General features: G+C 63.2%; 50 protein-coding genes, 3 tRNA genes and 1 pseudogene (1 of these 54 running past the window's edge). 28 read left to right on the top strand and 26 right to left on the bottom strand.

The window, feature by feature from the left end; translation table 11 throughout:
• Together TVB01_RS02715 and TVB01_RS02710 are read right to left on the bottom strand one after the other, a co-directional pair.
• Positions 1 to 830, bottom strand: the 5' portion of a protein-coding gene (locus TVB01_RS02715) for a glycosyltransferase family 87 protein (RefSeq protein ID WP_422453909.1). 613 nt of this gene lie to the left of the window's left edge; only the first 830 of its 1,443 coding nucleotides appear in the window; the start codon lies at positions 828 to 830; its stop codon lies beyond the left edge, outside the window.
• 78 nt (positions 831 to 908) lie between these two features.
• Positions 909 to 2,213: a hypothetical protein gene (locus TVB01_RS02710; protein WP_422453907.1), complete on the bottom strand. Its 1,305-nt coding sequence runs from the start codon at positions 2,211 to 2,213 to the stop codon at positions 909 to 911.
• A 279-nt stretch (positions 2,214 to 2,492) separates the two neighbouring features.
• Between TVB01_RS02710 and TVB01_RS02705 the strand changes: the two are divergent.
• Positions 2,493 to 3,575, top strand: a pseudogene (locus TVB01_RS02705) (inositol-3-phosphate synthase); the annotation flags it as partial.
• A 94-nt stretch (positions 3,576 to 3,669) separates the two neighbouring features.
• Here the strand turns inward: TVB01_RS02705 and TVB01_RS02700 are convergent.
• The 5 genes from TVB01_RS02700 to TVB01_RS02680 form a co-directional block, all read right to left on the bottom strand.
• Positions 3,670 to 5,337, bottom strand: a complete 1,668-nt coding sequence (locus tag TVB01_RS02700) for a formate--tetrahydrofolate ligase (protein ID WP_422453905.1) — start codon at positions 5,335 to 5,337, stop codon at positions 3,670 to 3,672.
• 63 nt (positions 5,338 to 5,400) lie between these two features.
• Complete coding sequence (gene mshA / locus TVB01_RS02695; RefSeq protein ID WP_422453903.1) at positions 5,401 to 6,654, bottom strand: D-inositol-3-phosphate glycosyltransferase; 1,254 nt, start codon at positions 6,652 to 6,654, stop codon at positions 5,401 to 5,403.
• Positions 6,655 to 6,772: 118 nt separating this feature from the next.
• Complete coding sequence (locus TVB01_RS02690) at positions 6,773 to 6,928, bottom strand: hypothetical protein (RefSeq protein WP_422453901.1); 156 nt, start codon at positions 6,926 to 6,928, stop codon at positions 6,773 to 6,775.
• A gap of 721 nt (positions 6,929 to 7,649) precedes the next feature.
• Complete coding sequence (locus TVB01_RS02685) at positions 7,650 to 8,303, bottom strand: histidine phosphatase family protein (RefSeq protein WP_422453900.1); 654 nt, start codon at positions 8,301 to 8,303, stop codon at positions 7,650 to 7,652.
• A gap of 18 nt (positions 8,304 to 8,321) precedes the next feature.
• Positions 8,322 to 9,773: a CCA tRNA nucleotidyltransferase gene (locus tag TVB01_RS02680; RefSeq protein ID WP_422453898.1), complete on the bottom strand. Its 1,452-nt coding sequence runs from the start codon at positions 9,771 to 9,773 to the stop codon at positions 8,322 to 8,324.
• Between the two features lie 194 nt (positions 9,774 to 9,967).
• On the opposite strand from TVB01_RS02680, the gene TVB01_RS02675 reads away from it, so the two are divergent.
• The 8 genes from TVB01_RS02675 (at position 9,968) to TVB01_RS02640 (ending at position 17,793) form a co-directional block, all read left to right on the top strand.
• Positions 9,968 to 10,447: an NUDIX hydrolase gene (locus TVB01_RS02675; RefSeq protein ID WP_422454040.1), complete on the top strand. Its 480-nt coding sequence runs from the start codon at positions 9,968 to 9,970 to the stop codon at positions 10,445 to 10,447.
• A gap of 60 nt (positions 10,448 to 10,507) precedes the next feature.
• Positions 10,508 to 12,175 carry a murein biosynthesis integral membrane protein MurJ gene (gene murJ, locus TVB01_RS02670; RefSeq protein ID WP_422453897.1) on the top strand — a complete coding sequence of 556 codons (1,668 nt, stop codon included), beginning with the start codon at positions 10,508 to 10,510 and terminating at the stop codon, positions 12,173 to 12,175.
• 163 nt (positions 12,176 to 12,338) lie between these two features.
• Positions 12,339 to 13,832 (top strand): ABC transporter substrate-binding protein, encoded by a 1,494-nt coding sequence (locus TVB01_RS02665; protein ID WP_422453895.1) that lies wholly within the window; start codon positions 12,339 to 12,341, stop codon positions 13,830 to 13,832.
• A 180-nt stretch (positions 13,833 to 14,012) separates the two neighbouring features.
• Positions 14,013 to 15,047, top strand: coding sequence for a thioredoxin-disulfide reductase (gene trxB / locus TVB01_RS02660; protein ID WP_422453893.1), 1,035 nt, complete (start codon positions 14,013 to 14,015; stop codon positions 15,045 to 15,047).
• Between the two features lie 22 nt (positions 15,048 to 15,069).
• A complete protein-coding gene (trxA, locus tag TVB01_RS02655) occupies positions 15,070 to 15,396 on the top strand; it encodes a thioredoxin (protein WP_227896413.1) in 327 nt (108 codons plus the stop codon).
• A 5-nt stretch (positions 15,397 to 15,401) separates the two neighbouring features.
• On the top strand, positions 15,402 to 16,586 hold the full coding sequence (locus TVB01_RS02650) for a peptidoglycan-binding protein (protein ID WP_422453890.1): 1,185 nt from the start codon (positions 15,402 to 15,404) through the stop codon (positions 16,584 to 16,586).
• A 208-nt stretch (positions 16,587 to 16,794) separates the two neighbouring features.
• Positions 16,795 to 17,103 carry a transcriptional regulator gene (locus TVB01_RS02645; protein ID WP_422453888.1) on the top strand — a complete coding sequence of 103 codons (309 nt, stop codon included), beginning with the start codon at positions 16,795 to 16,797 and terminating at the stop codon, positions 17,101 to 17,103.
• A gap of 111 nt (positions 17,104 to 17,214) precedes the next feature.
• Positions 17,215 to 17,793: a dihydrofolate reductase family protein gene (locus TVB01_RS02640; protein WP_422453887.1), complete on the top strand. Its 579-nt coding sequence runs from the start codon at positions 17,215 to 17,217 to the stop codon at positions 17,791 to 17,793.
• A 2,926-nt stretch (positions 17,794 to 20,719) separates the two neighbouring features.
• Here the strand turns inward: TVB01_RS02640 and TVB01_RS02635 are convergent.
• From TVB01_RS02635 to rpmH, 8 genes are all read right to left on the bottom strand, one after another.
• Positions 20,720 to 22,066: a ParB/RepB/Spo0J family partition protein gene (locus TVB01_RS02635; protein WP_422453885.1), complete on the bottom strand. Its 1,347-nt coding sequence runs from the start codon at positions 22,064 to 22,066 to the stop codon at positions 20,720 to 20,722.
• A 101-nt stretch (positions 22,067 to 22,167) separates the two neighbouring features.
• On the bottom strand, positions 22,168 to 23,151 hold the full coding sequence (locus tag TVB01_RS02630) for a ParA family protein (protein ID WP_422454038.1): 984 nt from the start codon (positions 23,149 to 23,151) through the stop codon (positions 22,168 to 22,170).
• Between the two features lie 261 nt (positions 23,152 to 23,412).
• Complete coding sequence (gene rsmG / locus TVB01_RS02625) at positions 23,413 to 24,042, bottom strand: 16S rRNA (guanine(527)-N(7))-methyltransferase RsmG (RefSeq protein WP_422453883.1); 630 nt, start codon at positions 24,040 to 24,042, stop codon at positions 23,413 to 23,415.
• A 44-nt stretch (positions 24,043 to 24,086) separates the two neighbouring features.
• Entirely contained in the window at positions 24,087 to 24,626 is a 540-nt protein-coding gene (locus TVB01_RS02620; protein ID WP_422453882.1) for a protein jag, read from the bottom strand.
• Entirely contained in the window at positions 24,623 to 25,585 is a 963-nt protein-coding gene (yidC, locus tag TVB01_RS02615) for a membrane protein insertase YidC (RefSeq protein ID WP_422453880.1), read from the bottom strand. Before yidC ends, TVB01_RS02620 begins: the two co-directional genes overlap by 4 nt.
• A gap of 9 nt (positions 25,586 to 25,594) precedes the next feature.
• Entirely contained in the window at positions 25,595 to 25,984 is a 390-nt protein-coding gene (yidD, locus tag TVB01_RS02610) for a membrane protein insertion efficiency factor YidD (protein ID WP_422453879.1), read from the bottom strand.
• Between the two features lie 26 nt (positions 25,985 to 26,010).
• On the bottom strand, positions 26,011 to 26,358 hold the full coding sequence (rnpA, locus tag TVB01_RS02605; protein ID WP_422453878.1) for a ribonuclease P protein component: 348 nt from the start codon (positions 26,356 to 26,358) through the stop codon (positions 26,011 to 26,013).
• Positions 26,359 to 26,418: 60 nt separating this feature from the next.
• On the bottom strand, positions 26,419 to 26,556 hold the full coding sequence (gene rpmH, locus TVB01_RS02600) for a 50S ribosomal protein L34 (protein ID WP_022892375.1): 138 nt from the start codon (positions 26,554 to 26,556) through the stop codon (positions 26,419 to 26,421).
• A gap of 459 nt (positions 26,557 to 27,015) precedes the next feature.
• On the opposite strand from rpmH, the gene dnaA reads away from it, so the two are divergent.
• The 12 genes from dnaA (at position 27,016) to TVB01_RS02540 (ending at position 40,074) form a co-directional block, all read left to right on the top strand.
• Positions 27,016 to 28,434 carry a chromosomal replication initiator protein DnaA gene (gene dnaA / locus TVB01_RS02595; RefSeq protein WP_227896423.1) on the top strand — a complete coding sequence of 473 codons (1,419 nt, stop codon included), beginning with the start codon at positions 27,016 to 27,018 and terminating at the stop codon, positions 28,432 to 28,434.
• 564 nt (positions 28,435 to 28,998) lie between these two features.
• Positions 28,999 to 30,123: a DNA polymerase III subunit beta gene (dnaN, locus tag TVB01_RS02590; RefSeq protein WP_227915905.1), complete on the top strand. Its 1,125-nt coding sequence runs from the start codon at positions 28,999 to 29,001 to the stop codon at positions 30,121 to 30,123.
• Between the two features lie 65 nt (positions 30,124 to 30,188).
• Positions 30,189 to 31,151 carry a phosphogluconate dehydrogenase (NAD(+)-dependent, decarboxylating) gene (gene gnd / locus TVB01_RS02585; protein ID WP_422453876.1) on the top strand — a complete coding sequence of 321 codons (963 nt, stop codon included), beginning with the start codon at positions 30,189 to 30,191 and terminating at the stop codon, positions 31,149 to 31,151.
• A 98-nt stretch (positions 31,152 to 31,249) separates the two neighbouring features.
• Positions 31,250 to 32,434 (top strand): DNA replication/repair protein RecF, encoded by a 1,185-nt coding sequence (gene recF / locus TVB01_RS02580; protein WP_422453875.1) that lies wholly within the window; start codon positions 31,250 to 31,252, stop codon positions 32,432 to 32,434.
• Positions 32,418 to 32,963 carry a DUF721 domain-containing protein gene (locus TVB01_RS02575; protein ID WP_422453874.1) on the top strand — a complete coding sequence of 182 codons (546 nt, stop codon included), beginning with the start codon at positions 32,418 to 32,420 and terminating at the stop codon, positions 32,961 to 32,963. The genes recF and TVB01_RS02575 overlap by 17 nt, the downstream gene beginning before the upstream one ends.
• Before the next feature lie 275 nt (positions 32,964 to 33,238).
• A complete protein-coding gene (gene gyrB / locus TVB01_RS02570) occupies positions 33,239 to 35,296 on the top strand; it encodes a DNA topoisomerase (ATP-hydrolyzing) subunit B (RefSeq protein ID WP_422453872.1) in 2,058 nt (685 codons plus the stop codon).
• Positions 35,297 to 35,399: 103 nt separating this feature from the next.
• Positions 35,400 to 38,027 carry a DNA gyrase subunit A gene (gene gyrA, locus TVB01_RS02565; RefSeq protein ID WP_422453871.1) on the top strand — a complete coding sequence of 876 codons (2,628 nt, stop codon included), beginning with the start codon at positions 35,400 to 35,402 and terminating at the stop codon, positions 38,025 to 38,027.
• Positions 38,024 to 38,527: a DUF3566 domain-containing protein gene (locus TVB01_RS02560; RefSeq protein WP_227915898.1), complete on the top strand. Its 504-nt coding sequence runs from the start codon at positions 38,024 to 38,026 to the stop codon at positions 38,525 to 38,527. The genes gyrA and TVB01_RS02560 overlap by 4 nt, the downstream gene beginning before the upstream one ends.
• A 112-nt stretch (positions 38,528 to 38,639) precedes the next feature.
• A tRNA-Ile gene (locus TVB01_RS02555) sits at positions 38,640 to 38,713 on the top strand.
• Positions 38,714 to 38,757: 44 nt separating this feature from the next.
• Complete coding sequence (locus tag TVB01_RS02550) at positions 38,758 to 38,877, top strand: DLW-39 family protein (protein ID WP_227896430.1); 120 nt, start codon at positions 38,758 to 38,760, stop codon at positions 38,875 to 38,877.
• A gap of 65 nt (positions 38,878 to 38,942) precedes the next feature.
• Positions 38,943 to 39,015 (top strand) — tRNA-Ala (locus tag TVB01_RS02545).
• A 126-nt stretch (positions 39,016 to 39,141) separates the two neighbouring features.
• Complete coding sequence (locus tag TVB01_RS02540; RefSeq protein ID WP_422453869.1) at positions 39,142 to 40,074, top strand: DMT family transporter; 933 nt, start codon at positions 39,142 to 39,144, stop codon at positions 40,072 to 40,074.
• 116 nt (positions 40,075 to 40,190) lie between these two features.
• On the opposite strand, the gene TVB01_RS02535 is transcribed toward TVB01_RS02540, so the two are convergent.
• On the bottom strand, positions 40,191 to 41,129 hold the full coding sequence (locus TVB01_RS02535) for a hypothetical protein (RefSeq protein ID WP_422453868.1): 939 nt from the start codon (positions 41,127 to 41,129) through the stop codon (positions 40,191 to 40,193).
• 151 nt (positions 41,130 to 41,280) lie between these two features.
• On the opposite strand from TVB01_RS02535, the gene TVB01_RS02530 reads away from it, so the two are divergent.
• A complete protein-coding gene (locus TVB01_RS02530; protein ID WP_422453866.1) occupies positions 41,281 to 41,823 on the top strand; it encodes a peptidylprolyl isomerase in 543 nt (180 codons plus the stop codon).
• Between the two features lie 209 nt (positions 41,824 to 42,032).
• Entirely contained in the window at positions 42,033 to 42,740 is a 708-nt protein-coding gene (locus TVB01_RS02525) for a rhomboid family intramembrane serine protease (protein ID WP_422453864.1), read from the top strand.
• Between the two features lie 668 nt (positions 42,741 to 43,408).
• Here TVB01_RS02525 and TVB01_RS02520 read toward each other — a convergent pair.
• Positions 43,409 to 43,666 carry a cell division protein CrgA gene (locus TVB01_RS02520; protein ID WP_422453862.1) on the bottom strand — a complete coding sequence of 86 codons (258 nt, stop codon included), beginning with the start codon at positions 43,664 to 43,666 and terminating at the stop codon, positions 43,409 to 43,411.
• Between the two features lie 232 nt (positions 43,667 to 43,898).
• On the opposite strand from TVB01_RS02520, the gene TVB01_RS02515 reads away from it, so the two are divergent.
• From TVB01_RS02515 to TVB01_RS02505, 3 genes are read left to right on the top strand one after another with little or no spacing between them, the layout of a single operon-like run.
• Complete coding sequence (locus TVB01_RS02515; protein ID WP_422453861.1) at positions 43,899 to 44,711, top strand: class E sortase; 813 nt, start codon at positions 43,899 to 43,901, stop codon at positions 44,709 to 44,711.
• 1 nt (position 44,712) lies between these two features.
• The gene (locus tag TVB01_RS02510; RefSeq protein ID WP_422453859.1) at positions 44,713 to 44,883 is read left to right on the top strand and encodes a hypothetical protein; all 171 of its coding nucleotides are present in this window, start codon (positions 44,713 to 44,715) and stop codon (positions 44,881 to 44,883) included.
• Positions 44,884 to 44,887: 4 nt separating this feature from the next.
• Positions 44,888 to 45,532 (top strand): aminodeoxychorismate/anthranilate synthase component II, encoded by a 645-nt coding sequence (locus TVB01_RS02505; protein ID WP_422453858.1) that lies wholly within the window; start codon positions 44,888 to 44,890, stop codon positions 45,530 to 45,532.
• Positions 45,533 to 45,542: 10 nt separating this feature from the next.
• Here the strand turns inward: TVB01_RS02505 and pknB are convergent, their stop codons facing one another.
• Genes pknB through TVB01_RS02470 form a run of 7 tightly spaced genes read right to left on the bottom strand, consistent with a single transcriptional unit; the run spans position 45,543 to position 54,840 of the window.
• Complete coding sequence (gene pknB, locus TVB01_RS02500; protein ID WP_422453857.1) at positions 45,543 to 47,447, bottom strand: Stk1 family PASTA domain-containing Ser/Thr kinase; 1,905 nt, start codon at positions 47,445 to 47,447, stop codon at positions 45,543 to 45,545.
• Positions 47,448 to 47,453: 6 nt separating this feature from the next.
• Positions 47,454 to 49,202: a protein kinase domain-containing protein gene (locus TVB01_RS02495; RefSeq protein ID WP_422453855.1), complete on the bottom strand. Its 1,749-nt coding sequence runs from the start codon at positions 49,200 to 49,202 to the stop codon at positions 47,454 to 47,456.
• Positions 49,199 to 50,641, bottom strand: coding sequence for a peptidoglycan D,D-transpeptidase FtsI family protein (locus TVB01_RS02490; protein ID WP_422453854.1), 1,443 nt, complete (start codon positions 50,639 to 50,641; stop codon positions 49,199 to 49,201). Before TVB01_RS02490 ends, TVB01_RS02495 begins: the two co-directional genes overlap by 4 nt.
• The gene (locus tag TVB01_RS02485; protein WP_422453852.1) at positions 50,638 to 52,053 is read right to left on the bottom strand and encodes an FtsW/RodA/SpoVE family cell cycle protein; all 1,416 of its coding nucleotides are present in this window, start codon (positions 52,051 to 52,053) and stop codon (positions 50,638 to 50,640) included. Before TVB01_RS02485 ends, TVB01_RS02490 begins: the two co-directional genes overlap by 4 nt.
• Complete coding sequence (locus tag TVB01_RS02480; RefSeq protein WP_422453850.1) at positions 52,053 to 53,624, bottom strand: PP2C family protein-serine/threonine phosphatase; 1,572 nt, start codon at positions 53,622 to 53,624, stop codon at positions 52,053 to 52,055. The genes TVB01_RS02485 and TVB01_RS02480 overlap by 1 nt, the downstream gene beginning before the upstream one ends.
• 2 nt (positions 53,625 to 53,626) lie before the next feature.
• Entirely contained in the window at positions 53,627 to 54,112 is a 486-nt protein-coding gene (locus TVB01_RS02475) for an FHA domain-containing protein FhaB/FipA (RefSeq protein WP_422453848.1), read from the bottom strand.
• Positions 54,112 to 54,840: an FhaA domain-containing protein gene (locus tag TVB01_RS02470; protein ID WP_422453846.1), complete on the bottom strand. Its 729-nt coding sequence runs from the start codon at positions 54,838 to 54,840 to the stop codon at positions 54,112 to 54,114. The genes TVB01_RS02475 and TVB01_RS02470 overlap by 1 nt, the downstream gene beginning before the upstream one ends.
• A 466-nt stretch (positions 54,841 to 55,306) precedes the next feature.
• On the opposite strand from TVB01_RS02470, the gene TVB01_RS02465 reads away from it, so the two are divergent.
• Positions 55,307 to 55,392: transfer RNA gene (locus tag TVB01_RS02465), tRNA-Leu, on the top strand.
• A gap of 124 nt (positions 55,393 to 55,516) precedes the next feature.
• Here the strand turns inward: TVB01_RS02465 and TVB01_RS02460 are convergent.
• Entirely contained in the window at positions 55,517 to 55,876 is a 360-nt protein-coding gene (locus tag TVB01_RS02460) for a DUF5997 family protein (RefSeq protein WP_422454036.1), read from the bottom strand.
• 80 nt (positions 55,877 to 55,956) lie between these two features.
• Between TVB01_RS02460 and TVB01_RS02455 the strand changes: the two genes are divergently transcribed.
• Positions 55,957 to 56,739 carry a LysR substrate-binding domain-containing protein gene (locus TVB01_RS02455; RefSeq protein WP_422453844.1) on the top strand — a complete coding sequence of 261 codons (783 nt, stop codon included), beginning with the start codon at positions 55,957 to 55,959 and terminating at the stop codon, positions 56,737 to 56,739.
• A gap of 21 nt (positions 56,740 to 56,760) precedes the next feature.
• Here TVB01_RS02455 and TVB01_RS02450 read toward each other — a convergent pair whose 3' ends face one another.
• Positions 56,761 to 57,531: a metal-dependent hydrolase gene (locus tag TVB01_RS02450; RefSeq protein ID WP_422453843.1), complete on the bottom strand. Its 771-nt coding sequence runs from the start codon at positions 57,529 to 57,531 to the stop codon at positions 56,761 to 56,763.
• Between the last annotated feature and the right edge of the window lie 140 nt (positions 57,532 to 57,671).

The following is a 57,671-nucleotide window of genomic DNA, read 5'->3' as shown; positions in this document are numbered from 1 at the left end:
GCGGAGAAGTCGTAGAAGTACTTCCAGCCCTCGTAATCGCGGACCATGAATGGAATGTTCACCACCAGCCACGTTCCAGCCGTCGCGCCGACGGTCAGCAGCGCCGGCCGCAGCTTCAAGGTCCGCAGCGCGAGCACGAGGATGGCTCCGAGGATGAGGACGGGATAGAGCTTCAGCGCAGTTCCCAGGCCCAAGAAGATCCCGGCGGCCACGGGACGGTTCCGGGCGAAGGCGAGCATGCCCAGCGCCGCGAGCATCACGGCCCACATGTCCCAGTTGATGTAGACGGACAGGATCAGCGCCGGTGCCACGGCGACCATGGCCGCGTCCCAGGGCCGGCGGTTGGCCATGCGCATGGTTGCCACGACCGTAACGATCCAGGCTGCCGTGGCGAATACCGCATTGAGGTCGAAGTAGACCAGGCCGCGGGATTCGGCCCCCGCGGGCACCAGCCAGGCTACGAACCCTGCCAGCAGACCCAGCAGCACCGGGTATTCGAACTCCGAACCGGTGCTGATGAACGGGTAGACGCCGTCGCCCAGTCCACGGGCACTGAACAGCGCGGGCCAGTCCGAATAGCAGGCCTGGTAGAACTGGTTGGACCAGCCGTTCAGGCGGCAGGGGGTCTTGGCCAGCAGGGCCAGGAGGGCCGCCCCTGTGGTCATGAGGATGAGCACGCGCTCCACGGTGAAGAATCCCGGTGAGACGATCCCCGGGGCGGTGAAACGCCCCAGGGGTCCGCCGATGACTTCGGTGAAACGCCTCAGCAGCCGGTCGTTGCGGCTGGGGACCACAATGCGCATCGGCCGGCGGCGGGGCGAAGAATTCATGCCTTCCAGTATGCAGGCGCGCCCGGCGCCCGCCTGGCTAAACGGCTCAAAACGGCCCTGTTCACCGCTTCCGGAGCCTCAGGAGGGCTGGAGGGTGCCGCCGCCGGACAGCTGATAGTCCTGGCCGTCCAGGTACGAGTTGCCCTGTGCACCCGGGTCGTAGGTAAGCGTGTGGCCGTTGCCTGTGATGTTAGTGATCTCGTTGCCTGTTACCAGCGCACCCTGGACCGAGGTGGCGGAGGAATCCCCCATGAGTTCCAGTGTGCTGGTGTTATCAAGTTCCACCCCAACGTTGCTCAGCGTGCCGGTGATCCGGCTGTTGGCAGTCAGTGACAGGTCCAGGCTGCTCCCCTCCTCGGCGGTGAGCTGTCCTTCGAGTACGGTTTCGGTCAGGGATGCGGCAGCGCTGCCGTTGTTGGCCACGGCCATGACGCTTCCGGATCCGGGGTCCAGCTTTGCGGCGTTGGAGAGGTTGATGGCGGCGGAAACCCCGTCCACGAAGACGGCGTTTCCGTTCTTTGCGGTCAGTGTGCCGCCGGAGACCGTGAGGGTTCCTCCGCCGCTGCCGCCAGGGGTACTGGAGTACAGATAGGCGCCGTGGGTGCCGCCGGTGAGGTCGGAACTGGTCGCCTGGACGGAGTTGGGCCCTTCAACCACGATTGCCTCCGCCTGGGCGGATGCCCCGGTCAGGCCGCACACATCGATGATTCCGGTGGAATAGATGATGGCGGAGAGGCTGCCTTCGGTTCCCGCATTGCCGCCGCTGACCTGGATGTCGCCGCCGCCGCGGTCCGTGGCGATGGCACTTGAATGGTCCTGGCTGGTGTTCAGCGAGGGGTGGACGGCGGTGATGCTCCCTCCGTCAGTGACATCCAGGGCATGCGCGAAACTGCCGTCGGTCCGAACCGTGACGTCCTGCAGCGACACAGCGGACCCCGTGTTAGTGGCGAAGATTCCGTTGGCTCCGGTTCCGCTTGTGTCAACGGTGGTTCCGTTCATCGCGAGCGATCCGCCGCCGGATACCAGCACCGCAGCATTGAGGCCGCTAAAGCTGGAGGAATCGCTGTTGGAGCTGTCCCCGGACTTGGTGATGGTGGAGGCGCCGACGGCGCGCTGCTCTCCGCTGCCCACCTCCAGCGCAGAGCTGTCCGGGTCTGTCGCGGAGAAGCTGCTGTTTTCCGGGTTGGGCGTAGCTGTTGGCTGCGGCAGTTCACATTCATCCGGGAGCTGGGATGAGGAGCCGGATTCAGGCGTCGCGCTGGGAGAGGAACTGTCCGACCCGGTGTCCGGCGTGCAGGCAGCAAGTCCTCCGCCGGCAAGAAGCCCCGCAGCGGCGAAGAGCACGGTGGCCCTGGTCCTGACGGTGGTTGGCTTGGGTCTCATGGTGCACTCCTAGCAAGGAACTGCTCCTGCACTGTCCTTATCCAGCGTAGGCACCGCCGCCGGTCCTTCCACCTGCACTGCCCGGAAAGAGGTCACTGAAACGCAGAGTCCGCCACCGATGCCGCGTGGGCACCCTGCGCACGCCGCCCCAACAGCACCATCCGCATGGCCCGGGCGCGTCCGCCACACGAAGTACACTGGGCCAGTTGCCTGCGCCGCCTGCTGCGGCACATCCGCGCGTCAGCGGGTGCGGCACAGGATTGTCTTCAAAGGAGAACCGTGGCAAATAACCCGATCCGGGTAGCAATCGTTGGTGTTGGAAACTGTGCCGCATCGCTGGTGCAGGGCGTCCACTACTACCGTGATGCCGACCCGACAGCAACCGTCCCCGGCCTGATGCACGTCCAGTTTGGCGACTACCACGTCAGCGACGTTCAGTTCGCCGCAGCATTCGACGTCGACGCCAAGAAAGTCGGACTCGACCTGGCTGAAGCTATTGGTGCAAGCGAGAACAACACCATCAAGATTGCCGACGTCCCCGAGACCGGCGTCAAGGTCCAGCGCGGCCATACACTCGACGGACTGGGCAAGTACTACCGCGAGACGATCAGCGAGTCCGATGAGGATCCGGTAGACATCGTCGCCGAGCTGAAGGCTGCGAATGTCGACGTTATGGTTTGCTACCTGCCGGTCGGCTCCGAGCAGGCAGCGAAGTTCTACGCCCAGTGCGCCATCGACGCAGGCGTGGCGTTCGTCAACGCGCTGCCCGTCTTCATTGCCGGTACCAAGGAATGGGCGGATAAGTTCACCGCCGCCGGTGTGCCGATCGTCGGTGACGATATCAAGAGCCAGATCGGCGCCACCATCACGCACCGCGTCATGGCAAAGCTGTTCGAAGACCGCGGCGTCACGCTGGACCGCACCTACCAGCTGAACGTCGGCGGCAACATGGACTTCAAGAACATGCTCGAACGTGAGCGCCTGGAGTCCAAGAAGATCTCCAAGACGCAGGCCGTCACCTCGAACGTCGCGGCCGAAATGGCCGCCAAGGATGTCCACATTGGCCCGTCCGACTTCGTTGCGTGGCTGGATGACCGCAAGTGGGCCTTCGTCCGCCTGGAAGGACGGAACTTCGGCGACGCTCCGGTGTCCCTGGAGTACAAGCTGGAAGTGTGGGACTCCCCCAACTCCGCGGGCGTCATCATCGATGCCATCCGTGCGGCGAAGATCGCGCTGGACCGCGGTGTCGGCGGCCCGATCCTCTCGGCGTCGAGCTACTTCATGAAGTCCCCGCCGGAGCAGTACAACGATGACCTGGCCCGCGAAAAGGTGGAGCAGTTCATCCGGGGGGACGCCCCGCGCAAAGCCCCCCCCCCCCCAAAACCGATAAACCAGAACGGCCCCGCCCCCGCGGGGGCAGGGGCACTTTCTGTTATCTCGATGAGGAGCAGGGGCGCTAGAAGAGGCCGGACGGAGTTCCGTCCGGCGCCACGCCCATGCGGAGGGCGGCCGGGGATTTGGGCAGCCCGGGCATGGTCATCACGGCACCGGTCAGGGCGACGATGAACCCGGCTCCGGTCTTGGGCACCAGGTCCCGGACGTGCACCGTGAAACCAACCGGGGCGCCCAGCTTCGTGGCGTCGTCGGAGAACGAGTACTGCGTCTTGGCCATGCACACCGGGAAGTGCTCCCAGCCGTTGGCCTTGATTTCCTCCAGCCGGCGGAGTGCAGGGACGGAAAACTCGACGTCGTCCGCTCCGTAAATGTCCTTCACGACCGTCCGGATTTTCTCTTCGACGCTCATCTGCAGTGGGTACAGCGGCGCGAACGCAGACGGCTTGCCGAGGGCCTCCAGCACCTTCGCGGCGAGCTCGTCTCCGCCGGGTCCGCCGCCGCCTTCGGCCCAGACATTGGTCACTGCAGCCTCGACGCCCTCCTCCGAACACCATGTGAGGAGCCAGTCCAGTTCTTCGGGCGTGTCCGTGGTGAAGCGGTTTACGGCCACCACGGGCGTCAGGCCAAACCGGGCAATGTTCCGCACGTGCCGGCGCAGGTTCGCCGTCCCGGCTTCAAGGCCGGCAGGGTTCGGTTCGCCCAAACGGTCCCTGGGTACACCGCCGTGCATCTTCAGCGCCCGGACAGTGGCCACAACCACCACGGCGTCCGGGGCCACATCTGCCACCCGGGAGGTGATATCCATGTACTTCTCGGCACCCAGGTCGGCACCGAACCCGGCCTCCGTCACGACGACGTCGGCCAGCTCGCGGGCCAGCCCCGTCGCAATCACCGAGTTGCATCCGTGGGCGATGTTGGCGAACGGTCCGCCGTGGACCAGCGCGGGCGTACCGGCGATCGTCTGCACCAGGTTGGGCTTGAGGGCGTCCTTCAGCAGCAGGGCCAGGGCACCCTGGACCCCAAGGTCCGCCACCGTCACGGGTTTACGGTCATAGGTATAACCCACAGTGATCTGGGCCAGGCGCGAGGTGAGGTCCTCAATGCCGGTCGCCAGGCAGAAGATTGCCATGACCTCACTGGCCACGGTGATGTCAAAGCCGTCCTCCCTCGGGGTTCCCTGGGTAGGTCCGCCGAGCCCGATGACAATGTTGCGCAGCGCGCGGTCATTCATGTCCAGGACCCGCTTGAAAGTGATCCGCCGCGGGTCGATATGCAACGCGTTGCCCTGGTAAATGTGGTTGTCCACCAGGGCGGCGAGGGCGTTGTTGGCGCTGGTGATGGCGTGGAAGTCCCCGGTGAAGTGAAGGTTGATTTCCTCCATCGGCACTACTTGGGAATAGCCGCCTCCCGTAGCGCCGCCTTTCATGCCAAGGACCGGACCCAGGGAAGGCTCACGGAGGGCGATTACTGTCTTCTGGCCGGCACGCGCCAGTGCGTCCCCGAGCCCGACGGTCACGGTGGACTTCCCCTCCCCTGCCGGAGTTGGGCTCATGGCCGTCACGAGGACGACTTTGCCCAGCTCCTCACGGGACGGGACAAGCGCGGGATCCACTTTCGCTTTGTAGCGGCCGTAGAGTTCCAAGGCGTCATCCGGGATTCCGGCAGCTTGGGCGACGGCGGTGATGGGCTGCATCTTTGCGGCACGGGAAATGTCGAGATCGTTGGGCATGCTTCCACGCTCGCATTAGCCCCGGCCACCGTCAATGGGTCCGTTCCGGGCAGGGCAGCGCGTCTAGTTGCGCACAGCGTGGGCGGAGAACTCCTCCGCGGCCTGCGCGTATCCCTGCACTGTCAACATGGCTGTGCGCTGCCAGCCGAAGGAACGCGCGTGGACGGCGGCGGACCGCCCCAGATCGGACCGCCAGGAAGCGTGATCGTACAGCGCTTCAAGTTCGGCCGCCCAGCGGGCCGGATCGTGTCCCTGGACCAGCACGCCGGTGCGGCCCGAGCTGACCGCCTTCGGCAATCCGCCGACGTCGGCCGCAATGACCGGTGTTCCGCAGGCTTGCGCTTCCAGAGCCACCAGTCCGAAGGACTCGCTGTAGGAGGGCACGGCCACGAGGTCGGCTGAGCGGAACCAACCGGCCAGTCCCCCGGCGGCTACGGGGGGATGAAGGTGGACAATTCCCTGCAGGCCGGCGGAACGCACCGCCTCCTCCAGGTCCAGGACCTCGGAACCGCTTGGCGCACCCAGGATGCTGACGCGCAGCGGAATATCCGGCCGGGAGGCACGCAGACGAGCCGCGGCCTCGACCAGGACCTGGGGTCCCTTCATCCGCTGGATACGGCCGGCAAAGACAACATGGAACTCGTCGCGGCGGACCCCATGCAGCGGCTTGGCCAAGGCACGTCCCGCGGGGGAAAAAACGTCAAGGTCCACACCGGGTGCCACCACGTCGATGGCGGACTGGCTGGCGCCATACCAGCTCACCAGCTCCTGTGATTCGGTCGTGGTATTGGCTATCAGCCGAGCAGCGGAGTCGACTATGTCCTGTTCACCCTGGATGCGCACGTCCGGTTCGGGGCGGTCCCCCGGCTGGAGCTGGAGATTCTTGACCCGTGCCATGGTGTGCATGGTGTGGACCAGCGGCGTCTCGAGCTCCCGGGAAAGGTTGAGTCCCACAACGCCCGAAACCCAGTAGTGAGAGTGCAGGACACCGTACCTGCCTCGGTGCGGCAACCTGCGGGCCGCATCCCTGATGCCTGCGCTGAGTTCCTCGACGAAGCCGGGAAGCAGTTCCTTGGCCACCTGCCGGCGTGGTCCTGCAGGAATATGCCGGACCACGGCTCCGGGGGCGATCTCCACGGCGGGCGGCTGGTCCGGCGAACTGGCACGCGTGAAGATATCCACTTCAACGCCCATTTTCGCCATTTGGAGGGCAACAGAACGAACGTAGACGTTCATGCCGCCGGCGTCGCCGGAGCCAGGCTGTTCGAGTGGCGAGGTATGCAGCGAGAGCATGGCCACCCGGTTGACCTGGGGCACAGCACTCCCTTCCTCACTGGCCTGTGTTCCTACCTATCGACCATACAACGCCGGAAGGTCCCGCTTTGATTCCTGACCCCGGATCCAAGTGGATCCCGGGGTCAGGGTGTGCAGGCTCTCACGGGCCCAGCCGTCCCTTGGCGCGGCTTGCGGAGGCGTACAGGTTCAGCAGGTCAAGCTGCCGTTCCTCAGCCGCCTCAACCGCGTGTGTACTCCGGACGAGGCTGCCGCGAAGGGTGCGGACCAGCCGCGCCAGCCCCGGCAGCCTGAACATGCGGGACCGGCTTCTGCGTGGATGGCTGGAGGGTCCTGCGCTGGCCGCGGCGCCCCCAAGGCGGAGGGGTTTCGCGGATGATGGACATAAGGATTGCCGATATTCATCCTCGTGCAATCCCAAAAAGGGCAGGTTTAAATTAGGCATGGTGATTTCTCCGAAAAATGGGCGCATTTAAGGCGCAGCAAATTAAACACTAAAGAAGCGTGGTTAAGGGTCCGGAGTCATTGATCTATTCCTGCCGCATATTCCGCGTGCTGATTTATGGCCGCATCGGGTGCGGACAGGCAGCGGAGGTGCCGGAAGCCAGGAGTTGTGCGAATGACGCCGATAGGTCCGGGCGGGAACCGGTGTGCCGTGCGGACCGGGGCTCCCGGTCCGAGCGGGGGAAGTTACGGAGTAGTCCGCATCCCGTGCAGCCGGCCGGGCTTAAAGCCTGCCGCCGGTGCGGCTTCACCCCGCCCAGTACGGATGCTCAGGCCCGGGGTGCCCGCGGCGAACAGAGTCCGCCAGGCGATGCCCGCGAAGTCGTTATCCATAATCCACCCCTTTTCCGTGCCTGTCCGTGCAGATCATGTCTGCCGGAATCCGATCCGTTCATGCGCCAACGCGACCTCACAATGAGATCAAAGCGAGATAAAACTCGGCGGTGCGCTGGAAAAAATATAACCCGCAGCCGGCAGGCTGCCAAGTCCTAATGCAAAAATGTTTTAAAACTTTTTCAGATATTCCATCTGAGGATCGCCGGAGTGTGCTTATCCCAGCCCAGCACGCATACCGCCGCCGTGGCCAGGGCGAGGTGCCGTCCCTTGTCCGGTGGCAGGCCCAGCCAGCGTGCGGCCAGCACACGCAGGAAGTGCCCGTGGGCCACCAGCAGCGCCTGTTCAATGGGGACCGCCCCCGGGTCCCTGTCCATCTCGGTGCCGCAGCCGGCCTGCACCGCGGAAATGATGCGGTCCGCCCTGGCAGCAACGTCCGCGAGGGTCTCACCGCCGGGGACGCCGTCGTTCCAGATGATGTAGCCGGGATTCTCCGCCCTCACCTGGGTGCTCCGGCGGCCTTCATTTTCGCCGTAATCCCACTCATGCGCGTGCGGGAGCACTTCGGCGTCCGGGTAGCCCACGAGTTCGGCTGTACGGCGGGCACGGACCAGCGGAGACGTGAACACCCTGTCGAAGTTCATGTGTCCGAGCTTCTCCCGGGCCGCGGCGGCCTGTGCCTCCCCGGCTGCCGTCAGCGGGATGTCGGTGAGTCCCGTGTAATTGCCGTCCCTGGACCATTCGGTCTCCCCGTGCCTGACCAGCCAGAGGGTGGGCAGTGCCGTCCCGGAAGGGGTGAGGTCCGGTGCTACCGGCCAGAGGTTCTCTGCAGTCATCGGGAGTCCTTTTCGTCCTTAGTCTTCCGCCGCGGGCTGGCTGCTCTCCGGCTGATCCTGCCACCATGCCCGCAGTTTCGCCTCAGCTTCCTGCGGATCCGCCGGACCGTTTTCCATCCGTTCCTCCAGCAGGAAGCGGTAAGCCCGGCCCACCACCGGGCCCGGCCCGATTCCCAGCAACGCCATGATCTGGCTGCCGTCAAGGTCCGGGCGGATGGCGGCAAGCTCTTCCTGCTCGGCCAGCTTTGCGATCCGGTGTTCGAGGTCATCGTAAGCGAACGCCAAGCGCTCGGCCTTGCGCCTGTTGCGGGTCGTCACGTCGGAGCGCGTGAGGCGGTGCAGCCGTGGCAGGAGGGGACCGGCGTCGTTCACGTAACGGCGCACGGCGGAATCGCTCCAGCCTGCGTCGCCGTAACCGTAGAACCTCATGTGCAGCTCCACCAGGCGTGACACGGCCTTGATGGTGTCGTTGTCAAAGCGCAGGGCCTTCATTCGCTTGGCCGCCAGCTTGGCGCCGACGACGTCGTGGTGCAGGAAGCTCACGGCTCCCGTGGATTCGAAGCGCCGCGTGGCCGGCTTGCCGACGTCGTGCATCAGTGCAGCGAAGCGGAGCACAAAGTCGGGACCGGGCACCGGACCGTCCACTCCTGTTTCCTGGTCGCAGGCCTGGCGCAGCACGGTCAGGGAGTGCTGGTACACGTCCTTGTGGCGGTGGTGCTCGTCGATCTCCAGTTTCAGCGCCGAGACCTCGGGGAGCACGTAGTCGGCCAGGCCGCTTTCCACGAGGAGGTCGATTCCGTCCGCGGGAGCTTTGCCGTTGATCAGCTTCACCAGTTCATCGCGGACCCGCTCGGCAGAAATGATGGTGATCCGCTCCGCCATGTCCTTCATGGCCTCGAAAACCTCCGGGGCGAGTGAGACGTTGAGCTGGGAGGCAAAGCGTGCCGCACGCATCATGCGGAGGGGATCATCAGAGAACGACGTCGACGGCGCACCGGGCGTGCGCACCTGTCCGGCATGCAGGTCACGGACTCCGCCAAACGGATCCACGAGCTCCATCTGCGGAAGCCGCAGGGCCATGGCGTTCATGGTGAAGTCCCGGCGGAACAAGTCGTCCTCGAGCCGTTCCCCGAACGCAACGGCCGGCTTGCGGGAATCCGGGTCGTAGGCGTCGGCACGGTAGGTCGTTATTTCGATCTGGAAGCCGTCCTTGCGCATCCCGATCGTTCCGAACTCGCGTCCGATTTCCCAGTACGTATCGCACCACCCGCGCACGACCTTGATGATGTCGTCCGGGCGGGCGTTGGTCGTGAAATCCAGGTCAGGAGAGACGCGGCCAAGGAAGAGGTCGCGGACGGGCCCGCCCACCAGGGACAGCTCAAACCCGGCAGCTTCGAAGAGGGCTCCGAGCCGGGGAATGACATCGGGCAGGGGTGTATCGGGAAACGAGCTGTCGGATAGGTGCGCCATAGTGCTTTAAGCGTGCCAGATAAACCGTCCGGTGCGGACAACAGCGGCTGCAGGGGACCCGGACACGCCGGGGTTGGCGCGGCGGCGCGGGGGCGGGCCCCAAACAGTCATCATCGCTTCGTAAAGATAGTTAGAGTGGGGGTATGGCCCATCCCGTCCCGAGTGCGCCCAAGCGGACCCCATTGACTGCGTCAATGGGAAGTTCCGGCGCGCACCCGGCCCACGCGGCCCTTCCCACGGTGGAAGAAGTCTCTGCCGGCGGCATTGTGGTGGATTCCACGGACCCCCAGCTGCCGGTTGCCATCATTGCCCGCCTCAACCGCGGCGGACGGCTCGAATGGTGCCTGCCCAAGGGACATCCCGAGGATGATGAAGATAACCAGCAGGCCGCCATCCGCGAGATCGCGGAGGAAACCGGGATCGACGGCCGGATCCTCACTGCACTGGGAAGCATCGACTACTGGTTCACGGTCAGCGGCCACCGGGTCCACAAGACGGTCCACCACTACCTGCTGGAAGCAGTGGGCGGGGAACTGACGATCGAAAACGATCCGGACCATGAGGCGGTCGACGTCGCCTGGGTCCCCCTGAGCATGCTGGGACGGCGGCTCTCCTTTCCCAATGAGCGGCGCATCGCGGACCTCGCCCGGGAAATTCTTCCCAAGCATCTCTAAGTGCGGTCCGCGGCCCTGCGTTGAGCCAACGCTGCCTGAAGGTGAGAGCATAAGGACATAATGGCCGCACAGATTACCGCTCCCAGTACTGCCCGTTCGAGCGCCGTGATGGCTGCGGGAACCATGGTCTCCCGTGTACTCGGGCTGGTCCGCACCTCCCTGCTTGCCGTAGCGATCGGCAGCACTGCCGGTGTCACCGACCTCTTCGGCGTCGCCAACGTCCTGCCCAACTTCATCTACCTGCTGGTCGCCGGCGGCGTGTTCAACGCCGTGCTCGTCCCGCAGATCATCAAGGCGAGCAAACGCGAAGACCGGGGCACCGAATACGTCTCACGGATCATGACCCTGAGCCTCACTCTCCTTGCCGCCATTGCCCTGGTCGCCACCCTCGCGGCGCCGGTTGTGGTCAACCTCGGCACGCGCCTGAGCGGAGCTGAACTGGCCCTCGCCACCAATTTCGCGTACTGGCTCCTGCCGCAGATTTTCTTCTACGGTGCCTACGCGGTGATCGGCCAGATACTGAACGCCAACGGGCGCTTTGGCGCCTACATGTGGGCGCCGGTCGTCAATAACCTCGTAGCCATCGGCGGGCTTGTCCTCTTCATCGCCCTCCTGGGCCGGGAAACCACCGAACAGTTCGCCCCGGACAACTGGACGCCTACGGCCACACTGATTCTGGCTGGAAGCACCACGCTCGGCGTTGTCCTGCAGGCACTGGTGCTGCTGTTCCCGCTGAAGAAGCTCGGGCTGGGGCTCCGGCCTTCCTTCGGCCTGCGCGGAGTGGGCCTGGGTGATACCGCCCGGGTGGCTAAATGGACCATCATCACCATGCTGGTCGGCAACGGCGCATACCTCGTCTACACAAACGTCGCCACCATCGCCACCGACGCGCGGCCGGCGTTCCTGGCAATGGATCCTCCGCAGCAGATCGCCGGGCAGGTGAACCTCGAGACCGCGGCAATGCTGTACATCATTCCGCACTCCGTCATAGCGCTGTCCCTGGCCACAGTCCTGTTCAACCGGATGTCCCACTCGTTCGCGGAGAAGAACCTCGACGGCGTGCGGGAGACCATTTCCCGGGGCCTGCGGGTCATCGGCGTGGCCACCGTCTTCTGCTCCGCGGTGATGGTGGTCCTGGCAGGCCCGATCGGCATGTGGTTCGGAGGCGGATCCAATGCCTCGGCAGCGATCCAGGGGCAGGTGCTCGTCCTCCTCGCCGTGAGCGCACCCTTCCTGAGCGCAACGTTCCTGATGAACCGGGCCTTCTACGCCAGTGAAGACGCCAAGACACCAATGATCATGCAGATCATCCTCGCTGCGCTGGGCATCGGCCTGGCCTTGGCAGCCGCCGCCCTGCCGGCGGACCGGATTGTCTTTGGCCTCGCCGTGGCCTACTCGATCGGGAACGTTTGTGCCGTGGTGCTCAGCCACCTTTTCCTCAAGCGGAAGCTGGGCTATTACGGCGCGGACCGGGTGTTCGATGTCCACGTCCGGCTTACTGTGGCTGCCCTCGCCGCGGCCGCAGCCGGGGCAGCCGCCCTGGCAGTCATGGGCGGCTACAGTGCGGACGGCTTTGCCTGGCAGTCCCTCATCAGTGCCACCGTTGTGCTGGCCGTCTGCGGCGTGCTGATGGCCGCGGTGTACCTCGGGATGCTCCGGGTACTCAAAGTGCGCGAACTGGAAGAGTTGCTGAAACCGGTCCTGGCGAAGTTCGTGCGCCGGGCCTAAGACGACCAACTCCGGCTTTGCTGCCTGCCGCGGGTAGCATGGGTACAAAGTGGGGAGTACGGGAAGGTCTTGAGGGCCTGCGCGTATTAACCGCACCGGCGGCCTCACCGGCGCCGGAAGCAGCAGCTCTTCGCAGACATAGCCGTTTCCACGGGAGGAACACGTGCCACAGCCGGTAAACGCTGGATCAGTGCTGGGCGGCCGATACAAGGTCACTGCCCAGGTGCTGGCATCGGCAGAGAATGACCTCGTCCTCGACGGCGTGGACCAGGTGCTCAACCGCGCCGTCAGTATCCTTGTTGCTGCGCCGCAGAACGCCACGCAGGTCAGTGCAAGCGCACGCGAGATCGCTATTGGCGAGCGGCAGTCCACGGTGCAGATCCTGGATCTGGGCGTCAGCGACGGACGCACCTACCTGGTGACCTCCAGCGGCAACGCAGCCGATCTGCTGGACCTGGTCATCGAACGGGACGCCCCGTACGTAGAACCGTTCTTCACCGACACGCTTGGCTCGGAGATTTTCGGCGTCGCGCGCTCACGGGAACCTGAGACGGTCGAAGAGGACCGCTACGTCGAGGACCGTCCGGACCGCAAGCCGCTCCTCTCCGGGTTGTCCAAGCCGCATCTGCCGCGCTTCGGCCGCGGCGCGGGCGCCGCTGCAGGCGGGGCCGCCGCAGGGGCATCGGCCGCAGCCGCACGGGACCTGGAGTACGGCGGTGCGCAGGAAGCGCCTGCTGAAGCAGCCACGGGTGCCGCTTCCATTCCTCCTCCGCCGCGCCATAGCCCGCAGGGCTCAGCCCAGACCACGCCCACCCGGACGGTTCGGGCCGACGAACCCAAAGCCAGCCGCTGGGACAACGAAGACGACTTCCCGGCCGAAGGCTACGCTGCCGCCGGCCAGGACACCCGTCAGGCCTCCAGCTTCCCCCGTACTGCGCTGGACACGGACTATGACTCCGGAGACTATGACGATGACGGGCGGGACGAGGACAACGACGCCGGCAACGGCCGCAAATTCGGCCGCCTGCTGGTAGGCGCCATCCTGAGCCTGATCCTGATCGTCGCGGTGGTCCTCTCCTTCACCAGCTTGGGCAAGGTCGGCGACTTCTTCGCCGCCAACCCTGAACCGACCCCCACAGCCGAGGCTCCCAGCACCACGGAAGGTGCACCGGCCGAAACAGGAACAGCACTGCCGGCCCCTGCCACGGCAGGCGTGACCCGGCTGGTTCCGGGCAACCAGGAGCTGGACTCGGTGAACGACGCCGCCCTCCCGCAGATCGTCGACGGCAATGGGGCCAGCTACTGGTCCAGCTACGTCTACGCGTCCGACACCTTTGGCGGCCTCGCCCCCAGCCTGGCCCTCGTCGTCGAGCTCGAAGAAGAATCGGCCATCACCAAGGTCGACATCACACAGCTCAATGGCAGCGGCGGCAACTTCTCCGTGATGCTGAACGATTCGCCGTCCCTGGACGGCGCGCAGACGGTCGCACAGAGCGGCTTCACCGGCCCGAAGACATCGATTACGGTCCCCAAGGTGGACGGCGAACCGGCGTCGGCGAGCTACGTCATCATCAACTTCACCCAGCTGCCGCGGCTCAGCGGGGTACAGGCCGAGTACCCCTGGGGCCTGCGGATTGCGGAAATCGCAGTGTCCTGACCTGCCGCATTTCAGCCGCCGGGAACCGCCCCGGCGGCTGACCATGTGACGCAGGGGCCATTCGGAATAAGCTGTTGCCTGACAGTGTTGTGACGGGTGGCTAGAGATACCCCGGGCGTTCCCACCAACCGGAAGACGCCCGTTCTCCACCGAGACTTCAAGGAAAGAGGTTCACAGCACGTGAGCACAGAAATTCGCCCTGACACCACAGCTTCCGCTCAGGAAGTCCGTGACGTCATCATTGTTGGTTCCGGCCCCTCCGGCTACACCGCGGCGATCTACACGGCCCGGGCGAACCTCAAGCCGCTGCTGATCGCCAGCTCGGTCACCGCCGGCGGCGAACTGATGAACACCACTGATGTGGAGAACTTCCCCGGCTTCCCTGAAGGGATCATGGGCCCTGACCTTATGATGAGCCTCGAGAAGCAGGCCAGCCGGTTCGGTACCGAAATCCTCTTCGAAGACGTCACCAGCGTGGACCTCTCGGGCGATGTCAAGAAGGTCACTATCGGAACAGGTGAAACCTTCCTCGCCCGATCCGTGATCATCTCCACCGGCTCTGCCTACCGTGAGCTGGGCCTGGAAGACGAAAAGCGCCTGTCCGGCCGCGGCGTCAGCTGGTGCGCAACCTGCGACGGTTTCTTCTTCAAGGGCCAGGACATTGCCGTCATCGGCGGCGGCGACTCCGCTCTGGAAGAAGCCCTCTTCCTGACCAAGTTTGCGTCCTCCGTGACCCTGGTGCACCGCCGCAACACCCTGCGCGCTTCCAAGATCATGCAGGACCGTGCGCTTGCCAATGAGAAGATCCGCTTTGTCTGGGACTCCGAAGTTGTCGGTATCCACGGCGAAGACAAGGTCACCGGTGCCCGGCTGCGCAACACGCAGGACGGTTCCGAATCGGACCTGGCCGTCACGGGGATCTTCGTGGCCATCGGCAACGACCCGCGCGTCGACCTGGTCCGCGGACAGCTCGAGCTGACTGAAGCCGGAACCATCGCCGTCCAGGGCCGGACATCCAAGACCTCCCTCCCCGGCGTCTTCGCCGCAGGTGACGTCATCGACCCGACCTACCGCCAGGCCATCACCGCTGCCGGCTCGGGCTGCGTAGCCGCACTCGACGTCGAGCACTACCTGGCAGACATGGGCTCGGCAGCTACCGCCGCCACAGTCCCCACTCCGGCATCGGAAACAGTTTCCGAAAACGCTGCCGTCTAGAGATCCACAAGGAGCAAGAACAATGAGCAACGCCAAAGACGTAACAGATTCCTCCTTCGGCACCGACGTACTGACCGCAGACAAGCCGGTAATCGTGGACTTCTGGGCTGAGTGGTGCGGTCCGTGCCGGATGCTCTCCCCCATCCTCGACGACATCGCTGCGCAGTACGCGGACAAGGTCGACGTCGTGAAAGTCAATGTGGACGACAATCCGGCGATCGCCGCCAAGTACGGCATCACATCCATCCCCGCGGTGTACGTCTTCAAGGGCGGTGAGGTAGCTGCCACGTCGATCGGCGCGAAGCCGAAGCAGGTTCTCGAGCAGGAATTCGCGGCGTTCCTGAAGTAGGACTCATGATGCATCCGACGGACGATTGTCTGCGGAGGCTGGACTCCAGCCGGCGCGTGGTGGCGCTTCGCGAAGCGCTGCTGCGCGCCGGCATTTCCATGTCCTACCTGGCGCCTGACGCCGTCAACGACCCGGCCGTCTTCGACGACCATGTCGACGCCGCCGTGCGTGCCTTCCAGCAAAGCCGCGGCCTGATCGTCGACGGCGTCGCAGGGCCGGACACCCAGCGCGCGCTGGCAGAAGCGCAGTTCCGCTTCGGTGACCGCACTCTCGCCTACGTCGAGGGCCAGCCGGCTGTGCGGGGTGACGACGTCGCCGAACTTCAGCGCCACCTCTCCCACCTCGGCTTCTACTACGGCCATATTGACGGCGAATTCGGTGTGCGCACCCGGTACGCAGTGGCCGAGCTCCAAGAGAACCTGGGCATCCCCGGAACGGGGGTGTGCGACGGCGACACGGTGACCGCAATGTCCCGGGTGAACCGTGCCATCTCCCCCAGCCAGGCCTTCGCGCTGCGCGATTACGAGCGTCTGGACCGTTCCACCGCTGCCCTGCGCGGCCGAACCATCACCCTCAACACCGGCCGCTCCCAGGCGCCCTCTCAACACGTCACGGAACGCCTGAGCGGCCAGCCGTTGACGGAACTGCTCGTAGCCTCGGACGTCAGCGAGCGGGTAGAGCGGATCCTGAAGGAGTTCGGCGCCGAGGTAGTGGCGTGGGATCCTGGCGGCACCGATCCGATGAGCAGGCTGCCCAGCCTGAACGTCGACATCCACTGCGACTGGCTGGACCAGCCGGCTGCCTCAGGCATCGCCGCCTACTACTGGGGATTGCCGTCTACCGGCGAGCCCCGCTCCCCCATTGGCCAGCGTGCCGCGATCCTGATGATCAAGGAACTGGCAGCGCGGACGGACATGAACAGCCTCGGCGTGCACGCCCGCACGTGGGACACCCTGAAGCTTCCGGGCATCCCTTCGGTGGGAATCGACCTGGGCTATCTCAGCAACTTCCATGACGCCCACAGGCTTGCTGATCCGGTGTTCCGGCAGACTGTGGCTGATTCCATTGTCATCGCGATCCAGCGGCTCTACCTGCTCGAGGAAGAGGATCAGCCCACAGGCACCCTGGTCCTCGACGACGTCAGCCGTTTCAATCCGGCGGACGAGCACAGGCGCGTTTCCGGCCTGTAGACAGCTCGGATGCCGTGCAGGCCGGAACGCGGTCTGCACGGCATTACTTTTTCCAGTGTGGAAACTATGTCGTATCGATTCCGCCCACGGGATCCGGTCTCCTGGTTGTCTTGGTAATTGGCCTCACCCGAATGGTGTTGATTTGTGCAGCGGGAACCGTGGCGAGTTACGCCGTCGGCTCCGTAATCCATTGCCGGGTCACCCGCCGTTGAAAGCCGACCTCGATCCCCACATACATCCCAAGGCACGGCTGCGGCTCTGCGCCATGCTGGCGGCCGGAACAGCGGTGGAGGCTTCCGTCCTCCGAACGACCCTTGGCCTGTCCCCCTCTGCGTTCAGCAAGCAGGTGACAGCGCTGGTGGACGCCGGTTATGTGAGCCAGGAGCGCGGAACCCTGGATTCCAGAAAGACGTGGCTCAGCCTCACCAAGGACGGTTCCAAGGCCTACCGTGGACATGTGAAGGCACTCGAGAAGATTGTCTCCGGCACGTTCGACCAGGGCTCCCACGAACGCTAGGGGACGTGCTGCGTTGGCTCTCCACCCGGACTATTTGCTAATGGCCGCAGTCTCGCGAAGTGTAACCCGCGGCTTGTACTTGGGGGGCCACTTCCAGCTAAGGAGAGCTCCGTGGGCAAGGTAGTCATGTACAGCTCAGTGTCGCTGGACGGATACATCGCAGACCTGCAAGACCAGCCAGGTCCGCTCTTCGAGTGGCTGACCGGCGGTGATGTGCCCCTGGATACAAGCGGGGAGCTGAACGTGTCCCAAGCTTCCTTCGAGTACACCCGGCGCTATTGGGACCAGATCGGGGTGACGGTCGTCGGACGCCACGTCTTCGACCTGACCGATGGCTGGGACGGAACCCCTCCGTCCGGGGTGGAGCATATGGTTGTAGTCACTCATCGGCCTCCTCCCGGCGACTGGCGCCCAGAGGGATCCTTCCACTTTGTCGAGGGCATCGAGGCCGCTGTTGCTGCAGCGCAGGACCTCGCGGGCAGCCGGATCGTTGAAGTCGCAGCGGGCGACGTGGGAGGGCAGGCGTTCGCCGCCGGGTTGGTGGATGAGGTGCGTATGGACGTTGCACCCGTCGTCTTTGGATCGGGGAAGCGCTACTTCGGCAGCGTGGATGCCCAGCGTGCGTTGGGCGAGCCTGATGTGCTGGTCGGCAGCCAGGTTGTGCACCTGCGATATCCCGTTCTCCGCTGACCGGAACCTACTTCTTGTTTTGCTCGAATCACTCGACTCCGGCCCGCGGCATACTCGGCTGAAATAGGGTAACTACGTGTCTTCGCCATCTCCACTCGGATTGACTCCCAGGAGAGTTGAGGCGCCAACCGAGCATTGGTCAGTATGCAGAGAACCCGCGGACCGGGCCCGTAGCTGATACTCTTCCCAGGGCCGTTGTGTAGTTGTGGGACGAAAGAGTATGGAGTGCTCTTTCAGCGAAAGTGTGCTCTTGGGAGAACCCTCAGGGCAGGGAGCGCGTCGATATGGTGCCGCCGCGTTCTGGACAATGAATCGTGCTGTTTCACGTGAAACTAGGCCGGCAGGGCAGCTGGCCGGATCGGCCGCTGAGGCCGCTCAGGGCAGTTCGAGTCCTGGTGGCTTTCGAGATCTTCCCACTGTCCTTTTGTTCCCGTTCTTGTCCGCGTCCGCGTCCGCGTCCGCGTCCGCGTCCGCGTTCGCGTTCGCGTTCCCGTTCCCGTTCCCGTTCCCGTTCCCGTTCCCGTTCCCGTTCCCGTTCCCGAATGATTGTCCGCGCCTATCGCCAGCAGAATCCGAAGATGATCCTCGAGACAGAGGACAGCATCTGTTGCGCCGATACTCTCGGTCCTCGTGGAGTCGGAGCCGGCGGGAGCCCCGAGCCTCGGTTCACCAGATGACTCGACTGGTTGGCTAGATAACCGGACATGAAACATCAGATCGACAGCGCGGAGATCGGATGGCACCTGCACGACGCATGCCGGCATGCACCCGAGCAGCCCTTTTACTGTTTCACGTGAAACAGGCTGTACCTCGGTAAGCGAGGGGCGCGGATCTGGAATCCGTCAGTGTTCGTGTCCGCGCTCCAAAGCCATGGTGCCCACTCATCCCCCTGCGGCATTTATCGTTGGATTGATCTCGGCCGCAAGTAGCCGCAGGCACGGCACTGCCACAAGTTGAGAGACCAGGGCCTTCGCGCTCCCTCGAGTGGCTCCGCAGGACAGCAGAAACACGTTCGCCCTTGGAGCAGGCGGGGTCCCTGCTTGATGGCATCATTCGAAGAACTCGACCGCTGAACATCGCCCGTACTAAGGAAACGCATGCGTAGGCAACGACGGGACCGCCACATGTCGTTGTTATCCTGTTTGCCCACGGGGTAGCTGTTTTCGGCCGCACGCGGGTGGAACTCTAAGCATTGGAATCGGAAGAGCCAGAAGCGGAGTTCCACGTGAAACAGGACAGGACTCGATCCGAGCTGCATAACTAGTCGCCAAACAGGCCGACCGATAGGGTCCCCCTGCGGCTCTGGCCTGCATGACATGCCAAACAAAGCAGACTTTCCTCCGCGCAAATACTTCCTTACTCCTGGCGACCTCGGGGAAAATGGGGACCTGCACAGGTCAGGGCCGGAATCAGGTGGGCGGATATTTGTGTTGTGAAACAACTCGAAGCGCCTCGTTCGTCGCTAGATGTCTGAAAAATGATGCTGAAGACGACCTAGTCGTTGAGCGCGTTCAGGTAGGGGGCTGGGCAGTCCCGTGAGGGTCCCCAGATTTCAGCCAGGTAGAACGAAACCCGGAACGGCTCCGGTCTATAGAACCTATGCGCTCAACGCCATCGATTAGAGCGACATCACCGGTATGAACGTCTTGGAGCTGCCCGAAGCAGCGCACGTGCTTGTTTCACGTGAAACCGAACTGCAGTTTGCGGGGTGATGATGAATTGCCCCTTGGCCTACTGACTGTGGCAGGGCTAACGAAGCTCGACATCGTTCGTAGATCATATGATCGCGGCGTAACACCTTGCGCCTAAGCAAGGCGCTTGAGGTGAGTCTCGTAGAGAGTGGCCGGAGACGTAGTCTCTATCCACCACACAAGCGGTTCGGTTTGGCGAATACATTCGCTGTGACCTTAGTTCTGTAGCCGGGCAATTGAGGCACGCCTAGCTGCGGAGGCGGGAGCACGGGATGACCCAAGCCTAGAGTCACTCAAGCAACTCTCCGCCGGCCGCCTATGCCTCTCCTCCGGTCCTTCTTTCAGCCGACACCGCATCTAGGACAACTGGTGCACAAGGAAGTGGGCCCACGGCATTCGTTTCACGTGAAACGAACGAAGGCTGGACTCAGAATTCTACGGCGGACGGTCACGCTGGTGGTCGATAGACGTCGCCCGCAAGGTTCCTACCCCTACCTAACCTCAACACCCGTCGTATCAGCTGCCGCCCTCCAGGGGTGTCCTCGTTCACCAGCACTGGCAGCCGTATACGCAGATCGGACCTCGTTCAGTGGTCGTCGGAGCTACCCCCCCTGGTCCTGAGGACGGCGCTTCCAGAATGGTCACAGAGATGCATTAAGGCAACCGCCCTAGGGTGATATCTCTACCAATTCGTCGAAGGAGCCCGTAGACAGCCTGCCACCATGGCAGCCCGAGACCGAGTGGCGCGCCGGAATATTCTCTATCTGGAAGGTAGTTGGCCGGGTGCACCACGGGGCCTGGCCCTCTGTCGGCCAGTGTTTCACGTGAAACCACCGACAAGGATCCGCGTCCGAGCACTGGGAGTGGGAGTTCGTAGAGGCCACTGCCATCCGTGTGAGATCACATCCCTTTCCGACAGGACGCAGCTCAGCGGAGGGAGTCGGTCAGGACTGTATGCCCACCGACTACCTTTCCGGACGACTAGCAGCGGGTTGCTTACAATGCCGGGCGCCGAAACGAGGACTGAAGCCGCAAGCCGAATGACGTTTCACGTGAAACGGCCACGCCTGATATCAGTCGCTGGCGGATATCGAGCTAAGAAAGACAGGTTTACGCGACCGCTTGCGCCGCACAAGCCGTGCGGAGCGGAATCAGCACTCGTCACTTACACGGCAGCTCCAACGAAAAGCGGTCCCTGTTTCACGTGAAACAGGGACCGTTCTCGGCTCGATCGCTTAGGATGCTTGGCTATCGACGGGGTTGAGGACAGTCATGATGCGGTTCAGGTCATCAACACTCGCGAACTCGATGCTCACTTTGCCCTTGCGGGCACCGAGAGTGATCTTGACGTTGGTGTCCAGGCGGTCAGACAACGAATTAGCCAAGTAATCTAGGCGCTCATGCCGAGCTCCAACCTTGGGCTTGGCTTCCTTCGCGGGCCGGCGGATACCGTCAGACAGCGCCACAACTTCCTCGGTTGCGCGAACTGACATGCCTTCGGCCACGATCTTCTGGGCCAGCTTCTCCATCTCGGCGGGATCGTTCAGACCCAAGAGGGCGCGTGCGTGGCCGGCGGACAGAACGCCCGCAGCAAGACGGCGCTGCACCAGCGGAGGCAGCTTCATCAACCTCAACGTGTTGGAAATCTGCGGACGTGACCGGCCGATGCGTTCAGCAAGCTCTTCATGCGAGCACTCAAAGTCATCCAGAAGCTGCTGGTACGCAGCAGCCTCCTCAAGCGGATTCAGCTGACTGCGGTGCAGGTTTTCCAGAAGCGCGTCGCGCAGCAGGTCCACGTCCTGTGTGGACCGGACAATGGCAGGCACCCTGTCCAGACCGGCTTCACGGCTTGCGCGCCAGCGACGCTCACCCATGACCAGTTCATAGGGGTGATCCTCATCCCCCTCAGCGGACGGCCGAACCACAATGGGCTGCAGAACGCCGATCTCACGAATAGAGTGCACCAGCTCAGACATGTCTTCTTCATCGAAGACGCTTCGCGGCTGCTTTCGGTTCGGGTGAATGGAATCGATCGGCAGTTCGGCGAAACGCGCACCCGGTACCTCCAGCAGCGTTTCACGTGAAACACCGCTCTCGGGGTCCGCCGGAGCTTGCCCCTTATCGGCAACAGCTGCTTCCGCTGCCCCTTCCGCAGCCTTTACGGGCTCCTCAGGCCCCCTGCGTGCAGCGGCCTTTTTGCGGGCCGCACTGGGCTTCCTAGGCGTCTCTACAGCGGCTTCTGCAGGCTTTTCGGCACCAACCTCTGGGAGGACAGCAGGCTTGTCCCGTGTAGGGGCAGCTGCGCCGGCGTTTGCCGTGGAGGCCGCCTTCCGGGTCGCTGCCGAACGGGTTGCCGGCTTCTTCTTGGAAGGGGCGCGCAGAGCTTCCTTGTTGATGCCGGCACCACGGCGGACTCCGCCCGTGCGGCCTGGTGCAACCTCATCGCTTGCAGCGGCAAAGAACAGATCGACCGGCCGACCGGCCCTGGTTGACTGGGAGGTTTCAGTTGTCTCCGAAGACTCGGGAGTACTGGGAATCAATGCTCCCAGACCCCGGCCCAAACCACGACGCTTTTCGGTCATGGGTAAGTCCTTCCCTTATGCACACAGCAAGCGGCATGGATTGATTGTGAGAGTATTCTACGGTTCACCGTCGGGTTCACCCGGTATCCCAAGGGGAGTGTCTAGACGGATCGCTGGGCGATCTCGGCAGCTGCTTCAAGATAAGAAAGGGCACCTGTCGACGACGGATCGTACGTCATAACGGTCTGCTGGTAGCTCGGTGCTTCAGAAATCCTCACCGAGCGGGGCACAACTGCTGACAGGACCTGCTGCGGGAAGTGTTCGCGGACCTCAGCTGCCACCTGTGCGGCCAGGTTGGTCCGGCCGTCATACATGGTGAGCAGGATCGTAGAAACAACTAGATCAGCGTTCAGGTGCTTCTGGATCATCTCGATGTTCTTCAGGAGCTGGCTCAAGCCCTCCAAAGCGTAGTACTCACACTGAATGGGTATAAGCACTTCCTTGGCCGCAACAAAAGCGTTGACGGTGAGCAGTCCCAGGCTCGGCGGGCAGTCAATGAAGATGTAGTCCAGCCGCTCTTCGCCGGCATTCTTGCGTTCCTTGGCGTAGACGTCGATGGCACGCCGCAGCCTTTGCTCACGCGCTACGAGGGAGACCAACTCGATTTCCGCACCTGCAAGGTGGATTGTGGCGGGAGCGCAGATGAGATTCTGGATGTCCGGGCACTGCGCCACGACCTTACCCAGGGGCAAATCATCGATGAGGACGTCATAGATGCTCTCTACGTCTGCCCTGTGGTCGATTCCGAGTGCGGTGGACGCGTTTCCCTGCGGATCGATATCGATCACCAGGACGTTGAGTCCGGCAGTGGCTAGGGCGGCGGCAAGGTTTACCGTCGTCGTCGTCTTCCCGACACCGCCCTTTTGGTTGCTGACGGTCATAATGCGGGTCTCCGCAGGCCGGGGCAGGACCCTGCCCCGGAGCCTCTCGCGGCGCCGGTTCTCACTGGCAAGTTCGCGGGCCAGTGGTGTGCTCTCGTCCATCAGATCCATAACGTCTACCGACTCTGACGGATAAACCGCCTGGCCGGCTACACCACCTTCGCTGGTCTCGGGAACAGGCACATACGATGCGCCGGCAGACAGTGTTGCAACAGCATGTCCCGTTTCACGTGAAACAGGCAAGTCATGCTTTGGTTCTACAACCTCTTCAGGTTGATTCCTAGAAAAAGGCGATGAGAAGGCAGAACCCAGCGCAGCAAAGGGGGGAATTCGTTTTGCGGCAGAATCGCGCACACTCACCTGGACATGCTCACTTTCACAACATAAGGCATTACTGCCCCTAGCCTATCGGCTGGCCGGTCAAATCACCGGATCGGGCAGGGTGTGTGCAGTACCAGGCAAGGCCTAGACAACAATGCGGACGACGGTCGTGTGCTCTTCAAGCACATCTTCGCCGGCGGTGACCACAGATGTTTCCTTGCCGCCAAGCCGGCGGATCTGCTTGGCAGCCTTTTCAATTTCCTCTGCGGCGCTTCGCCCCTTGATGGCCAGCACTACTCCTGAGCCCTTCAGGAGGGGAATAGTCAGGCCGGCCAGTCCGGTGAGTGCGGAGACGGCCCGGGCCGTGACTACATCCACCTCCACCTTGCCGACTACCTGTTCAGCCCGTCCGCGGATAACCTCCACGTTTTCAAGCCCAAGATCGTCGATGACCTCGTTCAGCCAGGTCACCCTGCGCTCGAGGGGTTCAATCAGGGTCATCGTCAGGTCTGGCCGGGCGATAGCCAGGCACAGGCCGGGCAGCCCGGCTCCCGAGCCAACATCCGCCACCCTGCTGGAATCGGGAATCAGATCAGCGACCACAGCACAATTGAGCACATGCCTGCTCCACAACCGCGGAACTTCACGCGGTCCGAGCAACCCGCGCTCCATGCCGGAGGTAGCCAGATGCTCCACATAGCGCTCTGCCAGCGGGAGGCGGGGTCCGAAAACCTTAACCGCAGCAGTATGCTCGGCGGGCGTAATTTCAACCACGAAAAACAGATCCTAGTCTTAGCGAGATATCCGGGCAGGCAAGGCTATGCGTCGGAAAGGGACACCACGATGTGGCGTTCCGGCCCTTCACCTTCGGACTCACTAACGAGCCCAAGCTCCGCAACGGCGTCGTGAACGATCTTGCGCTCGTAGGCGCTCATCGGTGCCAGGGCGATTTCCTTGCGGGATGTCTTGGCCCGGGAAACCGCATCCTCGGCGATCCGGTGCAGCTCCTCGCTGCGTTCCTTGCGGTACCCGGAGATGTCCAGGACAAGGCGTGACCGGCTGTCAGTCGCCGTCAGCACGGAGAGCCGTGTGAGCTCCTGGAGTGCCTCAAGAACCTCGCCCCCGCGCCCTACCAGGGACTCCAGGCCGGAGTCGTCTCCCTCTTCGGAGACAACGGAAATATAGGTCCGTCCGCTGCGGACCTCGATGTCGATATCGCCGTCAATATCGGCGATATCGAGCAGCTCCTCAAGGTAGTCAGCGGCGACGTCGCCCTCTTCCTCCAGACGGCTGACGGTGCCGCCTTCAGCAGCCTCAGGCAGTTCTTCCACGGACTCTTCGACGTGCTCTGTGCTCATCTTTTTTTCCTGTTCTTGCGCTGGGGCTGCTGGCGCTGTGCTTTGGCAGGGACGGGTACTTCTTCAACCGGCTCGGACTTCTTTTCGCCCAGCAGCGGCATCATCGGCAGGCCCTTGCGGGCACGGCGCTCGGCCAGGGCCTTGGCGGCAGGGGACCCGGGGGTGGGCATGCGGCGGATCACGAAGAACTGCTGTCCCATGGTCCACAGGTTGGTGGTGGTCCAGTAGATCAGGACACCGATCGGGAAGTTGATGCCGCCGATGCCGAAAACGAGCGGCAGTACGTAAAGCATCATCTTCTGCTGGCGCATGAACGGGCTCTGCAGTGCTTCTTCAGACATGTTCTTGGACATGATCTGCTTCTGCGTGATGAACTGCGACGCCGTCATGGCGATGATCATGATGATCGAGAGAACCACAACGGAGGTGTGACCCTCCGTGCCGAACCCGTGCAGCAGCGAGGAGGAGAGCGGCGCGCCGAGGATGGAGGCTTCATCGAATTGGACGACGGCGTCGTGGCTCAGGGCGCCGATGCCCTCGCCGTCGGAGCTGGCGTTGGAAACACCGTTCAGCACCTGGAACAGGGCAAAGAAGAACGGCATCTGAATCAGCATCGGCAGGCACGCCGCGAAGGGGTTGGTGCCGTGCTTCTTGTACAGGGCCATCTGCTCCTGCGTCATGGCCTGGCGCGAGAGCTGGTCCGTCTTGCCCTTGTACTTCTGCTGGAGCTTACGCAGATCCGGCTGCAGCGACTGCATGCCTCGCTGCGCCTTGATCTGCTTGACGAAAACCGGAATCAGGGCGGCACGGATGACGATAACCAGCCCGATGATGGACAGCGTCCAGGTCCATCCGGATGCGGCATCCATCCCGAGGAACACAAATCCCTCGTGGAAGATCCACATGATCCATGACACCACCCATTTGAATGGAAACATGATCGTGTCGAAGAAACCCATTTACACTCCTCAAGCCGCGGGGCGGCTGTCTTCGTCTGCCGGAATCACGGGATGATTCAGCACAATAATCCTGGGGACCGATTCCTGCGGCCAGGTCCTTCGGCCTTCGGGCACGTGGTCGACTCCGCCGTCGTTCCAGGGGTGGCAGCGGATAAGCCGGCGGACTGCCAGCCATGTGCCCTTCACCGCACCGTGAACGGTGACGGCCTCAAGGGCATACGCAGAACAAGATGGAAAGAAGCGGCATACCGGCCCATACAGCGGTGAGATGAGCTTGCGGTAAACCTTCAGAATCCCGATCAGGATGTTTCGAGGCAGATGCCACACGAAACGCAGTACCGCCTTCACCAGGGCAACGGGAACATAGGCCTTCGCCGGTTGATTGCCGGTGCGGCCCATCGTATGTCCCTCCCTCACCTTTGTGGTCACTGCCGCGAAAGCTTGCCGATGCATGCAGAGAGGGCACCAGCATAATCCGCGCGTAGCTGCGCCCAAGATGCCGATGCCGCCGGCGGCAGTGCCCTGACGACAATGTCAAACCCGGTGGGGTTCTGAGCCAGGCTCTGCGCTGCTGCTTCTCTCAGTCTTCTCTTAACGAGGTTACGTGTCACGGCGTTCCCAACGGCTTTCGACACAATGAACCCGACGCGCGTGGGCGCGGCCGGGTTGGGCACTGCATATAAGACACCGTGCCGGCGCCGGTTCCGGGCGCCGGAACGTACAGTATGGGAAAAATCCGCCGACGAACGCACCCGGTTCCTCGCGGCCAGCATTAAGCCGCCAAGGTAGGGGGACGGAGCTGCTCGCGCAGCATCGACAAACCTAAGGCTGTGTTACGCCGACAGTTCGGTACGGCCCTTGCCACGGCGTGCGGAAAGAATGGCACGGCCGGCACGGGTGCGCATGCGAAGGCGGAAGCCGTGCTTCTTGGCACGACGGCGGTTATTCGGCTGAAAAGTCCGCTTGCTCACGGTGGTTACTCCAAGACAATATGCGCTGCGCCTGCTGCATCAAGGGGGAAGCACAAGCGGCGCTAAGTTTTCATGTGCCTGACTGCTCTCAACCCGGACCTGGACCCTGATTCCCAGAACCCTGATGGGCATGAATGAGTGCAGATAGCAGACACAAAGGACTACTCAACGTTAGGTGAGACCCCGATTCCAGTCAAACCGGGCTTACACTGCCTGTTTGTACAGAACCTCCCACACCTGTGGACAACTGCCCTGACAGTGGTCCCTCCGTGGCATTGTGAGTGATGTCCCAAGTGGCACGGGGGCGCAGGAATCCAGCTACCGAGAGCCGAAATGATGATCTAGGCTTGGCGCTGGGTGTTTTATCCACGGGTGTGCATAAGTCTGTGGATGATCCTCCGGGATCCAGGCCTGGATTCCGGTTTCTTAGATCGCCATGCGGCGTCACGAGAGGTTTTTGTGGGTACGGACGAAATCAACGATGTCGGCAGCTCCTGGCGCAAGGTCATCCGAACCCTGGAGACCGACGACAGGGTCTCTCCCCGTCAGCGCGGTTTCGTGGTCCTTGCACAGGCGCAGGGACTGATTGGAACCACATTGCTGGTCGCTGTCCCCAACGAACTCACCCGGGAAGTACTGCAGACGCAGCTCAAGAACATTCTGGACGAAGTCCTCAAGACGGTTTTCCAGGCAGATATCCAGTGCGCATTCGTCATTGACGCGGACCTGACGCCGGTTGCCCAGGCAGAGCCCGAACCCGAACCCGAAGAGCCTGCCCCGTCACCGGTACCAACGGGAGAGAGTGCTCCGTCACCCACACCGCCCAGCACGTCACAGGAATTCGGCCGCCTGAATCCGAAGTACGTTTTTGAGACGTTCGTCATCGGCTCATCGAACCGGTTTGCCCACGCTGCGGCAGTGGCCGTGGCTGAAGCTCCGGCCAAGGCCTATAACCCCCTGTTCATCTACGGTGACTCCGGACTGGGCAAGACCCACCTGCTGCACGCCATCGGCCACTATGCCCGGCACCTCTACACCGGCATCCGGGTGCGCTACGTAAACTCCGAGGAATTCACCAACGACTTCATCAACTCGATCCGCTACGACGAAGGCGCAAGCTTCAAGCAGCTATACCGGAACGTGGACATCCTGCTGATCGATGACATCCAGTTCCTGGCCAATAAGGACGCCACGCAGGAGGAGTTCTTCCATACCTTCAATGCCCTGCACAACCACAACAAGCAGGTAGTGATCACGTCCGACCTGCCCCCTAAGCAGCTCTCGGGATTTGAAGAGCGGATGCGCTCCCGCTTCGAGTGGGGCCTGCTCACCGACGTCCAGCCGCCGGAACTGGAAACCCGCATTGCTATCCTCCGCAAGAAGGCCATCGGGGATTCGCTCAGCGCCCCCGACGACGTCCTCGAATACATCGCTTCAAAGATCTCCACGAACATCAGGGAACTGGAAGGTGCCCTCATCCGGGTTACCGCCTTCGCGAGCCTGAACCGCCAGCAGGTCGACGTCGGCCTGGCCGAGATTGTGCTGAAGGACCTGATCACCGACGACGGCGCCCAGGAAATCACCGCGGCGTCGATCCTCGGACAGACGGCTGCGTACTTCCAGATCAGCCTGGAGGAACTTTGCAGCAAGTCGCGGACCCGCACGCTGGTGACTGCCAGACAGATTGCTATGTACCTCTGCCGCGAACTCACTGACATGTCCCTGCCAAAGATCGGCCAGGAGCTCGGCGGCAGGGACCACACCACCGTGATCCACGCCGACCGGAAGATCCGTGAACTCATGGCAGAACGCCGGGCCATCTACAACCAGGTCACCGAACTGACGAACCGCATCAAGCAGCAGCAGCGTGAAGCTTAGAAATCCCCGGCCTGACGCGGATGTAAGGGCCCCGAAGGGGCTCGAAATTAACAAGTGTGGACAAGGGTGTGGATAACTCGGTGGACAACCCGGCGTTAGGCCGTTCAGCCTGTGGATACACGGAACCGACAAAAAGTTCCCAACAGGGGCCATCGGCGCGTAGGCTGGCCCTCCACAAGTTATCAACAGCCTTAAACCGCCAACCCGGCCCGGGAGATCGAGTTATCCACAGTATCCACAACGGTTATTAACACTACGAATCTTAAGAATTTGGGTTCCACCAAATAACATCTGACCTTCCAGCCCAGACATCCGATGTTCCAAGGAAGTTCCTGGGAGCTCTTCTTTCAACCTGGTGAGTGTCCATTGGGCAACAGCACAATGACTCCCTGAAGTCCTTCTTCCAGCCCATGCAGGCAGGCACCGCTGAAGGTAAGCTGGCACAGGGTATTGTGGTGATTCCCAGGCGGACAACCGCGCGGCCCCAGCCGCACGCAATGCTCCCTCACGTTCATGAAAGTTCAGTAGTACTGATAAGTACGTTGTGAAAGGCGGCACCCTGCAGTGAAGTTCAGAGTTGAGCGGGATGTCCTGGCCGAGGCGGTTACCTGGACGGCACGGTCCCTCTCACCCCGCCCGCCGGTTCCTGTCCTTTCCGGACTGCTGATCAAGGCCGAGTCCGGTTCGTTGAGCATCGCGAGCTTCGACTACGAGATCTCCGCACGCCTGCAGATTCCTGCCGACATCTCCGAAGAAGGCACGATCCTGGTCTCGGGACGGCTCCTTGCCGAGATCTGCCGCAGCCTGCCTTCAGCTCCCGTCGACGTCGAAACCGACGGGTCAAAGGTGACTCTCACCTGCCGTAACAGCCGCTTCAACCTGGCCACCATGCCGGTCTCGGAATACCCGGAGCTGCCGGCGCTCCCTGATGTCAGCGGCGTCGTCGACGGAGACGCATTCGCCCAGGCCGTCTCACAGGTCATCATTGCCGCAAGCCGCGACGACACCCTGCCGATCCTTACCGGCGTCCGCATGGAGATCGAAGACGATCTGATTACGTTCCTGGCGACCGACCGTTACCGGCTGGCACTGCGGGAGCTTCCCTGGAAGCCGGCAACGCCGGGCATCTCAACGAGTGCGCTGGTCAAGGCCAAAACCCTCAACGAAGTTGCCAAGACCCTCGGCGGCGGCGGCGACCTGAACATTGCTCTTTCCGAGGACAGCGAGCTGATTGGGTTCGAAAGCGGCGGCCGGCGCACCACGTCGCTGCTGGTCGACGGCGACTACCCGAAGATCCGTTCCCTTTTCCCGGACAACACCCCGATTCACGCCACTGTGGAAACATCCGCGCTGGTCGAAGCGGTGCGGCGCGTGTCGCTCGTCGCCGAACGGAACACTCCGGTCCGGCTGGCTTTCACCGACGGACAGGTGACCCTCGACGCCGGCACCGGCGAGGATGCCCAGGCATCCGAGGCACTTGAAGCATCACTGATTGGTGACGAAATCACGGTCGCCTTCAACCCGCACTACCTCAGCGAAGGCCTTGGAGCCTTCCCGAGCAAGTACGTCCGTTTCTCCTTCACCACCCCGCCGAAGCCTGCCGTGATCTCCGCCCAGGAAGAACTCACCGGTGACGACCAGGAAGATTACCGGTACCTTCTGATGCCAGTCCGGCTGCCCAACCAGTAAGGCTTCCACCGGAGCAGTTCGGGAGCCTTGCCGCCCACCGTCGTGGACAGCAGAGAGGAACCGAAATGCACATTGGCCTCATTGGACTGGGAAAAATGGGCTTCAGCATGCGCGAGCGGCTGAGGAACAACGGCATCCAGGTGACCGGGTTCGATCAGAATCCCGTCATCAGCGATGTCGGATCCCTTGCCGAACTCGCCGCTGAACTGCCTTCGCCCAGGATTTTGTGGGTCATGGTTCCCAGCGGGAACACCACAACAGCAGTCATCAGCGACCTCGCCGAAATGCTTGACAGCGGGGATCTGGTCATCGACGGCGGCAACTCCCGCTATACCGATGACCAGCGCCATTCCGAACTGCTGGCGAAGAAGGGCATCCGCTACCTCGACTGCGGCGTATCAGGCGGAATCTGGGGGCTCGACAAGGGATACGGCCTCATGGTCGGCGGTTCCGCCGCTGATGTTGACCGGGCACTGCCGGTTTTCGACGCGCTGCGTCCCTCCGGCCACCGGGCAGACAGCTTTGTCCACGCCGGAGGAACCGGAGCCGGACACTACGCCAAAATGGTGCATAACGGGATCGAATACGGCCTGATGGAGGCCTACGCCGAGGGGTATGAGCTCCTCGAAGCCCAGAAGATCATCGATGACGTTCCAGGGATCCTGCGGGCCTGGCAAAGCGGAACGGTCATCCGTTCCTGGCTCCTGGAACTGGCGGTCCGGGCCCTGGAAGAGGATCCGGGGCTGGAACGGGTGGCAGGATTCGTTGAGGATTCCGGGGAGGGAAGATGGACCGTGGAGGAAGCAATGGCCGCTGAAATTCCGGCACCTGCCATCGCCTCGGCTGTCTTTGCCCGGTTCGCCTCCAGGCAGGAAGATTCTCCTGCCATGAAGCTGGTTGCCGCCCTGCGCGGACAGTTTGGCGGTCATGCAGTGAAAACTGTCCTGCCCGAACAGGAGTCGGCACGGGAGGACGTCCCGCTGAGCGCAGCGGAACAGGCCATCCGTGATGCCGGGACGCCGGAGTAGCCGGCGGTAGGCTGTTCAGGACGGATGCCTGGCGTTCACGGCCGGCAGCGATGGCAAATGAGAAAGACGGACAGGACGGATAGACCAGGTGGCCCAGCGTGTACGTTGATTACCTTTCGCTGACGGGTTTCCGCAGCTACGGGCAGCTTGACCTGAGTCTGGAGCCCGGAGTGAGCGTTTTTGTCGGCCCCAACGGCACAGGCAAGACCAACATTGTGGAATCGATTGGGTATCTCGCGTCCCTGTCGTCACACCGGGTCAGTTCCGATGCTCCGCTCGTGGCGTTTGACGCTGACCAGGCCCTGGTTCGTGCACGGATAGTGCGCGGGTCCCAGGCCACGGCGCTGGAAGTCGAAATCAATCCCGGCCGGGCCAACCGTGCACGGATCAACCGTGCCAATCCCGTGCGGGCCCGCGACATTCTCGGCATTTGCCGCACGGTGCTCTTCGCCCCTGAAGACCTTGCCCTGGTCAAAGGAGATCCCTCCGCCCGCCGCAGGTTCCTCGATGACATGATCGTCTCCCTCGTTCCCCGGCATGCCGCGACCCGCGCTGACTATGAACGCGTGCTCAAACAGCGCAATGCACTGTTGAAATCGGCCCGGATGAGCGGACGTTTTACCTCGGCGCATGAAGCAACCCTGGATGTCTGGGACCATCACATGGCCGCTGCCGGAGCGCAGCTCCTGGCGGCCCGGCTGCAGGCTTTGGACCGCTTGAGCCCGCACCTTGCCGGCGCCTACGCAGACCTGACCGACGGTTCGAAAGCCGCCAGAGGCGTCTACCGGTCCACGCTGCTGGGACAGGTGGAGGACGACGGCGCCGCTGATGGACCTGCTGATTCTGCAGAATTGCTGGGGTTGGGACAGGAAGAACTGCAGGAGAGGTTCCTTCAGGCCTTCGCCGCCAACCGCAAACGTGAAGTGGATCGCGGAATCTCCCTGGTAGGTCCGCACCGGGATGAAGTTGAACTGCTGCTGGGGCCTGCGCCCGCCAAGGGCTATGCCTCGCATGGAGAAACCTGGTCCCTCGCGCTGGCCCTGCGGCTGGCTTCCTACTACCTGCTGCGGGACGATGACGATGCTCCCGGCAGCGGGCCGATCCTGATCCTGGACGACGTCTTTGCCGAACTCGACGCCGGCCGGCGCCAGCGCCTGGCTGCCATAGTTTCCGGCGCCGAGCAGGTGCTGGTGACGGCTGCCGTGGGGGAAGACATTCCGGCTGCCCTTTCCGGCCGGCAGATCCCCGTTGTCCCGGGAGGCGTCAGTGCTGCCGCCGGCTAATTCTCCTGAACCTGCCGGGCCGGACGGAGGAGACGACCGTCCCGATGCCGCCCGGGAACAGCTGAACCGGATGCGCCAGGCTGCCCAGGCGCGCGGAAACCAGCGCATTCCGGCAAGCCGGCGCAAACAGGGACAGCGGCGGCAAACTCCGTTTGTTCCGGGCGAATACACCGGGCGTGACCCTCAAGGCCTGGGCAAAGTCTTCAACCGGTTCGTCAACGAACGTGGTTGGAATTCTCCGGTGGCCGTCGGTTCCGTCATTTCCCGCTGGGAGGAGCTGGTGGGCCCGGATGTCAGTGCGCACTGCAAACCGGAGTCCTTCTCGGACACCACCGTTCAGGTCCGCTGCGATTCCACTGCCTGGGCCACGCAGCTGCGGCTGCTCCGGGAGACCCTGATTGCCCGGTTCGAGGCAGAACTGGGTCCCGGCGTCGTCACCCGGATCGAAGTTATTGGTCCGGCAGCACCCAACTGGCGGAAGGGATTGCGGAGCGTCAAGGGCAGGGGACCGCGGGACACGTACGGATAAAGTACCCGCCGCCGGAAAAAAGTTGTTGAAAAATGCCGGTTTGTGTGCTGGCGTTCACACCCGCTGCACCCGCCATAGACGGCTGAAAACCCTGTCGGACGTATCCGGCCTCGTCTAGGGCCCGGAAAAGCGCGTGGAACCCGCTTTAGTGGCCTCCTAAGGGGTGTTTTGGCCAGCAAAGGTACCCTTAGCACGGTAGAATTGCTAGGAGAGGTGCCCTCTCCGCTGGTCAGGGTGCCAAATTCTGACCGACACAAGAGGAGTCGACAGCACCTGTGGCTAACGACAATGAGCTAGACAACACGGAGCCCGCCCCGGAGGAACACAACGACGCTCAGGCGCCCCACGAATACGGCGCCAATGAGATCACTGTCCTGGAAGGCCTCGAAGCCGTCCGCAAGCGTCCGGGCATGTATATCGGCTCAACCGGCCCGCGCGGGCTGCACCACCTGGTTTATGAAGTGGTGGACAACTCCGTTGATGAAGCGCTGGCGGGCTACTGCGACCGCATCGATGTGACGCTCCAGGCTGACGGCGGTGTCCGTGTCTCGGATAACGGCCGTGGCATCCCCGTGGACATGCACCCCACCGAGAACATGCCCACTGTCCAGGTGGTCATGACCATCCTGCACGCCGGCGGCAAGTTCGGCGGCGGCGGCTACGCCGTTTCGGGCGGCCTCCACGGCGTCGGCATTTCCGTAGTGAATGCCCTTTCCGCCCGGGTTGAAACCGAAGTGAAGCGGCAGGGCTTTGTCTGGCGCCAGACCTTCGAAAACGGCGGTGTTCCCGTCGGGGGCCTGCGCAAAGGCGAAGAGACCGAAGAAACCGGCACCACGCAGACGTTCTACCCGGACCCCGAGATCTTCGAGACCACGGAATTCGATTTCGAGACACTGCGCGCACGCTTCCAGCAGATGGCCTTCCTCAACAAGGGACTGCGCATCGTCCTGACTGACGAACGCACACTGGATGAATCCGCTGAGGAAATCGCGGAGGACGGCGCCGAGACCGAAGAGAGCGCACCCAAGCACCGAACCGTTGACTACATGTATGCCAACGGCCTGCTGGACTACGTCCAGCACCTGAACAGCTCCAAAAAGGTCGAGGTCATCCACGACGACATCATTGCCTTCGAGACCGAAGACAATGACAAGAAGATGGCCGTGGAAATGGCCCTGCAGTGGACCACAGCGTACTCGGAGAGCGTCCACACCTACGCGAACACGATCAACACGCATGAGGGCGGCACCCACGAAGAAGGTTTCCGGGCCGCCATGACCTCGCTGATTAACCGGTACGCACGCGAGAAAAACATCATCAAGGAAAAGGATGACAATCTCACCGGTGATGACATCCGTGAAGGCCTGACCGCCGTTATTTCCGTGAAGATCGCCGAACCGCAGTTCGAAGGCCAGACCAAGACCAAGCTCGGCAACTCCGAGGTCAAGGGCTTTGTCCAGCGTGTTGTCACGGACCAGCTCGGCGATTGGCTGGAACGCAACCCCGGCCCTGCCCGTGATGTGATCCGCAAGTCGATTCAGGCATCCCAGGCGCGGCTGGCCGCCCGCAAGGCCCGCGAATCCACCCGCCGCAAGGGCCTGCTGGAGTCCGGAGGCATGCCGGGCAAGCTCAAGGACTGCTCCTCCAAGGATCCCTCCAAGTCGGAAATCTACATTGTGGAGGGCGACTCGGCAGGCGGCTCGGCCGTCCGCGGACGCAATCCCGAAACCCAGGCCATCCTGCCGCTGCGCGGCAAGATCCTGAACGTGGAGCGTGCCCGCCTGGACCGCGCACTGGGCAACGCCGAAGTCCAGTCCATGATCACGGCCTTCGGAGCCGGCATCGGTGAGGACTTCGATGTTGAAAAGGCGCGGTACCACAAGATTGTGCTGATGGCCGATGCCGATGTTGACGGCCAGCACATCACCACGCTGCTGCTGACACTGCTCTTCCGCTACATGCGTCCGCTGATCGAACAGGGCTACGTGTACCTGGCACAGCCCCCGCTGTACCGGATCAAGTGGTCCAACCACCCGCACGACTACGTCTACAGCGACCGCGAACGCGACGAAACCGTGGCCCGCGGACTGGCCAACAACCAGCGCCTGCCCAAGGACAACGGAATCCAGCGCTACAAGGGCCTTGGCGAAATGGACTACACCGAACTCTGGGACACCACCATGGACCCGGACCACCGCACTCTCCTGCAGGTAACCATGGACGATGCCGCCTCGGCGGACCAGATCTTCTCGGTGCTTATGGGTGAGGACGTCGAATCCCGCCGCAATTTCATCCAGCAGAACGCCAAGGACGTGCGCTTCCTCGACATCTGATCCTGCCGGCGGCTTCGCGCTGCGGCAGGACAGGGTCGCCGGTGGTCGTGCAAGCACCCCCGGGAAACGTACATGGACTTGAACTTAGAACGGAACAGAATTAATGAGTGATGAGACCCCGGAGGTCCCCGGCGGCGAACTCGAGCCCCTGAGCGGGAACGTCCTCTCCGACCGCGTCGAGCAGATCGACCTGCAGACGGAAATGCAGCGTTCCTACCTCGACTACGCCATGGCAGTCATCGTCGGACGCGCCCTCCCCGATGTGCGTGACGGCCTGAAGCCTGTGCACCGCCGCGTCATTTACGCGATGTACGACGGCGGCTACCGGCCGGACCGCTCGTTCAACAAGTGTGCGCGCGTGGTCGGCGAAGTCATGGGCCAGTACCACCCGCACGGCGACTCTGCGATCTACGATGCGCTGGTCCGCCTCATCCAGGACTGGGTCATGCGTGCCCCGCTGGCGCTCGGCCAGGGCAACTTCGGTTCCCCCGGAAACGACGGCGCTGCCGCCCCGCGTTATACCGAGACCAAGATGGCGCCGCTGGCGATGGAAATGGTCCGTGACATCGACGAGGAAACCGTCGACTTCATGGACAACTACGACGGCCGCAACCAGGAGCCCACCATCCTGCCGGCCCGTTTCCCGAACCTCCTGGTCAACGGATCCTCGGGCATCGCCGTCGGCATGGCCACGAACATCCCGCCGCACAACCTGCGCGAAGTTGCCGACGGTGTGCAGTGGTACCTGGAGCACCCCGAAGCCAGCAACGAGGAACTCCTCGAAGAGCTGATCAAACGGGTGAAAGGACCTGACTTCCCCACCGGGGCGACGATCCTTGGGCACAAGGGCATCGAAGACGCTTACCGGACCGGACGCGGTTCCATCACCATGCGGGCCGTGGTCAACGTGGAAGAAATCCAGGGGCGCACCTGCCTGGTCGTCACCGAGCTGCCCTACATGGCCAACCCGGACAACCTGGCCATCAAGATTGCCGAGCTGGTCAAGGACGGGAAGATCACCGGCATCGCCGATATGCGCGATGAGACCTCCGGCCGCACCGGCCAGCGGCTGGTGATTGTGCTGAAGCGCGACGCTGTCGCGAAGGTTGTGCTGAACAACCTCTACAAGCACACCCAGCTGCAGGAAAACTTCGGCGCGAACATGCTCGCAATCGTCGACGGCGTGCCGCGGACGCTGAGCCTGGACGCCTTCATCCGCCACTGGGTCACCCACCAGATGGAAGTTATCGTCAGGCGTACGCGCTACCGGCTGCGCAAGGCCGAGGAAGTCGCGCACATCCTGCGCGGCCTGCTCAAGGCCCTGGACGCCCTCGACGACGTGATCGCCCTGATCCGCCGGTCCTCCACCGTGGAGGAAGCCCGCAACGGCCTGATGCAGCTGCTGGACATCGACGAACTGCAGGCCCAGGCCATCCTGGATATGCAGCTGCGCCGCCTGGCTGCACTGGAACGGCAGAAGATCCAGGACCAGCACGCGAAGCTGGAACTGGAGATCGCGGAGTACAACGCCATCCTGGCCTCCGACCAGCGCCAGCGGCAGATCGTTTCCGACGAGCTCGCTGAAATCGTGGACAAGCACGGTGATGACCGCCGCACCAAGGTGCTGATGGGTTACGACGGCGACATGAGCATGGAAGACCTCATTCCCGAAGAGGAAATGGTGGTCACCATCACCCGCGGCGGTTACGTCAAGCGGACCCGCAGCGACAACTACCGTGCCCAGCACCGCGGCGGAAAAGGCATCCGCGGCGCCCAGCTGCGCGGTGACGATGTCGTTGAGCACTTCTTCGTCACCACCACCCACCACTGGCTGTTGTTCTTTACCAACCTGGGCCGGGTTTACCGTGCCAAGGCCTATGAACTGGCCGAAGGCGGACGGGATGCCAAGGGCCAGCACGTGGCCAACCTGCTGGCTTTCCAGCCCGGCGAGCATATTGCCCAGGTACTGGACCTGTCTGACTACGACGTGGCTCCGTACCTGGTCCTTGCGACCAAGCGCGGACTGGTGAAGAAGACCCGCCTGCAGGATTACGACACCAACCGTTCAGCCGGCATCATCGCGATCAACCTGCGTGAAGGCGATGAACTGGTCTCGGCCCAGCTCGTGAGCGAAACGGATGACCTGATGCTGGTCTCCCGCATGGGACAGTCGCTGAGATTCACTGCTTCCGATGAAGCGCTTCGGCCGCTGAGCCGGGCAACCTCCGGCGTCACGGGCATGAAGTTCCGTGAAGATGATGAACTGCTGGCTGCCGACGTCGTTACCGAGGACTCCTTCGTCTTCATCGTGACCGAGGGCGGCTATGCCAAGCGGACGTCAGTGGACGAATACCGGGTCCAGGGCCGCGGCGGGCTCGGGATCAAGGTCGGCAAGTACAACGAGGAACGTGGCCATCTGGTTGGCGCCATGGTCGTCCAGGAAGAGGACGAAGTCCTGGTGGTCATGCAGGGCGGCAAGGTTGTCCGCTCCGCCGTGTCCGGCGTACCGGCCAAGGGGAGGGACACCATGGGAGTCATCTTCGCCAAGCCGGACAAGAACGACCGGATCATTGCGGTAGCCCGCAACTCCGAACGCGACCTGGCAGTGGAAGACGTGGACGGCGACGAGAATGCCGAGTCTGTGGAGGTCTCTGTGGATGAAGTACCGTTGTCTACAGATGAAACGGCTGGGCGCGACGCGCAGTCTGCTGAAGATGGAGGTACCGAGTGAGCTCGACCAACTCTAATGCCAGGTCCGGCGGCGGTCCGCGGGTAAAGACCCCGGCCCGGCCCGCCCAGCGGCCTGGTACGGGTCAGAGCGCGTCAGGCAACCGGCAGCCACTGGTCAAGCCGGCACCCAAGGCCAAGGCCCGCAAGGCACGGCTGTTGGTAAGCAAGATCGATCCGTGGTCGGTTCTGAAGATGTCCTTCCTCCTGTCCGTGGCTCTGGGCGTAGTGACTGTTGTCGCCGCCATCGTGCTCTGGACGGTTTTGGACCTCACCGGAATCTTTGACCAGGTGAACCGCCTCCTGGGTGAGATTGCGGGCTCCGAATCCGGCGGCTTCGACCTCCGCGAGTTCGCCTCACTGGGCCAGGTAGTTTCCTTTGCGACCATCATCGCGGTGGTCAATGTGCTCCTGCTGACGGCACTTTCCATGCTTTCAGCGGTCCTGTACAACATCGCCTCCACTCTGGTGGGCGGCATCGGCGTCACCCTCACGGACGACTAATTCCGCAGGTGTTCCGGCGCGGGCGCGAGGTCCGCGCCGGAACATGAGGATCCGGATTTGGGGAACCGGCCGAGGGTACGGTAGAGTCTTATCTCGGCCCGGTGAGGTATCGGGGCGTATAGCTCAGGCGGTTAGAGCGCTTCGCTGATAACGAAGAGGTCCCAGGTTCAAGTCCTGGTACGCCCACGGAAGACCATGAAAGTGGTTGACCACAACGGCAAGGAGACACTGTGAAGAAGTTGTTCGCACTCGCGGCAGTAACGGCAGCAGGCGTCTTCGCCTTCAAGAAGTGGCAGGAAACTGCTTCGGAGAAATCCGACTGGAAGGCTTCAACCGATAAGGTTGAGTAGCTCCGCAGGAATCCGCTTGGTTTGAACACCCGCCAGGGTGGGATATACTGAAGCAGTTCCAATTCGGGGGCATGGCGCAATTGGTAGCGCACCTGCTTTGCAAGCAGGGGGTTCGGGGTTCGAGTCCCCGTGCCTCCACCGAAAGAAAGTCCCGGCCACTGCGGCCGGGACTTTCTGCGTTAACCCGGTCTGGTCATTTCTGGCCTGGCCACTGCTCCGGCGCGGTCAGGGGCAGGAGCCGCGGGCAGGCCCTAATCTCATTGAGTGACCTTTTTCCTCGCCGTGATCGGCGTACTGGGTGTCTCGGCTTCCGGGCCCATCATGGCTGCCACTGTTGCCCCTGCACTGGCGATCGCTTTTTGGCGCAACGCCCTGGGCGCATTGATCATGGGGGCGCCGGCAGTCATCCGGAGACCTGCTGACTTCCGCACACTCACCAAAAATGACCTCCGCTGGACCGCGCTGGCTGCTTTGGCGCTGGCACTGCACTTTGCCTGCTTCATCACTGCGCTCCAGCTGACGTCCGTGGCTGTCGCAACAGCACTGGTATGTCTCCAGGCGGGATGGATTGCCCTCTTTGGGGTATTCCGCGGGATCCGGATCGCACCGGCGACACTGGCCGGCCTCCTGGCTGCCTTCGCCGGCGTCGTGGTGATCACGGGCTTTGACGTGGCACTGTCCCCGCAGGCACTCCTCGGGGACGCCCTGGCCCTGGCGGGGGGCGCACTGGCGGGCCTCTACACGATTGCCGGCGGCAGAGCGCGCCAGACCATGACCACCGGAACCTACACCACCCTCTGCTACGGGGTGTGCGCGGTCATACTCGCAGTGATGTGCGTCGTCTTCAGGCAGCCGATCACAGGCTTCGAACCCGGTGCCTGGCTCGGGATCCTGGCGGTCACAGTGATGGCGCAGCTCCTGGGGCACACCGTGTTCAACCATCTCCTGGCAGTCATCAGCCCCCTCGTGGTGTCCATGATCATCCTGCTTGAGATCCCGGGCGCGGCCATCCTTGCATCGGTCTTCCTTGGCGAGGAACTTCCCGGCGGGACCTATCTCGGTCTGGCCGTCATCATCGCCGGACTCGCCGTCGTGCTCTGGGGGCAGGCCAAACGCCGGGGGAAGGAGCCAAACGGTGCGGCTGAGGAACCGCTGCCCCCAGCACCGCCGGTCCTGGGCGGTGACGTGGATCGTTAGGAAAAGCCGGAGCAGCTCCCGGATCCGCGGTTGCCGTTGTTGTGAGACCTAAACGAAGGAAGGGACCCCGGGTTTCCGGGATCCCTTCCTTCGTTCCGGCCTGAGGCCGGCTAATGCTACTTTTCGTTCTTGTCAGCCTTGGCGCTTGAATCTGCGTGCGCCCCGCCGGACTTGGCGGTCGTGGATGCTGCTTCCTTGCTGTGCTTAGCAGCCTCCGTGGCCTTTTCCCCGGCCTTGGCGGCGGAGGAAGCGGCAGCTTCCTTCACGGTCGCGGCCGTTTCTTTGGCCTTGCCGGCAGCGGACGAGACTGAGTCCTTGGCCTTCTCGGTGGCCGAAGGAGCAGCGGGCTTGCTGGCTTCAGCCGAGGGAGCGGGAGCCGGGACCGGGACTGTTGCAGGCTTCGGCTGGGCCGGAGCCGGAGTCTTCCACGGGTCTTCCACCGGACGCGAAGCCCGCCATGCCGCAACGGCGGCAACTGCCGCAGAAACAATGATGCCGAACACAAGCCAGCCCTTGCCGCCGCGCTTCTGCTGCTTCTTCAGTTCCTTCGCGGCCTTGGCAGCGGCCTTCTGGGCCTGCTTCATGGCCTTCTTGTTGCCTGTTGCCTTGGCCACGGCCGCCTGCACCGGCAGGGAAGCGTTACCCAGGCCGCGCGAAACGGAATCTGCGGCGTCGCCGATGCGGGAGGACAGATGAGGGATGTAGTCGTCTACAACCTTGTCCTTTGCATGAGTCAGGACCGGGGTCGCGCGGTCAAGCGTCGTCTGGATCCTCGGCGTTGCGTCGTCGACAACCTGGCTGATTCTCGGTCCGACCTTCTGGAGGCCGTCCTGGATCCGCGGGGTCACCACGGCAACGCCCTGCGCGATCTCATCAGCAGCACGCTTGAGCCCATCCTGGATTTTGGGCGAAGCTGTCTCGATTCCCTTTTCGATGCGGGGAACCGCCCATCCGACAGCGGCTTCTACTTTGGGGGTTGCCCAGTCACGCGCCGATTCCACGCCTGCGGTGACATTCGCTTCGAAGTCACGGGCAATGCGGTCCTTCTTGTTCAAAACTACCTCCCAGGAAAGTGACGGTTCAGCCTTAGCCTACGTGCAATGGCTGTTCTGTGCTATCAGAGGGCTGGGGGCGGCGAAGTTTTCACTGTGCGCTGAACAGGCCGTTTTCCCCCCACGCCAAAGTCGGCCGTGGAAGAATGTTGCTATGACTGCTATTCCTACAGCACAAGCAACCGTCCACACGTCCAAGGGCGATATCCGCATCAACCTCTTCGGCAACCACGCCCCGAAGACGGTCCGGAACTTCGTCGGCCTTGCCACGGGTGAGATCGAATGGACCGATCCGGCGACCGGCGAGAAGACCAGCCGCCCGCTCTACGACGGCACGATCTTCCACCGCATCATCAAGGATTTCATGATCCAGGGCGGCGATCCCCTGGGCCGCGGCACCGGCGGACCGGGTTACCAGTTCGATGACGAAATCAGCCCCGACCTGGACTTCACCGCGCCGTACAAGCTGGCCATGGCCAACGCAGGAATCCAGATGGGCCGCGGCACGAACGGATCGCAGTTCTTCATCACTTCCGTGCCGACCACCTGGCTGCAGGGCAAGCACACCATCTTCGGCGAGGTGGCAGACGACGAGTCCAAGGCAGTCGTCGACGCTCTGAATGCTGTCGATACCGACATGCGCGACAAGCCGACCGAAGACATCGTCATCAAGAACATCACGGTCGAACAGCTCTAACCAGACCGCCGAATGTACCCCGGCCGGGATCCGGCCGGGGTACATCCATAAGCACCCATCGGAGCCGAACACCCATGTCCTACGGAGTACCGGCCGGAGAGCCGGCCCATGATGTACCCGTCTGCCCCCGGCACCAGGACCGGGTCAGCTACATCCGCTGCCAGCGCTGCGGCAGGCCGGCGTGCCCCGAATGCCAGCACAGCGCGCCCGTGGGTATCCAATGCGCCGACTGCTACCGGGAGGGCCGGGCAGGCGTCCCTGAATACCGGACGTCCTACGGCGGAGCGGTCCGGTCGGGTAAGCCTGTCGTCACGATCACCCTTATGGTCCTGTGTGCCGCCGCCTACGTCCTGCAATGGGTTGCCCCAGGTTTCACCGAACTCTTCTGGTTTGCTCCCGTCTACACGGACATTGAACCGTGGCGGCTGCTGACAGCTGCCTTCCTCCACTCCCCCGGCTTCATCTTCCACATCGCGTTTAACCTCTATGCCCTCTGGCTGCTGGGAAGGTCGCTTGAGCCGCTGCTTGGCAGGCTGCGCTTTACGCTGCTGTACCTGATCTCCGCGCTGGGAGGCTCAGTCGGCGTCGTCCTCCTGGCGCCGGCATTCCAGGCTGTAGTGGGTGCGTCCGGCGCAATCTTCGGCCTCTTTGGTGCTCTCTTCGTGATTCAGCGCCAACGCGGAGGCGAAGTCAAAGCCCTGCTGATCCTGATTGGCATCAACCTGGTGCTGGGTTTCGTCTATCCCAACATCTCCTGGCAGGCACACCTGGGCGGGATCCTCACCGGTGCTGCCTGTGGGGCTGTCCTCGCCTACGCTCCCAAGGGCCCCCGCCGGGCATTGGTCCAGTTTGGCGGCCTGGGCGCTATCGCTCTGGCGCTGACAGCACTGGCCCTGCTGTGGACGCCCAACTTCTAGGTCCAGTTTGGCAGCGGCCCTCGGAGTTCCGGGGGCCGCTTTCCTTTTAACGGCAGCGGCTCATCGCGGGTGGACTGGACCAGATCACGTGCGCCGGCTTCGAAAGCAGACAGCTCTCCACAGGGCACCGCAGTCTTATCCACAGAGATACCCACATTGTTAATAACTTACAGAGGTGTAACTCAGGGAGTTGCGGTGGCCATCGGGGTACCTGATGGGGCTCTGGTACTCCGATTTCAAGGTTTTCCACAGACTGTGTCGAAAGTTGTGCACTGCTTGTGCACAACTTCGGTGAAGAGTTATCCAGTGTTGTTCGTGAGTTACACACATGTAATTCCACAGGTGTGGATAACTTGCATCCCTATAGTGACAGCGTTTACCTCGTGCGAGGTCGGAAAGTTGTCCACAGGTGTGGACAAGTCTGTGCACATGATGGGTATAAGACTCGGACTCCCCTTGCCCGGTTGTCCCCAGCTTTTCCACGTCGCGCTGTGGATAACCCGCCCAAGGGGAGTCCGTTATGGGCGGAGGAGGGTCCAGTTTTCTTGAACAGGTTATCCACGGCTGTGGATAAGTGTCTGTGGAGAACTAGGGCGCCTGTGGGAAAGCCTGTTTAAAACAAACCTCCCGGTGTGCGTGGCACACCGGGAGGTCGGATCAGTCGAAGATCAGCGCCAGCGGGTGGTCATCAGGAAGCCCACGATCGCAACGCCGAAGCCAACCAGGATGTTTCCGGCCCCGAGAGCCGGAACCGGGTACACGCCCTGGGAAATGTAAAACACGATGATCCAGAGCAATCCGATGATCATGAGGCCGAACATCACCGGCTTGTACCAAACGGGATTCGGCTTGGGAGCCGCTTTTCCCTTGGCCGCAGCGGGCACCGCTGCGGTCGCTGGCTTCTTGCGGGACTTTGACTCGGGCACGGATCCTCCTAGCGGAACCGGCTCACTGGACGCCGGTGCGGGTTATTGTCTATGGGAGACCCGAACTTCACTCGCCCGGCAGCGCCTCTGCCTATATCCTGTCTGGGTGTCGGCGGTGGGCTGGGCAGCTGTTACAGGGTCCCTCTCATCAATCGTAGCGAATGACCACATCCGGCGGGGCAGTGCACCGGATGGATTACCTAGAGGACCAGGGGACAGTATGAAGGGTGCGGTGAACCAAACGGCGGGTTCCGCCTCGGGCACGCTCCCCGAACGCAGCCCGGAAAACCGGCGGAGCAGGAACAGCAGGCCGCGCAGCCGCGGATCCATGGCCGTGCAGGTGCTGGGTGAACTGCTTATCACTGCCGGACTGGTGATCGTACTTTTCGTCGTCTGGGAACTGTGGTGGACCAATATTGACTCGAACCGTTCACAGGACGCTGCCATGGAAGAGCTCTTTGACGGTTTCGAAGTGCCGCCCCTGTCCAGCGTGGCGCCTCCACCGGAGGACTATGGCGATCCAGCCGTGCTGCCCTCACCCGAGTCGGAAGGCACTACTTTCGCAGCCATTTACATTCCTCGTTTCGGTCCCGACCATGCGCGGCCCATCACGGAGGGAATCGGACCGGAAGTTCTGGACACTCTCGGCCTGGGCCACTACCCCGAGACAGGCATGCCGGGGGAGATCGGTAACTTTGCCCTCGCCGGACACAGGCAGACCCATGGGCAGGTGCTGGACGCCGTCGACACCCTGGTACCGGGAGACCGCATCTACGTCCAGACGGCGGAGGGGTACTACACCTACGTGTACCGCAACAGTCAGGTTGTCCTGCCGGAGCAGGTCGATGTGCTGGCACCCGTCCCCACGCAGCCGGGTGCACAGCCGGAGGAACGCATCCTGACGCTGACGACGTGCAATCCCCGGTTTGGCTCGCAGGAGAGATTCATCGCCTACGCGGTCCTGGACTCGTGGCAGCCCGCTGCGGCCGGACCCCCGGAAGAAATACGGACTGTGGCAACGGCTGCCGCGTCAGGACAGGGATAAAATGTACGCTTGGATCTTCCGGCATTTGCCCGGGCCGCTGTGGATACGCATCGTCACTGCGGCGGTACTAGTCGCCGGTGTGGTGCTGGCCCTTATGACCTACGTCTTCCCCTGGTTCTCGGAGTTCAGTTTCCTGAGTCCCCTGACCGATTCAACGATTGGCGGTTCCTGACCCAATGAGCACCCGTATCCTCGTTGTCGATAACTACGACAGCTTCGTCTACACGCTGGTCGGTTACCTGCAGCAGCTGGGCGCGGAGACAACAGTCGTGCGCAATGACGATGTGAGCCTGGATGAGGCAAAGGAACTCGCAGCGTCCCGGGACGGAGTCCTGGTTTCCCCGGGCCCGGGAGCCCCGGCTGACGCAGGGGTCTGTATTGACCTCATTCGCTGGTGCCGCGACAACGGCAAGCCGATGCTAGGAATCTGTCTTGGGCACCAGGCCCTCGCCGAAGCATTCGGCGGAACCGTCACCCACGCACCGGAACTGATGCACGGCAAGACCTCGGAGGTCGAGCACCACGGAACCGATGTCTTCACCGGACTTCCCAGCCCGCTGACGGCAACCCGCTACCACTCCCTGGCGGCGGTCGCGGAACAGATCCCCGGGGAACTGGAGGTAACCGCCCGAACCGCCAGTGGAATCATCATGGGGCTGAGGCACCGTACGGCACCTTTGTCAGGGGTGCAGTTCCATCCTGAATCGGTCCTGACTGAAGGGGGCTACCAAATGCTCGGCAACTGGTTGGAAAGCCTCGGCCTCGAAGGGGCAGCTGCACACTCGGCGACTCTGAGCCCCCTGATCAGTTCCCGTTCCTGACCCCGCGGGTTCAGTCGCCCCCGCGCCGCTTGCCCGGGTCCGTCGGTGAGGCGGACGAACTGGGCTCGGGTGACGGTTTGGCCGGTTCTTTGGCGACGGTCAGGGTGATGGTGCTGCCCTGCGGAACATCCGAACCGGGAGCTTCGCTCTGGGCAGTCACCGTTCCCGGCTTCACCACACTGTTTTCTACTTCTTCCACCGTCGCCTGCAGGCCGTAAGCAGGGTCCGCCAGGTATGCCTTAGCCTCTTCCACATCGATATCCACAAGGTTCGGGACAGTGACCTTGCCGGTCGAAAGCACCAGATCCACGGTGCTGCCGACCTGCACCGAGGTACCCACACCGGGCTTTGTCTCGATCACATGCCCTTCCTGGACATCGGGGCTGTTGGCTGTGGCAGTGTTACCGCCTTGAAGGCCCAGAAGGCGCAATGTGTCCCTGGCCTGTGCCTCGCTCATTCCCGGAAGGGTGTCCGGAATGAGCACAGCGGAAGGCCCCTGGGAAACCAGCAGCGTAATGTCGCTGTCGAACCTGACGGTACTGCCGGCGCCAGGATCCGTGCCGATCGCCAGGCCGGGTTCCACAGTGTCGCTGTACTCCTGTTCAATCACGGGAGCGCGGAAACCATCTGCTGTGATGGTGTTGATGGCGTCCGTCTGGCTCATGTTCGCCACGTCCGGAATGGCTCCGGTCACGGGCGGGGGCGGCGGCTGGTTGGCCCAGTTGTAGGCAAAGATGCCGCCGGCCGTCAACAGCAGGGCCACCGCCGCGAACAAGGTGATGATCCAGGCGCGGCCCCGGGATTTGTGCCGGGGGTCCCGCTCTCCCCCGGTACCTACAGGCAGCGGGGACTGATCGTGGTCGTCTTCGAGCGACTCATCCACCGGGGTACTGGTGAGAGGTCCACCCTCACGCACCCGTGCCATGGCACGGGTCTGCGGTTCTTCTTCCGGAACCGGCACGGCTGGAGCTTTGGAGACCGCCAGCGCCTCGGTGGGAGCGGTGTCGCTTGGGCGGTGCGCCAGGGCAGCGGTCCCGTTGCGGGATGCTTCAAGGGCGTCCCGGAAGGCATGGGCGTTCTGGAACCGATCGCTGCGGTCCTTGGCGAGGGCATGCTCCAATACGGCATCGAGGGCCGGAGAGACTTCAGGATTGAAGCTGCTGGCTGCGGGCGGAGCTTCCCGAACGTGCTGGTAAGCCACGGATACCGGGCTTTCGCCCACGAACGGCGGCCGTCCGGCGAGCATCTCGAAGAGCAGGCAGGCAGCCGAATACAGGTCGCTGCGGGCGTCCACGGTCTCCCCGCGGGCCTGCTCCGGAGACAGATACTGTGCAGTGCCAATGACCGCCTGGGTCTGCGTCATGGTGGCAGCGGAGTCGGCGATGGCGCGCGCAATGCCGAAATCCATGACCTTGACGGTTCCCTCGGAGGTCACCATCACGTTTGCCGGCTTGATATCCCGGTGGACTATGCCTGAACGGTGGCTGTACTCAAGGGCAGAGAGAACGCCGAGGGTATAGGCAATGGCATCATCCGTGCCGATCTCCCCCGCCTTGATCAGGTCACGCAGCGTCCGTCCGGAGACATACTCCATGACAATGAAGGGCAGCCGGACGTCGTCGGGCGATCCATTGGTGATTTCCTGGTCGCCGGTGTCGTAAACGGAAACGATTGAGGGATGGTTCAACCCGGCGACAGCCTGCGCTTCGCGCCGGAAGCGGGACTGGAACAGTGGATCACGGGCCAGGTCCGGCCGCAGCACCTTAATGGCCACTGCCCGGCCCAGTCGGGTATCCCGGCCAAGATAGACGTCGGCCATGCCGCCGCGACCAATCAGTTCACCGACCTCGTAGCGACCGTTGAGGATGCGGTCGGTGTTCAGTGTTGGGTGCCCTCTCAGGAAATCCGCGCTCATGGCTGCCTACGGGGTGTTCGTTCCGCTGGGTGACGGAGCAGGACCGGTGGAAATCACGATGGTCACGGTCGAGCCCTTGGGGACGTTGCTTCCCTCACCCGGATTGACGCTGATGACAGTCCCGGCAGGCTGGGAACCCTGCTGCTCCACACGGTTGGGAACCAGACCGGCACTCACGATTGACTGGCTCGCCGCAGACGCCTGGGAGTCCATCAGGCCGCCCGGGACGGTCACAAGTTCCGGTCCGCTGGAGTACGTGACGGCGATTGCATCGCCCCGGGACAGCGGTCCAACCGGATTCACATCGAGCACGGTGCCTTCGGGCTGGTCAGAGGGCACGGGGTTCCGGCTGACCGCCAGGCCCAGGGAGCTCAGTTCCTGGGAAACAGTGTTCACATCGCGGCCCTGGTACTGCGAAGCGTTGACGGTGATTTCCTCCGCGGCCGACGTGGTGGGGCTCGCCGAAGTGGTTGTCGGGGACGCGGAGCTGGATGTCGGAGACGCACTGCTGCGCGTGGGACTGGCCGACGTCGAACGCGAACTCGTCGGCGACTGCGTGGTCTGTTCCCCGGCGGGATCGGAGTTCAGGTTCACTGCGATGAGGGCGATGATCGCGACCAGGACAAGGGAAAGGACAACGATGAGGGGAATAAGCCACTTCTTGCGCTTGGGCTCGTCGTCGTAGCCGTCGTCGTTGCCGTAACCGTCGTCGTCGACGTCGTCATCCGTCCATTCGCGCGAGGCAGCCACCGAACCGGTGTCCTGGCTGGCCGAAGCCGCAACTGGAAGGGCCGAGGTGGAGGGTGAAGCGTCCACCGCACGGGTTGCGGAGGTGTCCCCCGGCATGGGCACCGGAGCCGTCATCGTTCCCGTGGCAGCGCTGCCGCCGGCACCGAAAAGCAGCATTCCGGGGACTGCCTGCTGGGCCGCGTCGATGTCTCCGCGGCGGATAGCGGCGACGGCACGGGCCAGGGCTTCGGCGTCCGCCGGACGGTCTGCGGGATCCTTGGCCAGCATGGACATGATCAGCGCCCGCACCGGAGTGGGGATGGATTCCGGCAGCGGCGGCGGGGTGTCGTTGACCTGGGCCAGGGCGATGGCGATCTGGGATTCGCCGGAGAACGGACGCGTTCCGGCAAGCAGTTCGTATCCGATGACACCAAGGGCGTAGATATCGCTGGATCCGGTGGCCTGCTGGCCCGTGGCCTGTTCCGGGGCGAGGTACTGGGCCGTTCCCATAACCTGTCCGGTGGCGGTGAGGGGCACCTGGTCGGCAAGGCGCGCAATACCGAAGTCGGTGATCTTCACCCGCCCGTCAGGCAGGATCAGGAGGTTGCCGGGCTTGACGTCGCGGTGCACGAGCCCCTGCCGGTGGGCAACCGCCAGGGCGGTGGCAGTCTGGCCGATGATGGACAGGGTGCGGTCCGGTGAGAGGACCTTTTCACGCTCAATGATGGTGGAGAGCGGCTGCCCGGGGACCAGCTCCATCACGAGGTAGGCGGATCCCTCTTCCTCGCCGTAATCGAAGACGTTGGCAATGCCTTCGTGATTCAGCAGCGCTGTGTGGCGTGCTTCGGCACGGAAACGGTTCAGGAAGCCCGGATCTCCGGTGTACTCCTCCTTGAGGATCTTAATGGCGACTATCCGGCCCAGGACCAAGTCCCGTGCCTTCCAGACTTCGCCCATGCCGCCGATAGCAATTCGATCGGTCAGCTGGAATCTGCCGCCTAAGGTGATTCCCGAAGTAGGCCTCACTTATTCAACACCGCCTCTAGGAGTTTTTGCGCGCTTGGAGTGGTCAATTGGGATCCGGTGGCCAGGTCAACGTTTTCCATCACGATGGAAATGGCCACCTCGGGGTCGTCAGCTGGAGCGAAGCCGGTGAACCAGGCATTGTCGCCGCGGTCCTGGACCTCGGCGGTGCCGGTCTTGCCTGCCACCTTCACGCCGGGAATACGGGCTGCGGAAGCCGTGCCGTTGTCGACCACGCTCACCATCCAGTCAGTCAGCTGAGCGGCGGTGCCGGGGCTGATGGACTCATTCAGGACAGTGGGCTCGGGTTCGTCGAGGACTGACAGATCCGGTGCCCGCACGGTTTTGATGAGGTTCGGCGTCATTTGGACACCGTTGTTGGCGATGGCAGCGGAGATCATGGCCACTTGCAGCGGAGTCGCTGTAACGCTTCCCTGCCCGATGGAGGACAGGGCGAGCTCTGCCTGGTCCTCGGTCTCCGGGAATTTGCTGGGGGTGACTTGCGTGGGGATGCTGAACGATTCCCCGAAGCCGAACTTCTCTGCCTGCTGGGCCAGGGCATCCTGACCCACATCCCACGCGATCTGCGCAAAGACCGTATTGCAGGACTGTTCCAGCGCGAACTGGATGTCGGCCTCGCTGCGGCTGGCACAGGAACCGTTGGTGTAGTTCGGCAGGGAGATATTGGTCCCCGGCAGGGGCAGGGCCGCCGGATTGGGGATCACGGAATCGGCGTTGAATTTGCCGGTTTCCAGGGCCGCCGCCGCATCCACCAGTTTGAACGTGGAGCCCGGTGCCAGCAGGGACTGGGTTGCCGGGTTCAGATACGGGGACAATCCCGGGACGGTGAGCAGCTGCTCCATGTTCGCGTTGGCAATTTCGGTGTCGTGGCCGGCCAGCAGGTTTGTGTCATAAGACGGTTTGGACACCATGGCCAGGATGTCACCGGTCTTGGGATCCATCATGACGATCGATCCCTTCTGGCCCTCGGGAATGAGGTCGTAGGCAAGCCGCTGAAGCTGCGGATCGATGGTGAGTTCAACGGATGCGCCCTCAGCCTGGGCGCCGGAGAACAGCTGTACCAAGCGGTCGTAGAACTGCTGGTCAGTGTTGCCCGTCAGCTCGTCGTTCATCGCGAGCTCGAGCTGGTAGCTGCCCTGGGAGAGCGAGAAGAATCCGGTGAGTGCTGAGTACAGTTCAGGATCGTTATAGATCCGCTGGTAGTTGAACTGGTCGTTCGAGGGCACCGACTCTGCAATCGGAACACCGTCAACCAGGATTGACCCCCGGTTCTTCCCAAAGTCCTGATACAGGCTGCGGCTGTTGACCGGATTCTTGTTCAGGTCGTCCGCGGCAAAGAACTGGACGTAGGTCAGCGAGCCGAGGATGGCCAGGAACATTGCCAGGGCGACGATCCAGCTGTTGCGGATTGCTTGGTTCACGAGCGTCCTCCCTCGGCATCATTGGTGGTGTGGCGGCGTGGCCCGGCTGCCGCAGGAGCGGCCAGGGCCGGCTCCATATCCAGGGGCAGCCCGGTGGCCGCCGGGCGCCGGGCGGCGTCGGAAATCAGCAGGAGCAGGGCCACGATGATCCAGTTGGCCAGCAGTGAGGAGCCGCCGGCCGACATGAAGGGTGTCGTCAGGCCGGTGAGGGGGATCAGGCGGGTGACTCCGCCGATCACGACGAAGCACTGCAGTGCGATCGTGAAGGAGAGGCCGACGGCGAGCAGTTTCCCGAAACCGTCCCGTGTGCCGAGTGCCGCGCGGAACCCGCGCGAAACAAGCAGCACGTACATGAGGACTATCGCGAAGACACCTATCAGTCCCAGCTCCTCACCGAGGGCGGCAATGATCATGTCCGAGTTCGCATATGCCACGAGATCCGGCCGGCCCTGTCCCAGTCCGGTGCCGGTCATGCCGCCGCTGGCAAGGCCGAAGAGGCCCTGGATGACCTGGTAGCTGCCGCCCGGTGACCGTTCGATCACTTCAGGATCGAAGGCGTTCAGCCAGCCGTCGATGCGCAGGGCGACGTGGCTGAAAATCTGGACGGCAACGAACCCGCCGGCCCCGATGAGCGCCAGGCCAATGAGGACCCAGCTCACGCGGCTGGTCGCGACGTAGATCATGGCCATGAAGAGACCGAAGAAAAGGATGGAGGAGCCGAGGTCACGCTGGAACACCAGAACGCCGATGCTCACGGCCCAGGCAGCCATCATGGGGCCCATGTCCTTGAATCGGGGGAGCTGCAGCGGCCCGACCTTGCGTCCTGCAAGCAGGATCAGGTCACGGTTCGTGGAAAGATAACCTGCGAAGAATATGGCCAGGGTGATCTTGGCGATTTCGCCGGGCTGGAACGTCCCGCCTCCCACGCTGACCCAGATCCGCGCCCCGTTGATCGTCAAGCCCAGCGGGGTGAGGGGCAGAAGCAGCAGGACCGCGCTGACGATCAGGGAAATGTAGGTGTAGCGGCGCAGGACGCGGTGATCCTTGATCAGGAAGAGGACAGCTATGGCTGCCGCCACGGCTACGGCGCTCCAGAGGAGCTGCCGGTCTGCGGCATCAGAGCCCTTCGCGATGTCCAGGCGGTGGATCATGGCCAGGCCAATGCCGTTCAGAGCGGTCACGATCGGAAGTATTACCGGATCGGCATACTTTGCCCGGAACCGCAGGACGACGTGGAAAGCCAATACCAGCGCCACGAGCGTTCCGCCCTGGAGCCAGAAATCCGAGTCGAAGGCACGGTCTTCGTCGATTCCCACCAGCATGTTTGCCCCGACGCCGACGGCGAGGGCCACCACCAGCAGGAGGGCTTCGATGTTGCGCCGCGGCTTGGGCGGGGCTGCGAGTTCTGACATCACTGTTCCCCTCCGCACGGGTTGGCGGGTACGGCCGATCCATCATCGGTCGTGGACTCCGGTGCATCCGCCAATGCCGTGGCCGAGGGCGAGGGCGAGGGCGAGGGCGAGGGATTCGCCGGGGGCGGGCAGAGAATTGCCTTAGCGGTGCCCCTGAGCTGGTCAACGATCTGTTCGGCGTGTACCAGGTCCCTGGCAGGAACGGTGTCGTTGACCCGGCCGCGCCAGTATTCGGGGAGGCTGTCCACCGGAATGTTGCTCGTCTCCGCCACATGCGAAAGCTTGATGGGACCCAGCGTCTGGGAGACCCCGTTGAAGATCGCCACCCGGTTTTCCGACGATCCCACGTAGTAGCGGGTCTGGGTCCAGGCATAGCCGACCCACAGCACCGAGGCGAGCAGCGCTGCTATGACGGCGAGGACCACCACGAGGATCCAGCGCCTGCGCTTCTTTGGTTCCTGGACTTCTTCGGGCTGGTCCGGAGTGTCGTCGTCGGCCTTGTGCATCAGCATGCGTGCTGCACGCCGTTCCGCTGAGCGCTCGGTGACGATGGGAATCTGGCCGGTTTCGGTCGCCAGCGAAGCAGCCCCAACCAGCTGGTGCGGACGTGAAGCCAGATCGCGTCGGATGATCTCGGCGCGCACAGGATTCGCAGCGTCGCGGTCCTGGTCCGGCCCCTCGGTCCCGGCGTCGTCCGCGGCTGCTGCTTCGTCACGTGCAGCGGCCGGACCATTGTCCGGTGTGCCCTGGGAGAGGGGTGTTGAAGCGGCGTTCTGCACCGGGTTCCCACCGGTAACGGGTGCGGGTTCCCGGCCGGGCGGAGGGGCAGGTGCTCGCTCCTCATCCGAAACTTCGGCCACTTCGATGATCGCGACGGTGACGTTGTCGGGGGAGCCTCCCGCGAGGGTGAGTTCCACCAGGGTGTCGACAGCCGTGGCGAGATCCGTGGATCCACGCAGGACAGCTTCAATGTCGTCGTCCCTGAGCACTGCGTTCAGCCCATCGGAGCAAAGCAGCCATTTCTCCCCGGGGGCCACCTCAAAGGTTGCCAGATCCAGTTCGGGACTGGCGTCGACGTCCCCCAGCACCCGCATCAGCACGTTCTTATGCGGGTGGCTCTCCGCCTCTTCCGGACGCAGCCGGCCTTCGTCGATCAGCCGCTGCACGAAGGTGTGGTCCACGCTGATCTGCTCGAAGGTATCGTCCTTGAGCCGGTAGGCGCGGGAATCGCCGATGTGGGCGAGGGCTACCTTGTTGCCCTGGAGAAGCATGGCTGTGACCGTGGTTCCCATTCCGGAGAGCTCAGGAGACGTGGTGACCAGTTCGGAGAGCAGGGAATTTGCTGCCTGGATTTCGTCAGCCAGCACGGTAACGGCGTCGTCATCGAGGTCGGGACGGTCAAGATGGACCAGGTCCAGGACTGTGGAAGCCGATGCCACGTTGCCGCCGGCGTGTCCGCCCATACCGTCAGCAACGACGGCAAGGTAACGCCCGACGTAGGCAGAATCGTCGTTCTTGAAACGAACCATTCCTACGTCGGAGCGGGCAGCGTACCTGAGGGCAAGCGTCACTGCTAGGCCCTCAATTCGATGACCGTTTTGCCGATGCGGATCGGCATTCCCAGGTCAACGGGTTGCGCGCGGGTGAGCTGGGATCCTCCGAGGAAGGTTCCGTTAGTCGACCCGAGGTCTTCGATGAACCAGCGGCTTCCCTGCGGGAACAGGCGCGCGTGCCGGCCGGAGGCGTAATCGTCCTCCAGCACCAGGGTTGCTTCCTGTGCACGGCCGAGCAGGATGGGGCTTGCTGCCAGATCCAGGGTGGTACCGCGGAGCGGACCTTCAGTGACAACCATCTGCCGGGCCTGGACCCGCGCCGGTGCCGGCGGGGTTCGCTCCAGCTCAGGGTTCTTCCGTACCTGCCGGGCTGTGGGTACTCCGGTCTTGTTGCGTGCCCCCAGGACGAGATCCCTGCGAATGGCACCCACAACGGCTAAGACCATGACCCACAGCAGGAGCAGGAAACCGTAACGCAGAAGCGTCAGAACAAGGGAGCCGTCCACTACCGCCCCCCGGGCCGTACGGGCAGCAGCCGGAAGATGATGCGGGTGCGACCCATGGCAATAGTGGAACCGTCGGTGAGGATGGATTCTCCTTGGACTTTTTGGCCGTTGACGTAGCTGCCGTTGGTCGAGCCAAGGTCTACTGCCCGGACGGTGGAACCATCAGTGCGGATCTCAAGGTGGCGGCGGGAAACCCCGGTGTCATCAACGAGGATATCTGCCTCGGACGAGCGGCCCAGGACCACTGATGAAGCATTCAGTGAATAGCGCTGCCCATCTATGTCCAGGACCGGCTGCAACCGGGTGGGACCCTGCCGCGGGGCAGGCGGCTGCGGTACGCGTGCAGCAGGTCCCTGGGATTTCTCGGTCTTCGAATCGATCTCGAGAGCGCCCGGCTTGAGGGCGGAGTCCCTCGTGAAGGAAACACGTACGGGACCCTGGAGAGTATAGGTCTGGCTGCGCGCATGTTTGATGACGACGTCGCACAGCTCTTCGGCCAGCGGAGCGCCCCACTCCTGGGCGCGGGCGAAGTCAGCGTCTGAGAGGCGTGCGGTAAAGACATTCGGGGCGAGGGTGCGGCCCTGTCCGACCGTTATGGACTTCTCATCCAGTTCCCGGCGAAGGGCTATTGCCAGTTCCAGCGGTTCAACACGCCCTGAGGAACCGGTGGAAAAAGCTCCACGGACCATTCGTTCAATGCCGCGCTCAACGTTGTCGAGTAGACCCATCTCCGCCTCCTTCCCTTGTCCGGACGTGCCCGCTGTTCGGTTTCATACCCTTGTTCATACCTTGCCCCGTGCCGGTGCGGCGCACAGGGCTGTACAGGAAACAGTCCCCGTCGGCCCGCACAGAGTGCACGCAGGCAGAGAGAGGTTCCAATCACTCCGATACTACTGGGGTCCGCTGATAATTGTCTTAACACCCTAGCGGTGCGTTCAGATCCCTGATTTGGGTCCCGCGGGGCGCGCGCGGAGCGCATAGCAGCCGCAATCGGGCAATATTCGGGATGCCGAGGCCTGAGTTCGGCGCCGCAAGCAGCCGGAGCAGGCGGAGATGGAGGGGCCCGGGGCCTCCGTTTAGGTGTTTCGCAAAAATGCCGGTATGCTTGATTCTGCTGTTCCCGAGGAATAGGAATGCAGGAACTCACCGCATGATGTGAGAAACAATGCATCCGAAGCTGAGGGAAATCACTTTGCGCGAGTGGCGGAACGGCAGACGCGCTGGCTTCAGGTGCCAGTGTCCGAAAGGGCGTGGGGGTTCAAATCCCCCCTCGCGCACCAAACGAAATCACCCCGGCTGGATGGCCGGGGTGATTTTTTTTATGTCCGGTACACGCCGGGGCCGGCACGGCTGGCTGGGAGGACCAACACGCCGTAACCGGCCCACGGCGGGTGCCGCGCGGGTTTAGCTGCGGGGCTTCTTAGCCGCTTCTTCCTTGACGCGCTTGGCCTCAGCGCGGACGGCAGCAAAGCTGGCGCGCTCGGCAACGAGCCAGGCCGGGGGAGCGGCCAGCAGTTCAGCGATCTGCGCGGTGGTCAGCGGATCGGTGATGCCGCCGCGGGCCAGGCCGCCAATCGAGATGTTCAGCTTCTGTGCGACAACCGGGCGCGGGTGCGGACCGTTGCGCCGAAGTTCAACCAGCCATTCCGGTGGCGTGGCCAGCAGTTCGTCGAGCTGCGCGCGGGTGACGGGATTGTCCTGGAACTCCTGCGGAGCTGCGGGAAGGTAAATGCCCAACTTCTTTGCAGCCGTCTCAGGCTTCATGGATTGGGAAGATTTTTCGGGGGTCATGTATCAAGGGTATCCGGCCCTCCACGTACCCGGCGGTGGGCTACTGTGAACAGGTGTCCCACGAGTCCTCCCAGCCGGTCCGACCGGCCGCTGCACCGCTGAAAGTCCTCTACGTTCCCGGTGTGACGCCGGGCAAGTGGATCTCGCGCTGGAACGAGCGCCGGGGCCGGTCCCTGGAGGCACAGCAGGTGGAAGAAGCGGCCATCCTGGAAGAACTGGCTGCCGGGGGAGCGGACCTGGTGTTCCTTCGCATCCCCGAGGACGGTTTCCAGCGCCCCGAAGGCCTGCACGCGATCCCGCTCTACCGGGAGCAGCCCGTGATCGCCGCGCCGAAAGACCACCCGGTTGCCGCGTTCGAGGAACTGTCCCTGGCCGACCTTGAGGGCGAGAACATCATGGATCCCGCTGACCTTGGGGGCGTTGCCATGGGACTCGAAGTGGTTGCTTCCGGTGCCGGGCTCCTGATCCTGCCGATGTCCGTGGCGAGGATCCACTCGCGCAGGGACATCGTCGCCCGGCCCGTCCAGGACGCACCGGGCACCCGGATAGCAGTGGCCTGGAGCGAAGACTCGGAGGACCCCGACGTCGAAGAGTTCATCGGAATTGTCCGTGGCCGCACGGCGAACAGCTCCCGCCAGCCGTCCGCGCAGGCCGAACCGGGCAAGAAGGCCAGGCGGGGTTCGCCCGCCGGAGAACGCTCGGGCCAAGGTTCGGCAGGCAAAACCCAGTCCGGTTCCACAACGGGCCGCGGCAATGCAGCACACGGCAAGCAGGCAAGACCCGGCAAGGCTGCCGGGACTAAACCGTCCCGCCGTCGTCCCGGAAAAGGACGCTAGCCGGGGCGAAGGGAAAACGGTTCAGGCGATCCAGCCCCGCAGGGCGCTGAATCCGCCCTCGATAACGCCGTAGATCGCGTACACGGAGACGGGCACCATGATGGCCCACTCCCGCCATGACCCTGCGCGGCCGATGATCGGCAGTGACAGACAGCCGCTCGTTTTCCACAGCTTGGCAACCACGGGCATCGAAGCGATTTTCCGGGGGCGCTTGATGCGCAGGGGCCACAGGATCATCACGCCCTGGTGGGTCAGCAGGTCACCGATGATGTGCACGCCAACGCCCAGTCCGACGGCGAGGGGCAGCCAGCCGTTGTTCTCAGGGGCGTAGAGCGCAATAAAGAGCGACAGGCCTACCGCCAGCAGCCAGCTGCGGGCCGCACCTCCCGCGATTTTCAAGGCCTTCAGTGCAAAGCCCATCAGCAGAACCGAGAGCAGCCCGGCTCCAATCTCGACCGTTCCAAAGCCGCGGACCTCCGTCGTCATTTCACCCAGGGCACCGGCCAGGGCCACGAAAACGGCCAGGCCCAAGAGGGAGTGGGTGCCCCGGCGGTGGCCGCCGCTGATCCGTTCCGTGATACGGGCAAGGATCTTGGTCACCGGAGGCAGCGAGTTGGCGATCGTGCCGCTGTGGTGATCCAGGTCCGGAAGGAGGGCGGCTCCGGCGGTCAGCAGGGCTCCGCTGACTATGCCCAGCGGGCTCACGGGGTACCAGCCCAGGGCATACGGGGCAGTGGAGGCTACAGCTACCCAGGCTGCAGCGCCGCTCGCGGCGTGGTGGCCACCCATCATGGTGTCGTGCTTTCCTTCCGGGCAGTCAGTTCACCGGAAATCCGGCAGTTATCCATCTTGCCACCCGGCACTGACAGTGCTGCGGCGAAGGGCTTCGGCTGGAAAGCACTGACGGCCGCGGACCCGCTTTGTCGCGGGCC

The organism is Arthrobacter sp. 7Tela_A1 (assembly GCF_049311065.1).
In the GTDB taxonomy this organism is placed as follows: domain Bacteria; phylum Actinomycetota; class Actinomycetes; order Actinomycetales; family Micrococcaceae; genus Arthrobacter_B.
The sequence above is the reverse complement of the archived record's forward strand: the minus strand, read 5'-3'. Positions and strand labels throughout refer to the sequence as shown.

Bases quoted from the DNA above. Each gene is read 5' to 3' on its own strand.
- TVB01_RS02710 (WP_422453907.1), bottom strand. From the start codon at position 2,213: ATGAGACCCAAGCCAACCACCGTCAGGACCAGGGCCACCGTGCTCTTC.
- TVB01_RS02700 (WP_422453905.1), bottom strand. From the start codon at position 5,337: ATGCCCAACGATCTCGACATTTCCCGTGCCGCAAAGATGCAGCCCATC.
- TVB01_RS02690 (WP_422453901.1), bottom strand. From the start codon at position 6,928: ATGTTCAGGCTGCCGGGGCTGGCGCGGCTGGTCCGCACCCTTCGCGGC.
- TVB01_RS02685 (WP_422453900.1), bottom strand. From the start codon at position 8,303: ATGACTGCAGAGAACCTCTGGCCGGTAGCACCGGACCTCACCCCTTCC.
- TVB01_RS02680 (WP_422453898.1), bottom strand. From the start codon at position 9,773: ATGGCGCACCTATCCGACAGCTCGTTTCCCGATACACCCCTGCCCGAT.
- TVB01_RS02675 (WP_422454040.1), top strand. From the start codon at position 9,968: ATGGGAAGTTCCGGCGCGCACCCGGCCCACGCGGCCCTTCCCACGGTG.
- murJ (WP_422453897.1), top strand. From the start codon at position 10,508: ATGGCCGCACAGATTACCGCTCCCAGTACTGCCCGTTCGAGCGCCGTG.
- trxA (WP_227896413.1), top strand. From the start codon at position 15,070: ATGAGCAACGCCAAAGACGTAACAGATTCCTCCTTCGGCACCGACGTA.
- TVB01_RS02650 (WP_422453890.1), top strand. From the start codon at position 15,402: ATGATGCATCCGACGGACGATTGTCTGCGGAGGCTGGACTCCAGCCGG.
- TVB01_RS02635 (WP_422453885.1), bottom strand. From the start codon at position 22,066: ATGACCGAAAAGCGTCGTGGTTTGGGCCGGGGTCTGGGAGCATTGATT.
- TVB01_RS02620 (WP_422453882.1), bottom strand. From the start codon at position 24,626: ATGAGCACAGAGCACGTCGAAGAGTCCGTGGAAGAACTGCCTGAGGCT.
- yidC (WP_422453880.1), bottom strand. From the start codon at position 25,585: ATGGGTTTCTTCGACACGATCATGTTTCCATTCAAATGGGTGGTGTCA.
- yidD (WP_422453879.1), bottom strand. From the start codon at position 25,984: ATGGGCCGCACCGGCAATCAACCGGCGAAGGCCTATGTTCCCGTTGCC.
- rnpA (WP_422453878.1), bottom strand. From the start codon at position 26,358: ATGCTGGCCGCGAGGAACCGGGTGCGTTCGTCGGCGGATTTTTCCCAT.
- gnd (WP_422453876.1), top strand. From the start codon at position 30,189: ATGCACATTGGCCTCATTGGACTGGGAAAAATGGGCTTCAGCATGCGC.
- gyrA (WP_422453871.1), top strand. From the start codon at position 35,400: ATGAGTGATGAGACCCCGGAGGTCCCCGGCGGCGAACTCGAGCCCCTG.
- TVB01_RS02530 (WP_422453866.1), top strand. From the start codon at position 41,281: ATGACTGCTATTCCTACAGCACAAGCAACCGTCCACACGTCCAAGGGC.
- TVB01_RS02510 (WP_422453859.1), top strand. From the start codon at position 44,713: ATGTACGCTTGGATCTTCCGGCATTTGCCCGGGCCGCTGTGGATACGC.
- TVB01_RS02505 (WP_422453858.1), top strand. From the start codon at position 44,888: ATGAGCACCCGTATCCTCGTTGTCGATAACTACGACAGCTTCGTCTAC.
- pknB (WP_422453857.1), bottom strand. From the start codon at position 47,447: ATGAGCGCGGATTTCCTGAGAGGGCACCCAACACTGAACACCGACCGC.
- TVB01_RS02485 (WP_422453852.1), bottom strand. From the start codon at position 52,053: ATGTCAGAACTCGCAGCCCCGCCCAAGCCGCGGCGCAACATCGAAGCC.
- TVB01_RS02470 (WP_422453846.1), bottom strand. From the start codon at position 54,840: ATGGGTCTACTCGACAACGTTGAGCGCGGCATTGAACGAATGGTCCGT.
- TVB01_RS02460 (WP_422454036.1), bottom strand. From the start codon at position 55,876: ATGAAGCCTGAGACGGCTGCAAAGAAGTTGGGCATTTACCTTCCCGCA.
- TVB01_RS02450 (WP_422453843.1), bottom strand. From the start codon at position 57,531: ATGATGGGTGGCCACCACGCCGCGAGCGGCGCTGCAGCCTGGGTAGCT.